Origin of the sequence: Catellatospora bangladeshensis, assembly GCF_016862575.1 — a bacterium.
GTDB lineage: Bacteria > Actinomycetota > Actinomycetes > Mycobacteriales > Micromonosporaceae > Catellatospora > Catellatospora bangladeshensis.
In genome coordinates this window covers 1-57,248 of record NZ_BONF01000041.1, presented here as the reverse complement: position 1 = coordinate 57,248, position 57,248 = coordinate 1, and the positions used below count along the sequence as shown (strand labels likewise).

Annotated in this window: 48 protein-coding genes and 1 tRNA gene (1 of these 49 running past the window's edge); 26 read left to right on the top strand and 23 right to left on the bottom strand. The window is 73.9% G+C overall.

The genetic code is table 11. The features are described from left to right. A protein-coding gene (locus Cba03nite_RS30780; RefSeq protein ID WP_308442772.1) for a nucleotidyltransferase domain-containing protein crosses the window boundary here: on the top strand, positions 1-850 show its 3' portion. Its footprint begins 35 nt before the window's first position; 850 of the gene's 885 nt are visible here — the last part of the coding sequence; its start codon lies beyond the left edge, outside the window; it ends in the stop codon at positions 848-850. Positions 851-913: 63 nt separating this feature from the next. Here Cba03nite_RS30780 and Cba03nite_RS30775 read toward each other — a convergent pair whose 3' ends face one another. Beyond that, positions 914-1,354, bottom strand: a complete 441-nt coding sequence (locus Cba03nite_RS30775) for a thioesterase family protein (protein WP_203753750.1) — start codon at positions 1,352-1,354, stop codon at positions 914-916. Positions 1,355-1,479: 125 nt separating this feature from the next. Between Cba03nite_RS30775 and Cba03nite_RS30770 the strand changes: the two genes are divergently transcribed. The 3 genes from Cba03nite_RS30770 to Cba03nite_RS30760 all read left to right on the top strand — a co-directional run bounded on the left by Cba03nite_RS30770 (position 1,480) and on the right by Cba03nite_RS30760 (position 5,919). Next, on the top strand, positions 1,480-3,027 hold the full coding sequence (locus Cba03nite_RS30770; RefSeq protein WP_203753747.1) for a M28 family peptidase: 1,548 nt from the start codon (positions 1,480-1,482) through the stop codon (positions 3,025-3,027). A gap of 229 nt (positions 3,028-3,256) precedes the next feature. Then, entirely contained in the window at positions 3,257-4,444 is a 1,188-nt protein-coding gene (locus Cba03nite_RS30765) for a type III PLP-dependent enzyme (protein ID WP_239126125.1), read from the top strand. Beyond that, complete coding sequence (locus tag Cba03nite_RS30760) at positions 4,441-5,919, top strand: saccharopine dehydrogenase NADP-binding domain-containing protein (RefSeq protein ID WP_203753744.1); 1,479 nt, start codon at positions 4,441-4,443, stop codon at positions 5,917-5,919. The genes Cba03nite_RS30765 and Cba03nite_RS30760 overlap by 4 nt, the downstream gene beginning before the upstream one ends. 594 nt (positions 5,920-6,513) lie before the next feature. On the opposite strand, the gene Cba03nite_RS30755 is transcribed toward Cba03nite_RS30760, so the two are convergent. Beyond that, positions 6,514-7,734, bottom strand: coding sequence for a DMT family transporter (locus Cba03nite_RS30755; RefSeq protein WP_203753741.1), 1,221 nt, complete (start codon positions 7,732-7,734; stop codon positions 6,514-6,516). 72 nt (positions 7,735-7,806) lie between these two features. On the opposite strand from Cba03nite_RS30755, the gene Cba03nite_RS30750 reads away from it, so the two are divergent. The 3 genes from Cba03nite_RS30750 to Cba03nite_RS30740 all read left to right on the top strand — a co-directional run bounded on the left by Cba03nite_RS30750 (position 7,807) and on the right by Cba03nite_RS30740 (position 10,336). After that, complete coding sequence (locus tag Cba03nite_RS30750; protein ID WP_203753738.1) at positions 7,807-8,733, top strand: LysR family transcriptional regulator; 927 nt, start codon at positions 7,807-7,809, stop codon at positions 8,731-8,733. Between the two features lie 118 nt (positions 8,734-8,851). Then, positions 8,852-9,586, top strand: coding sequence for an NUDIX hydrolase (locus Cba03nite_RS30745; RefSeq protein ID WP_203753735.1), 735 nt, complete (start codon positions 8,852-8,854; stop codon positions 9,584-9,586). 252 nt (positions 9,587-9,838) lie between these two features. Further along, positions 9,839-10,336, top strand: a complete 498-nt coding sequence (locus tag Cba03nite_RS30740) for a hypothetical protein (protein WP_203753732.1) — start codon at positions 9,839-9,841, stop codon at positions 10,334-10,336. Between the two features lie 62 nt (positions 10,337-10,398). Here Cba03nite_RS30740 and Cba03nite_RS30735 read toward each other — a convergent pair whose 3' ends face one another. Beyond that, a complete protein-coding gene (locus Cba03nite_RS30735; protein ID WP_203753729.1) occupies positions 10,399-11,442 on the bottom strand; it encodes a hypothetical protein in 1,044 nt (347 codons plus the stop codon). Between the two features lie 63 nt (positions 11,443-11,505). Between Cba03nite_RS30735 and Cba03nite_RS30730 the strand changes: the two genes are divergently transcribed. Together Cba03nite_RS30730 and Cba03nite_RS30725 are read left to right on the top strand one after the other, a co-directional pair. Then, complete coding sequence (locus Cba03nite_RS30730) at positions 11,506-12,249, top strand: hypothetical protein (RefSeq protein ID WP_203753726.1); 744 nt, start codon at positions 11,506-11,508, stop codon at positions 12,247-12,249. Between the two features lie 67 nt (positions 12,250-12,316). Then, positions 12,317-12,976 carry a class I SAM-dependent methyltransferase gene (locus tag Cba03nite_RS30725; RefSeq protein WP_203753723.1) on the top strand — a complete coding sequence of 220 codons (660 nt, stop codon included), beginning with the start codon at positions 12,317-12,319 and terminating at the stop codon, positions 12,974-12,976. Here the strand turns inward: Cba03nite_RS30725 and Cba03nite_RS30720 are convergent, their stop codons facing one another. The 5 genes from Cba03nite_RS30720 to Cba03nite_RS30700 form a co-directional block, all read right to left on the bottom strand. After that, positions 12,977-13,567 (bottom strand): TetR family transcriptional regulator, encoded by a 591-nt coding sequence (locus Cba03nite_RS30720; protein WP_203753721.1) that lies wholly within the window; start codon positions 13,565-13,567, stop codon positions 12,977-12,979. A gap of 13 nt (positions 13,568-13,580) precedes the next feature. Continuing rightward, positions 13,581-14,603, bottom strand: coding sequence for an aldo/keto reductase (locus tag Cba03nite_RS30715; RefSeq protein ID WP_203753719.1), 1,023 nt, complete (start codon positions 14,601-14,603; stop codon positions 13,581-13,583). Between the two features lie 32 nt (positions 14,604-14,635). Then, entirely contained in the window at positions 14,636-15,337 is a 702-nt protein-coding gene (locus Cba03nite_RS30710; RefSeq protein WP_203753717.1) for a glycine zipper family protein, read from the bottom strand. A 153-nt stretch (positions 15,338-15,490) separates the two neighbouring features. Next, the gene (locus Cba03nite_RS30705; protein WP_203753715.1) at positions 15,491-16,111 is read right to left on the bottom strand and encodes an SGNH/GDSL hydrolase family protein; all 621 of its coding nucleotides are present in this window, start codon (positions 16,109-16,111) and stop codon (positions 15,491-15,493) included. A 43-nt stretch (positions 16,112-16,154) separates the two neighbouring features. Beyond that, positions 16,155-16,760 carry a hypothetical protein gene (locus tag Cba03nite_RS30700; RefSeq protein WP_203753713.1) on the bottom strand — a complete coding sequence of 202 codons (606 nt, stop codon included), beginning with the start codon at positions 16,758-16,760 and terminating at the stop codon, positions 16,155-16,157. A 106-nt stretch (positions 16,761-16,866) separates the two neighbouring features. Between Cba03nite_RS30700 and Cba03nite_RS30695 the strand changes: the two genes are divergently transcribed. Next, the gene (locus tag Cba03nite_RS30695) at positions 16,867-17,325 is read left to right on the top strand and encodes an SRPBCC family protein (RefSeq protein WP_203753710.1); all 459 of its coding nucleotides are present in this window, start codon (positions 16,867-16,869) and stop codon (positions 17,323-17,325) included. A 5-nt stretch (positions 17,326-17,330) separates the two neighbouring features. On the opposite strand, the gene Cba03nite_RS30690 is transcribed toward Cba03nite_RS30695, so the two are convergent. Together Cba03nite_RS30690 and Cba03nite_RS30685 are read right to left on the bottom strand one after the other, a co-directional pair. Next, the gene (locus Cba03nite_RS30690; protein WP_203753708.1) at positions 17,331-17,684 is read right to left on the bottom strand and encodes a VOC family protein; all 354 of its coding nucleotides are present in this window, start codon (positions 17,682-17,684) and stop codon (positions 17,331-17,333) included. A gap of 40 nt (positions 17,685-17,724) precedes the next feature. Next, positions 17,725-17,979 carry a DUF6343 family protein gene (locus Cba03nite_RS30685; protein WP_203753706.1) on the bottom strand — a complete coding sequence of 85 codons (255 nt, stop codon included), beginning with the start codon at positions 17,977-17,979 and terminating at the stop codon, positions 17,725-17,727. A gap of 40 nt (positions 17,980-18,019) precedes the next feature. Between Cba03nite_RS30685 and Cba03nite_RS30680 the strand changes: the two genes are divergently transcribed. Continuing rightward, positions 18,020-18,862 carry an SDR family oxidoreductase gene (locus tag Cba03nite_RS30680; RefSeq protein WP_203753704.1) on the top strand — a complete coding sequence of 281 codons (843 nt, stop codon included), beginning with the start codon at positions 18,020-18,022 and terminating at the stop codon, positions 18,860-18,862. A gap of 72 nt (positions 18,863-18,934) precedes the next feature. Here Cba03nite_RS30680 and Cba03nite_RS30675 read toward each other — a convergent pair whose 3' ends face one another. The 5 genes from Cba03nite_RS30675 to Cba03nite_RS30655 are packed head-to-tail and all read right to left on the bottom strand — an operon-like array spanning position 18,935 to position 31,372. Beyond that, positions 18,935-20,890: a hypothetical protein gene (locus Cba03nite_RS30675; RefSeq protein WP_203753702.1), complete on the bottom strand. Its 1,956-nt coding sequence runs from the start codon at positions 20,888-20,890 to the stop codon at positions 18,935-18,937. Between the two features lie 46 nt (positions 20,891-20,936). After that, entirely contained in the window at positions 20,937-24,605 is a 3,669-nt protein-coding gene (locus Cba03nite_RS30670; RefSeq protein ID WP_203753700.1) for a vWA domain-containing protein, read from the bottom strand. Further along, positions 24,589-25,746, bottom strand: coding sequence for an AAA family ATPase (locus Cba03nite_RS30665; RefSeq protein WP_203753698.1), 1,158 nt, complete (start codon positions 25,744-25,746; stop codon positions 24,589-24,591). The genes Cba03nite_RS30670 and Cba03nite_RS30665 overlap by 17 nt, the downstream gene beginning before the upstream one ends. Then, entirely contained in the window at positions 25,743-30,494 is a 4,752-nt protein-coding gene (locus tag Cba03nite_RS40430) for a hypothetical protein (protein WP_203753695.1), read from the bottom strand. Before Cba03nite_RS40430 ends, Cba03nite_RS30665 begins: the two co-directional genes overlap by 4 nt. Beyond that, positions 30,491-31,372 (bottom strand): DUF4132 domain-containing protein, encoded by an 882-nt coding sequence (locus Cba03nite_RS30655; protein ID WP_203753694.1) that lies wholly within the window; start codon positions 31,370-31,372, stop codon positions 30,491-30,493. The genes Cba03nite_RS40430 and Cba03nite_RS30655 overlap by 4 nt, the downstream gene beginning before the upstream one ends. A 228-nt stretch (positions 31,373-31,600) precedes the next feature. Here Cba03nite_RS30655 and Cba03nite_RS30650 point away from each other — a divergent pair, with 228 nt between their 5' ends. The 9 genes from Cba03nite_RS30650 to Cba03nite_RS30610 all read left to right on the top strand — a co-directional run bounded on the left by Cba03nite_RS30650 (position 31,601) and on the right by Cba03nite_RS30610 (position 41,152). Then, on the top strand, positions 31,601-32,437 hold the full coding sequence (locus Cba03nite_RS30650; protein ID WP_203753691.1) for a patatin-like phospholipase family protein: 837 nt from the start codon (positions 31,601-31,603) through the stop codon (positions 32,435-32,437). A 337-nt stretch (positions 32,438-32,774) separates the two neighbouring features. Next, positions 32,775-32,847: transfer RNA gene (locus Cba03nite_RS30645), tRNA-Cys, on the top strand. A 27-nt stretch (positions 32,848-32,874) separates the two neighbouring features. Next, positions 32,875-34,281, top strand: coding sequence for an SDR family NAD(P)-dependent oxidoreductase (locus Cba03nite_RS30640; protein WP_203753688.1), 1,407 nt, complete (start codon positions 32,875-32,877; stop codon positions 34,279-34,281). Beyond that, positions 34,275-35,414, top strand: a complete 1,140-nt coding sequence (locus Cba03nite_RS30635) for a leucine-rich repeat domain-containing protein (RefSeq protein ID WP_203753685.1) — start codon at positions 34,275-34,277, stop codon at positions 35,412-35,414. The genes Cba03nite_RS30640 and Cba03nite_RS30635 overlap by 7 nt, the downstream gene beginning before the upstream one ends. A gap of 334 nt (positions 35,415-35,748) precedes the next feature. Further along, positions 35,749-37,410 (top strand): ankyrin repeat domain-containing protein, encoded by a 1,662-nt coding sequence (locus Cba03nite_RS30630; RefSeq protein ID WP_203753682.1) that lies wholly within the window; start codon positions 35,749-35,751, stop codon positions 37,408-37,410. Further along, positions 37,407-38,594 carry an AAA family ATPase gene (locus tag Cba03nite_RS30625; protein ID WP_203753679.1) on the top strand — a complete coding sequence of 396 codons (1,188 nt, stop codon included), beginning with the start codon at positions 37,407-37,409 and terminating at the stop codon, positions 38,592-38,594. Before Cba03nite_RS30630 ends, Cba03nite_RS30625 begins: the two co-directional genes overlap by 4 nt. Next, positions 38,591-39,880, top strand: coding sequence for a vWA domain-containing protein (locus tag Cba03nite_RS30620; protein WP_203753676.1), 1,290 nt, complete (start codon positions 38,591-38,593; stop codon positions 39,878-39,880). Before Cba03nite_RS30625 ends, Cba03nite_RS30620 begins: the two co-directional genes overlap by 4 nt. Positions 39,881-39,945: 65 nt before the next feature. Continuing rightward, positions 39,946-40,452, top strand: a complete 507-nt coding sequence (locus Cba03nite_RS30615) for a hypothetical protein (RefSeq protein ID WP_203753674.1) — start codon at positions 39,946-39,948, stop codon at positions 40,450-40,452. Next, positions 40,433-41,152 carry a class F sortase gene (locus tag Cba03nite_RS30610; protein WP_239126124.1) on the top strand — a complete coding sequence of 240 codons (720 nt, stop codon included), beginning with the start codon at positions 40,433-40,435 and terminating at the stop codon, positions 41,150-41,152. The genes Cba03nite_RS30615 and Cba03nite_RS30610 overlap by 20 nt, the downstream gene beginning before the upstream one ends. 63 nt (positions 41,153-41,215) lie before the next feature. Here Cba03nite_RS30610 and Cba03nite_RS30605 read toward each other — a convergent pair whose 3' ends face one another. Together Cba03nite_RS30605 and Cba03nite_RS30600 are read right to left on the bottom strand one after the other, a co-directional pair. Next, positions 41,216-42,583 (bottom strand): transaminase, encoded by a 1,368-nt coding sequence (locus Cba03nite_RS30605; protein ID WP_203753671.1) that lies wholly within the window; start codon positions 42,581-42,583, stop codon positions 41,216-41,218. Positions 42,584-42,720: 137 nt separating this feature from the next. After that, the gene (locus tag Cba03nite_RS30600) at positions 42,721-45,543 is read right to left on the bottom strand and encodes a helix-turn-helix transcriptional regulator (RefSeq protein ID WP_203753668.1); all 2,823 of its coding nucleotides are present in this window, start codon (positions 45,541-45,543) and stop codon (positions 42,721-42,723) included. A 125-nt stretch (positions 45,544-45,668) separates the two neighbouring features. On the opposite strand from Cba03nite_RS30600, the gene Cba03nite_RS30595 reads away from it, so the two are divergent. Further along, entirely contained in the window at positions 45,669-46,343 is a 675-nt protein-coding gene (locus Cba03nite_RS30595; protein ID WP_203753665.1) for an esterase/lipase family protein, read from the top strand. 57 nt (positions 46,344-46,400) lie between these two features. On the opposite strand, the gene Cba03nite_RS30590 is transcribed toward Cba03nite_RS30595, so the two are convergent. Both Cba03nite_RS30590 and Cba03nite_RS30585 read right to left on the bottom strand, forming a co-directional pair. Continuing rightward, positions 46,401-48,236 carry a glycoside hydrolase family 15 protein gene (locus Cba03nite_RS30590; RefSeq protein ID WP_203753662.1) on the bottom strand — a complete coding sequence of 612 codons (1,836 nt, stop codon included), beginning with the start codon at positions 48,234-48,236 and terminating at the stop codon, positions 46,401-46,403. 6 nt (positions 48,237-48,242) lie between these two features. Beyond that, positions 48,243-49,040: a hypothetical protein gene (locus tag Cba03nite_RS30585; RefSeq protein ID WP_203753659.1), complete on the bottom strand. Its 798-nt coding sequence runs from the start codon at positions 49,038-49,040 to the stop codon at positions 48,243-48,245. A gap of 296 nt (positions 49,041-49,336) precedes the next feature. Between Cba03nite_RS30585 and Cba03nite_RS30580 the strand changes: the two genes are divergently transcribed. The 5 genes from Cba03nite_RS30580 (at position 49,337) to Cba03nite_RS30560 (ending at position 52,832) form a co-directional block, all read left to right on the top strand. Beyond that, complete coding sequence (locus Cba03nite_RS30580; protein WP_239126123.1) at positions 49,337-49,747, top strand: RlpA-like double-psi beta-barrel domain-containing protein; 411 nt, start codon at positions 49,337-49,339, stop codon at positions 49,745-49,747. A gap of 13 nt (positions 49,748-49,760) precedes the next feature. Then, the gene (locus Cba03nite_RS30575) at positions 49,761-50,363 is read left to right on the top strand and encodes a cell wall protein (RefSeq protein ID WP_203753656.1); all 603 of its coding nucleotides are present in this window, start codon (positions 49,761-49,763) and stop codon (positions 50,361-50,363) included. Positions 50,364-50,434: 71 nt separating this feature from the next. Next, a complete protein-coding gene (locus Cba03nite_RS30570; protein ID WP_203753654.1) occupies positions 50,435-51,325 on the top strand; it encodes a MauE/DoxX family redox-associated membrane protein in 891 nt (296 codons plus the stop codon). Positions 51,326-51,549: 224 nt separating this feature from the next. Next, positions 51,550-51,987 (top strand): hypothetical protein, encoded by a 438-nt coding sequence (locus Cba03nite_RS30565; protein ID WP_203753652.1) that lies wholly within the window; start codon positions 51,550-51,552, stop codon positions 51,985-51,987. Positions 51,988-52,058: 71 nt separating this feature from the next. Beyond that, a complete protein-coding gene (locus tag Cba03nite_RS30560) occupies positions 52,059-52,832 on the top strand; it encodes a DUF6585 family protein (protein ID WP_203753650.1) in 774 nt (257 codons plus the stop codon). Between the two features lie 6 nt (positions 52,833-52,838). On the opposite strand, the gene Cba03nite_RS30555 is transcribed toward Cba03nite_RS30560, so the two are convergent. The 4 genes from Cba03nite_RS30555 to Cba03nite_RS30540 all read right to left on the bottom strand — a co-directional run. Further along, on the bottom strand, positions 52,839-53,294 hold the full coding sequence (locus tag Cba03nite_RS30555) for a MaoC family dehydratase (protein ID WP_203753648.1): 456 nt from the start codon (positions 53,292-53,294) through the stop codon (positions 52,839-52,841). A 187-nt stretch (positions 53,295-53,481) separates the two neighbouring features. Continuing rightward, entirely contained in the window at positions 53,482-55,482 is a 2,001-nt protein-coding gene (locus Cba03nite_RS30550; RefSeq protein ID WP_203753645.1) for an endo-1,4-beta-xylanase, read from the bottom strand. A gap of 203 nt (positions 55,483-55,685) precedes the next feature. After that, positions 55,686-56,705 (bottom strand): LacI family DNA-binding transcriptional regulator, encoded by a 1,020-nt coding sequence (locus Cba03nite_RS30545; RefSeq protein ID WP_203753902.1) that lies wholly within the window; start codon positions 56,703-56,705, stop codon positions 55,686-55,688. Between the two features lie 140 nt (positions 56,706-56,845). Beyond that, on the bottom strand, positions 56,846-57,248 hold a 403-nt coding region (locus Cba03nite_RS30540; RefSeq protein WP_203753643.1), incomplete at its 5' end, for a carbohydrate ABC transporter permease.

Here is a 57,248-nt window from a genome sequence, read left to right as displayed (position 1 = left end):
ACACTTCGTGCAAGATCGACGCGTGGTGGGGGCGGTGGGGCCGCAGCGGGGCGGGGATACTCGGGCGGTGCTTGGGGAACTTTGGGTTACGGCGGCTCATGTCAGGGCGCTTGACGAGCGGGTGCCGGGGCTGGTGACGGGGTTGTTCGTGACGGGGTCGGTGCCGCTGGGGGACTACTGGCCGGGGCGCAGCGACATCGACTTCGTCGCCGTCATGGAGCGGCCGCCGACCGAGGGCGAGCTGGGCAGGCTGGCGAAGGCGCACGCGGCGCTGGAGCCGCCGCTGCCGCCGGGGCCGGACTACGACGGGATCTACCTGACGCGGGCGCAGCTGGCGGTGCCGCCGGCCGAGGACGGTTGCGCGCCGCAGATTCTCGGGGGCGAGTTCCAGCCCGCCAAGCCGGGCGGCCAGTTCAACCCGGTGACCTGGCTGGAGCTGGCCCGGCACGGGCTGCCGATTCTGGGCGAGCGGCCGGAGGTCGCGCTCAACGAGGGCGTGCTGCGGCGCTGGCTGCTGGGCAACCTCGACGGCTACTGGGCGGGCTTCGCCGCGATGGCGGGGCCGCAGTTCGCGTCGATCCCGCCGGAGACGCCGGTGCCCGCCGAGCCGGTGCTGTGGGGCGTCACGGGCCCCGGACGGCTGCACTACACCCTGGCCACCGGCGAGATCACCACGAAGACGCAGGCCGCCGCGTACACCGCCGGCCTGTTCCCGCAGTGGGCGGAGCTGTGCGACCGCGCCGCCCGCTCCCGCGCGGGCGAGGATGTGCCCTTCACCGCCGCCGACGGCCTCGCCGCCACCGAACTGGTCGCCGCCGTCGTCACCCACGCCCACACCCACCACGCCTGACCACCCCGTCGGCCCGGCCCGAAGCCGCGCGGCGCCGCCGGGCCCGGCGGACGGGGCCGGACCTCAGGTGGCCGGCAGGAGGTCGCGGGCGGCCTTGAGGACGGCGGGGGGCATGGGGGTGGCGCGGCGGGGGCCGGTGTCGAGGTGCACCGCGGTGAGGATCATGACGGCGGCGGTCTCGCCGGAGCCGGTGCGCATGGTGTGGCGCGCCTTGAGCACCTTGTCGCGGACTTCCAGCAGCTCAGTGTGCACGGTGACCGTGTCGCCGGGGAAGAGTTCGCGTTGGTACGTGATGTGCTGCTCCACCGCCGCCATGCCGCGCGAGGCCGTCCGCAGATAGTCCGCCGTGATGCCGAGCTCGGCGAACAGGTTCCAGGTGGCCTCGTCGAACTTGCCCGAGTACCACATGACGTTCATGTGACCCATGTGGTCGCAGTGCCACGGGTGCACCACGCCGCGGTAGGTCAGCAGCGGCTCGGCCATCGCCCACTCCTTCGTGATCATGCTGCGTCCAGCATATCGGCGCCTCAGGTCACGACAAGGTCAAGCGCACCCTCGATGTATTCACATTAATCGTTTCGATGGCTAATCTGCGCTCGCCGGTGACCCCCGGCACCCCCTGCCACTCGTTGAGGAGTAAGGCCTTGCGACCGTACGCACCACAACGCGCCCTGCTGGCGCTCGCCCTGGCCGCCACCGCTCTGGCGGCGGCGCCCGCGGCGGGCCTGGCGGCGCCCGGGAACGCGTCCCAGCCCGCCCCGGCGGCCGCGGCCGCCCTCGCCGCGCCCGACATCTCGCTCACCAATGTCAAGGCGCACCTGCAGCAGTTCCAGACCATCGCGAGCAGCAACGGCGGCAACCGCCGCTCGAACACCGCCGGGTACACCGCATCGGTGAACTACGTGTACAACAAGCTGGTCGCCGCGGGCTTCAGCGTGGTGAAGCAGAACTGCACCTCGGGCTGCACGGCCGGGGCCGGCCCGAATGTGATCGCGGACTGGCCGGGCGGCGACGCGAACACGGTCTACATGTTCGGCGCGCACCTGGACGGCGTGGCCGCCGGTCCGGGCATCAACGACAACGCCTCGGGCTCCTCGACGGTGCTGGAGATCGCGCTGACCCTGGCCGCGACGAACCCGTCCATGCTCAACCACGTCCGGTTCGGCTTCTGGACCGACGAGGAGCAGGGCCTCAACGGCTCGGAGTTCTACGCCAACAGCCTGCCCGCGACCGAGCGGACGAAGATCAAGGGCTACTTCAACTTCGACATGGTCGCCTCGACCAACGGCGGCTACTTCATCAACCGGATCACCTCCAGCCTGGGCCAGACGCTGAAGGCGTACTACGACGCGAACTTCCCGGGCCTGGCCCCGGAGGAGAACGTGGAGGGCGCCGGGCGCTCCGACGACGCGTCGTTCAACGCCGTGGGCATCCAGACCTCGGGCGTGGCCGCGGGCGCGAGCGCGAACAAGACCTCGGCGCAGGTCACCAAGTGGGGCGGCACCACCGGGGACTACGACCCCTGCTACCACGCCTCCTGCGACACCTACCCGAGCAACATCAACGACACGATCCTGAACCGGGCCGGCGACGCGGCCGCGTACGCGCTGTGGACGCTGGCCACCGGCACCCCGGCGACCACGGTGTGGTCGGACACGTTCGAGACCGCCACGGGCTGGACGGCCAACCCGAGCGGCACCGACACCGCCACCACCGGCCTGTGGGAGCGGGGCGACCCGGCCGACACCAACTCCAGCGGCATCAAGCAGCTCGGCACCACCGTGTCCGGCAGCAACGACCTGGTGACCGGCCGGCTGGCGGGCGCCGCGGCCGGTGACTACGACCTCGACGGCGGCGTCAGCAGCATCCGCTCGCCCGCGATCACCCTGCCGTCGAGCGGCACCATCAACCTGAGCGCGAACTGGTACCTGGCGCACGGGTCGAACTCGTCCAGCGCGGACTACCTGCGGATCTCGATCGTGCACAGCGGCGGCACCACGACGCTGTTCACGCAGGCCGGGGCGGCCACGAACCGCAACGGCGGCTGGGCGCTGGGCACCTGGAACATCTCGGCGTACGCGGGCCAGTCGGTGCGGATCCTGGTCACCGCCGCCGACGCGTCCACCGCGAGCCTGGTCGAGGCGGGCGTCGACGACGTCAAGATCACCGTCTCCTGACCCGTACCGCCCATGATCGAGGCTCCCGTCATGCTGCTCCCGAGCATGGCGGGAGCCTCGCGCATGCAAGGAACATCTATGTGTGACGGCGTCACCCACACGGAGTATGAGCATCGACACAGTGCGTCGTGGCATCCCGGCGGCCGCCTGTTCACCATTTGGCCCTAGACTCCGTCGTCGGCAATCGAACGGCCGCATTCAACATTTTCACTGGAGGATTAGCGAGACGATGGCGATGACCAACGGCAAGACCCTGGTCACCATGATCGCGGCAGGAAACCGCGAGATCCAGGACTTCCTCGATGCAGACCAGCGAGAGACTCCCTACCTGGTCATTGATCTGAAGGTCGCCGAGCGGCAGTTCCGCCGCCTGACCGATGCCTTCCGCGAGACGCAGATCTTCTACGCGGTGAAGGCGAATCCCCAGCCGATGCTCATCAGGCGACTCGCCCGGCTCGGCTCCTCGTTCGACGTGGCGAGTCCCGCCGAGATCGATCTCTGCCTGTCCGAGGGCGCGGACGCCTCCCGCCTGTCGTACGGCAACACGATCAAGAAGGCGTCCGACATCAAGTACGCCTACCAGCGCGGCGTACGCATGTTCGTCTTCGACAGCGAAGCCGAGCTGCACAAACTCGCCGAGAACGCCCCCGGTTCCGCCGTGTTCTGCCGCCTGCTGGCGGGCAGCGCCGGTGCCCAGTGGCCGCTGAGCCGCAAGTTCGGGTGCTCCCCGGACATGGCGGTGCGCCTGCTGGAACAGGCACGGGACCTCGGGCTCAAGCCGATCGGGGTGTCGTTCCACGTCGGCTCGCAGCAGCTGGACCCGACCCGCTGGGAGCCCAGCGTCAGCCAGGCCGCGCGGGTCTTCCGCGAGCTGGCCGACAAGGGCATCCACCTGACGCTGCTCAACTGCGGCGGCGGGTTCCCCACCGGGTATCAGGTTCCCGTCGCGCCGATCGAGGCGTACGCGGAGGCGATCAACTCCGCCGTCGAGCGCCACTTCGGCCCGTACCGGCCGAGCCTGGCGATCGAGCCCGGCCGCTTCGTCGCCGCCGACACCGGCGTGCTGCGGGCGCAGGTCGTGCTCGTGTCCCAGAAGTCGTACGACGACGATCACCGGTGGGTCTACCTGGACATCGGGCGATTCGGCGGGCTGGCCGAGACCGAGGGCGAGGCGATCCAGTACCGCCTGGTCACCGCGCGCGACGGGGAGCCGACCGGTCCGGTCGTGCTCGCCGGGCCGACCTGCGACAGCGTCGACATCCTGTACGAGAAGGCGCCCTACCGGCTGCCCCTGGATCTGAAACCAGGCGATTACGTGGACATCCTGGGCACAGGTGCCTATACCACCACGTATTCTTCCGTTGGCTTCAACGGGTTCGCACCATTGGCAACATTCTGCATCGGAGAAAACGCGTGACGACCATTCCCAAGCTGGCCTTCCAGGGCCGGATCCTCCTGCTCGGCAGCGGCTCGGTGTCGCAGTGCCTGCAGCCGCTGCTGCTGCGCCACGTCGACATGGACTTCACGCGCCTGACGATCATGGACTTCGAGGACCTTGCCCACACCGCCGCCGAGGCGGTCGCGGCCGGCGCCACCTACCTCCGTGAGCGGATCACCCCGGAGAACATCGAGACCGAGCTGGCCAAGCACCTCGGCGACGGCGACCTCCTGATCAACCTGGCCTGGAACATCGACACCGGCGTCATCATCGACTGGTGCCAGCGGCACGGCGTCCTCTACGTCGACACCTCCGTCGAGGAGTGGGACCCCTACGCCGACCAGCTCAACGCCACGCCCCAGTCGCGCACCCTCTACGCCCGGCACATGAAGCTGCGCGAGCGGGCCAAGGGCTGGAAGTCCGACGGCCCCACCGCCGTCGTCGAGCACGGCGCCAACCCCGGCCTGGTCAGCCACTGGACCAAGATCGCGCTGCTGGACATCGCCACCGCGATGCTCAAGGAGCCCGAGCGCCTGCCCAAGCCGCTGGACGCCGACCGCCGCGCCAAGCTCGAGGAGGCCCTGAACAGCCGCGACTTCGCGGCCCTGGGCATGCTCACCGGCACCAAGGTCATCCACATCTCCGAGCGGGACACCCAGATCAGCGACAAGCCCAAGCAGGTGGGCGAGTTCGTGAACACCTGGTCCGTGGAGGGCTTCTACGAGGAGGGCATCGCCCCCGCCGAGATGGGCTGGGGCACGCACGAGCCGTCGCTGCCCGCCAACGCGTACACCCACGAGTCCGGCCCGCAGAACCAGATCTGCCTCGCCCAGACCGGCATCACCACCCAGGTCCGCTCCTGGGTGCCGATCGGCGGCCCGATCATCGGCATGGTCGTCCGCCACGGTGAGGCCTTCACCATCAGCGACCACCTGACCGTGTGGCAGGACGGCAAGGCGGTCTACCGCCCCACCGTGCACTACGCGTACATGCCCACCGACGCCGCGCTGAACTCGCTGCACGAGTGCCGGATGAACGGCTACGAGCTGCAGAAGAACCAGCGGATCATGAACGACGAGATCCTCAGCGGCATGGACGAGCTCGGCGTGCTGCTGCTCGGCCACGACCTCAACGGCTGGTGGGTCGGCTCGCAGCTGACCATCAACGAGTCGCGGGCCCTGGTCGCGCACCAGAACGCCACCACGCTGCAGGTCGCCGCGTCGGTGCTGGGCGCCGTCTACTGGATGGTCAACAACCCGAACCGGGGCCTGTGCGTGCCGGACGACCTCGACCCCGAGGCCGTGCTCGAGGTGGCCAACCCGTACCTGGGCGCCGTCCCGTCGGTGCACACCGACTGGACCCCGCGCAGCTCGTACTACGAGCCGTTCGCCAACTTCCGCCCGGAGACCGGCGACGACTCCGAGCCCTGGGCCTTCGCCAACTTCCTGGTCTAAGGCAAAAGAAGGGCACCTTCTTATCGCTATGCGTAGAAGAAGGTGCCCTTCTTAACGCGGCCCCGCTCACCGGCGACGGTGACCGGGGCCGTTCGCGATCAGGCGGCGATGCGGACAAGCCGCTGCTCGGCGGCCGCGATCAGGCGCGTCATCAGCCACTCGGCGGCCGCCTGGTCATCGCCGTTGGTGGTCAGCTGGGTCACCGTGCGGCCCCGGCCCAGATACGCGAAACACGTCACCAGCCCCGAGTTGCTGAAGCAGCCCGCGGCGCCCGCGACCGTGCCCGGCAGCACGATCGTGTGCTTGTCCAGCCGCCGGTAGGTCTCCCCCGCGTCGCTGTACGTGCGGCAGCCCCTCATCATGCTCGCCGCCTTCGCCACCACGTCCTTGGCGTGCTGCTTGAGCAGCACGTGCACCTCCTGCGCGACCAGCCCACCGTTGATCACCCAGGCGCGCACGTGCGACTTCGACTTCGCCGCGTCCCCGGTCGACGACGCCGCCCGCTCGCCGCACGCGGTCACCACCCCGTACGGGTAGTTCGGCACGTGCACCGCGTCGAAGGTGCGGTCGATGCCGACCTCGGCCAGGCTGCTGTCAGCCGCCAGCGCCTCGTCGGTGAGCAGGACCGCGTTCAGCGTCTGCTCCGGCGTGAGCGGCTTCGCGGGCGGCGCGGCCGACGCGGAGGCCGCGGGCGGCGCGGTGCTCGCCGACGGCGCGGGGGCCGTGGCCAGCGGGGCGGCGGAGGGGCCGCAGCCGCCACCGAACAGCACCGCCACGACGGCGAGGGGCAGAAGTCGTCTCACTGGCGGTCTCTTCTCCGGCGTGCTCCGAGGGGACGCCGCAGGATACCGCCGCCACCGGCACATCGACCTGCCCGGTCGCCACCGGGGCGGGCCGCGGCCTGCGGCGGCGCAGCTGGAGCACCGCCACCGAGGCGAGCACCGCCACGCCGCCCGCCGCCTGCAGCGGGCTGAGCCGCTCGCCGTAGACCAGCGCCGTGCTGGCCACCGTCACCGCCGGCTCCGCGCAGGACAGGATGGCCGCGGTGGACGCGCCGACGTCGCGTACGCCGAAGAACATGCCCGCGATCGGGATCACCGTCGAGCACACCGCGATGGCCAGCACCCACCACCAGCCCGACGCGTCGGCCGGGGAGTGCAGGCTGCCCGTGGCGGCGCCGAACACGGCCAGGCTCGCCGCGGCCGAGGTGCACACGATCGCCGTCACCACGAACAGGTCCAGGTCGCGCGGCAGGCCGTCGGAGACGGTCAGGTAGAGCGCGTAGGCCACCGCCGCGCCGAGCGCCAGCAGCACGCCGCCGGTGGCGGCCGAGCCGCCGACCCCGCCCGCGCCGAGCATCAGCAGCAGCCCGAGCGCCGAGCAGGCCAGCGCGGCGACCCGGCGGCGGTCCGGGCGCTCGCGGCGCAGCGCGATGGCCAGCACGGTGACCAGCCCGGGGTACGCGTACAGCAGCAGCGCGGTCAGCGAGGCGTCGATCCGGGCCAGCGCCCCGAAGTAGAACCCGGCCTGCAGCGCGTACCCGACGGCGCCCAGCCCGACGCAGGCGGCCAGGGTCCGGCCCGTGGGCAGCTTCGGGCGGCGCCAGGCGACCACGGCCCACAGCAGCACCGAGGCGATCACGAACCGCCCGGCCAGCATCGTGGGCACGTTGAACCCGGCCGCGTACGCCTGCTTGGCGAACACCGCCGACATGCCGAACCCGGCCGCGGACACCAGGCACAGCAGCGTGCCGCGCCGCACGTTGCGGGGCACGCTCGGGGCCGCCGCTGGTGCGGCGGAGACGGTGGTGGTCATGACACGAAACGTTAGGCCGCGCCCAGCCATCGAGGTAGCCTTGGATTCCAGCGGCTTCCACAGGAGAAACCTTTGATTTCGCTCCACCAGCTCCGCTGCTTCCTGGCCACCCTGGAGCACGGCTCGTTCACCGCCGCCGCCGGCGTGCTCGGCTACGCCCAGCCGTCGATCTCCGAGCAGGTCCGGCTGCTGGAACAGGGCCTCGACACGACCCTGTTCCGGCGGGTGGGGCGCGGCCTGGTGCCGACCGAGGCGGCCCGCGCGCTCGCCCCGCACGCCGCCGCCGCGCTGGCCGCCGTCGCCGAGGCCGGGCGGGCCGTCGCCTCCGTGCGCGAGCTGCTCACCGGCACGGTGCGCTTCGGCATGTTCCGCACCGCCCGCTTCTACCTGACCGCCGACCTGGTCGCCGACGTCCTCCACCAGCATCCGGGGGTACGCCTCGAACTGGTCGGCCAGAACTCCGCCGAGGTCCTGGAGCACCTGCGCAAGGGGCGGCTGGAGGCGGCGGTCATCGCCCTGCCCGTCGAGGACGAGAACATGGTGGTCACCCCGGTGCTGCGCGACGAGCTGGTGTACGTCAGCGCCGACCCGTCCCGGCTGCACGCCCGGGTCACCCCCGCTGCGCTGGCCGCCGCGCAGCTGGTGCTGCCCGACGCGAGCTGGCGCGAGACCGACACCACCCGCCGCCAGCTCGCCCAGGCGGTGCAGCGCACCGGGCATTCGCTGCGCCCCCGGATCGAGGTGGAGGACACCGAGACCGCGCTGGACATCGCCGCCCGCGGCCTGGCCGACACGGTCACCTGGCGCGGCGTGCTGCACGCCCTCGGCGACCGGCTCCCGGCGGGCCTGGCCTGGGCCCCGCTGCGCCCGGCGATGTACGAGACGTTCGCCGTCGTGCACCGCCAGGGTGAGCTGTCCCCCGCCAGCCGGGTGGTGGTCGACCTGGTCATGGCCCGGATGCGCGGGCTGGACCGGGCGATGCGCGCCGAGCCGGCCTGACGCGGCGCGGGCGTGGACCGTCCGATGACGACCGTGTCGGTTCCCTGCCGCCGGGCGGCATCGGGGACGGCCGGTCGTTAGGCTCGGCGCTGATGACCTTCGGCAGATTGGTGCGTCCATGTCCGACCAGCAGTCCCGGCGGGCCGCCCGCCTCGCCGCGTACGACGCGCTGCGCGCGCAGCGCCCGCAGCTGTTCGAGAACCCACCCGGTGCGGCGTTCGAGATCGTGACCGATCCGGCCCTGCAGGAGCAGGTGGCCGACGAGTCCGCCGCGAAGCTGGCCGGGCGCGGCCTGCCCGAGCAGAACGGCGACATCGGCGTCGTCTACGCCGACCAGTACCTGCTGCTGGTCCGGGACGCGGTGCGCTTCGCCGACGGCAGCCTCGGCACGTACATCCGCCAGATGTCGCCGCACGACGGCACCGGCGCGGCCGTGCTGCCGCTGCTGCCGGACGGCCGCATCCTGCTGGTGAAGCACTTCCGGCACGCGACCCGGCGCTGGCACTGGGAGATCCCGCGCGGCTTCGCCGAGCCCGGCGCCGACGGCGCCGCGACCGCCGCGCGCGAGGTCGAGGAGGAGGTCGGCGTGCCCGCCGACAAGGTGATCTTCCTGGGCGCGCTGGACTCCGACACGGGCGCCGAGGTCGGCGGCGACGAGATCTACCTCGCCCAGCTGTCGGCGGTGCCCGCGGAGCGCCCGCCCGGCGCGACCGAGGAGGGCATCGACGAGTTCGCCATGGTCACCCCGGACGAGTTCACGCAGATGATCCGGGACGGGGTGCTCGGCGACGCGTTCACCCTCGCCGCGTACGCCCAGGCCGTGGTGAAGGGCCTCTGGCCGGGCAAGGCGTAACCGGGAGCCTGCCGGCGGCCCTCGTTCCCTCGCGGAACGGGGGCCGTCCTTTTGGCGCGGCGGGTGACGGGAAGCACCCCCACTAAGGCGTCCTAGGTTGCTAGGCGGAGAGGCGGGGCGTTCGGTGCACACTGCTTCGGTAACGAAGCAGTGACACTTCACTGTCTAGCGTCACACTTCTATGTGTGGTAGGAATCTTTCCATCGCTGCGCAGCGGACGGCAATTAACTCCGACACCCCAGGAGACCCCCCATGTCCCGCTTCGTCCCCCGTGCTCTCACCGTGCTCGCGGGCGCGGTGACGGCGTTCGTGTTCGCCTTCGCCTCCCCGGCCCACGCCGCCACGTTCCTGACCCACTCCGAGGCCACCGCCCAGCTGCGCGCGGCCGGTATCACGTGGTCGTCGAGCGGCGGCTGCAGCGACCGCAACAACCCGACCTGCACGTCGTTCACGAACGTCCGCCAGACCACGATCAGCGGCATCAAGACGCTCAAGAGCGCCAGCGGCTGCGCCATCAACATCACCGCGGGCACCGAGACCGGCCACTCCTCCGGCACGTACAGCCACTGGAACGGCTACAAGCTCGACATCAGCAAGTACACCTGTGTCAGCAACTACATCAAGAACACGTTCACCTACGTCGGCTACATCTCCGGCTGGGGCTACCAGTACCGCTCCGGCGCCGGCAACCTCTACACCGACGAGGGCAACCACTGGGACATCCTGTACTACAACTGCGGCGGCTGCTGACCCCTCGGCCCGTCGTTTCGTGATCGGAGCTCCCGCCGTGCTCGCGGCGGGAGCTCCGCGCGTCAGCGGGCGACCGCCGCGGACGGGGCGTCGGGCAGCAGGAACATCTCCTTGTTCTCCGCGACGAAGAGCAGGTCGTGGGTGCCGGGCACGTAGCTGCCGCCCTCGACCGAGGCGTTGCCCGCGCGCGAGGCGAAGGTGCCGGTGTGCACCGGCCTGCCCTGCAGCGCCCGCTTCAGGTACGCGTCGCCGCGCAGCGCCGGATCCGCCGCGAACACCCAGTACCGCGCGTGGCCGGCGACGGTGAGCCGGGTGCGGTCGGTCGAGACCGTGCTGACCGAGATCTTGTTGACCGCCGCGTCGAACTCCGCCACCGGCTCCAGCTCCACCTCGGCGCCGCGCTCGTCCGGGAACACCGCCCGGTACACCGGCGACTTCGCCGTCTTGGCGAACAGGTACAGCTCCCCGTCGAGCCAGAGCATCGCCTCGGCGTTGCGGGTGCGGCAGCCCTCCGCCGGGTCAGGGAAGGACACCGGCCACTTCGCGGTCACGAAGAACGGGTCGTCGGTGTCCGGCTCCGGCTCCAGCGTGCGGTAGAGGTACTGCTCGCTCACGCAGTCGTTGGCGCCGATGTCGCCGATCCAGAGGTTGTCGTCGTCGTCCAGCACGACGTCCTCCCAGTCGCCGTTCGGCGCGGCGAAGACCTGCGCGAACGGGAAGTTCTCGCCGCGGCGCACCGGCAGCGCGTGCGCGTCGGGGCCGAGCTTGATGGTCCACAGCGCGGCCCGCGGCCGCTGCGCCGTGGCCCCGCCGCCGTCGCGCAGCCAGTAGAAGACGCCGGGGAAGCGGCGGCTGGCCACCAGCCCCGACGCCTCGTTGGCGGGCAGGTCGGCGGTATGGATGGCGACCGGCTTGCCGGCCGGGGCCGCGAACGGCGCCACCTGCTCCGGGGCACCCGGTTCGAGCCCGCCCTGGGCGGCCGGGGCGGGCCGCTCGTCCCGCCACGACCGCGCGGCGGGCCACGGGTCGCTGCCGGTGTCGGGCGCCGACAGCGCGACGGCCGCCGTGACCAGCAGCGCGGCCAGGACGATCAGCACTCGCGTCATATCCTGCTAACGCGGCAGCCGCCGGGTGGCAACCCAACGCCCGCGGCAGGCGTCAGGTACACCATGATGATCTCCGGCGCCTACCGCGGGGGCGCGGCGCTGATCCCCATCGCCGCCCTCGCCGCCATACTCACCGCCGCCTGCACCGGACCGGCGGACCCCACCCCGGCCGCGGCCGCGGCCACCAGCGCGTCCAGTCCGTCCGCTCCCGCCCCGACCCCGTCGGCCGCGCCGAGCCCGGACCCGGAGCGGCGCGTCGGCAAGCCGACCAAGGCCTGCGCCCGCCGGGAGCCGGCCCCGGGTGAGAGCCTGACCCCGGACGGCTTCCTGGTCACGCCCATGGACCAGAAGATGCTGGACGCGATCGGCGACATCTCCCACGCCGGCGACCGCCAGTTCAAGAGCTCGTTCACCGGCGCCAAGCTGGTGCCCGAACAGGCCTTCGCCGTCGTCTACCGCAAGCCGTCCAAGGCGTTCGACGCCTACATCGAGAAGGTGTCGCGCGGCAAGTGCATCTACATTCGCGACGCCCGCTTCACCAAGGCCGAGCTGTGGGGCCACGCCATGAGGATCGAGAAGGAGCGGCCCTACTGGCGCGAGCGCGGCATCGAGGTGAACCACTTCACCGTCGAGACCGACGGCAGCGTCGTGGAGGTCGGCGTGCTGCCGGAGGACCTGGCGCAGGCCCTGGTGGAGCTGCCGCAGCGGTACGGCACGGCCATCCCCCTCCGGATCGTTCCGCAGGAGCCTATTCGGCTCGGGGGCGCCTTGGGACCGGCCGAGACTCCCGGCCCGTCCCCGTCCTGAGCGGGCGTGGGCACCGTCACCCGGCCCCGTGCGGGCCGGGTGGCACCGCGGGCGGCACACTTCTGGGGTGACCGACACCGCCGCTGACTTCGTCCGCTCGTACGCCGCGCTGGCCCCGCTGGGCTTCCTGCCCGAGATCAAGCTGCACCAGGCCGACGAGCCGATCGGCCTGTGGGAGCTGACCGAGGGCGAGTACCGCAGCGAGCAGCCGCCGCCGTTCTGGGCGTTCGCCTGGGCGGGCGGCCAGGCGCTGGCGCGCTACGTGCTGGACCACCCGGAGACGGTCGCCGGGCGGCGGGTGCTGGATCTCGCCTCGGGCTCGGGCCTGGTCGCGGTGGCCGCGGCGCTGTCCGGCGCGGCGTCGGTGCGGGCGGTGGACATCGACCCGTTCTCGGCGGCGGCGATCGGCCTGAACGCGGCCGCCAACGGTGCCGAGGTGTCCGTGGACCGGGCGGACATCCTGGGCGGCGACGCGGACGGCGCCGAGGTGGTGCTGGCCGGGGACGTGTTCTACAGCCAGGTGATGGCCGACCGGATGACCGGTTTCCTGCGCCGCGCGGCCAAGGCCGGGGCGCGGGTGCTGGTCGGCGACCCGGACCGGGCGTTCCTGCCCCGGCCGCTGTTCCGCGAGCTGGCCGCGTACGACGTGCCGACGACGATGGCGCTGGAGAGCGTCACGGTCAAGCACACCCGGGTGTGGGAGCTGCGCGGCCCGGCGCAGGCCTGATCACTTCTCCGGTACGCCGAGACCCCGGCGGATCAGCAGCCAGACGCCCTCGTACGCGCTCTTGATGTCGGGATCGCCCCACTCGGCCAGGTACGCCGGGTTGTGGAAACGGGCGGTCGCGTCGAACACGGCCCGGCCCATCCGGAACGGGTCGGCGACGGCGAACTCGCCCCGGCCCACCCCGTCGGCGATGATCTCGCCCAGCTGGGCCGAGAGCGCGTTGACGTGTGCCGCGACCACCTCGTCCGAATCGAGCGCGAGCCGGTAGTACGTCGCGAACAGCTCGGGCTCGTCGCGCGCCATGCGCTGCTTGGAGTCGGACAGCCCGTCCAGCCAGCGGCGCAGCCGGTCGCCGGCGGGGCCGCGCTCGGCCGCGATGTCGCCGAGCGGCTCGGACAGCCGGGCCAGCCAGCGCTCGACGACCGCGTTGCGCAGCGCGGCCTTGCTGGGGAAGTGCCGGTAGACGCTGCCGTGGCTGACGTTCAGCGCGCGTGCGACATCGACGACGTTGGCCTTCGCCGGTCCGTAGCGGCGGAGGGCCTCCTCCGCCGCTTCCAGGATCCGGTCCGGGGTGAGAGGAGCATCTGCCATGTTGAGGCAGACCCTACCTCTCGCTGTCGAGCGCCTGCATGGAGTGCGGGTCATAACGGTCGCCGGAGGCGGCGCCCACGGGCACCGCGGCCTCGATCCGGGCCAGGTCGGCCTCGCTCAGCGCGACGTCCAGCGCGCCCAGGGACTCGGCCAGCCGGGCCCGGGTGCGCGCGCCGACCAGCGGCACGATGTCCGCGCCGCGTGACAGCGCCCAGGCCACCGCCACCTGCGCCACGCTCGCGCCCCTTTCCTCGCCGAGCTGCCGCAGCGCCTCGACCAGGGCCAGGTTGCGGTCCAGGTTGCCGCCGGTGAACCGGGGCAGGTGGGCACGGAAGTCCCCCGGCCCCGCGGCGCGCTCACGCGACCAGTGCCCGGACAGCAGGCCGCGCGACAGCACGCCGTACGCGGTGACGCCGATGCCCAGCTCGCGTGCGACGGGCAGGATCTCGTCCTCGATGCCACGGGAGAGCAGCGAGTACTCGATCTGCAGGTCGGCGATGGGGTGCACGGCGGCGGCCCGGCGCAGCGTGTCCGCGCCGACCTCGGACAGGCCGATGTGCCGCACGTAGCCGGCCTTGACCAGGTCGGCCAGCGCGCCGACGGTCTCCTCGATGGGCACGTTCGGGTCGAGCCGGGCCGGGCGGTAGATGTCGACGTGGTCGGTGCCCAGGCGGTTCAGGGTGTACGCGAGGAAGTTCCTGATCGCGACGGGGCGGGTGTCGACGCCGTTCCAGCCGCCCGCCGCGTCGCGCAGGGCGCCGAACTTGACGCTGATCACGGCGTCCTCCCGGGCGCGGCCCCGGAGCGCGTCGCGCAGCAGCAGCTCGTTGCGGCCCATGCCGTAGAAGTCGCCGGTGTCGAGCAGGGTCACCCCGGCGTCGAGCGCCTCGTGGATCGTGGCGATGCTCTCCGCCTCGTCGGCGGGTCCGTACAGGTCCGACATGCCCATCAGGCCGAGCCCCAGCGCGGCGACGCGCGGGCCGGTGGCGCCCAGGGTGCGGGCCGGCAGCTGCGGGTACGTGGTGTTTTCTGTCATGCCGTTCAGCGTGGCATGACAGATGACAGATTTCAAGTTTTGTCAGTTCCTAAGGTGGCCTGGGTCACGATCGGCGTCCGGGCCGCTCCCGGCGGGCGCGCCGCCCGGCCCGCGGCACGGGGGCCGTGCCGGTCGTGGACGTCGCGCCGGTACGCCCAGGCCTCGTGCCAGACGTGGTGGTAGACGCCGTGGGTGAAGTACCGGCCCGGCCCGGTGATCGGGTAACCGGCGTGGTCGTGCACGAGCCACCACACCGGCAGCACGCTGAACAGCACGTAGTTCACGGCGATCAGCGGCATGTAGAGCGGCCCGAACAGGCGGGCCTGGCGCACGTGCACGTCCTCGTGCCGCTCGCAGCGCGCGTTCGCGCCCGCGACGACGTTGCCGACCGTGGTCGCATACCCCCGGATAGCCTGCTCGAAGATGTTGATCCGGCCGCGATGCCGGCAGGCGAGCGGGTCGAGCCGGTGTCCCCGGGCCAGGTTCACGCTGAGGAACGCCGCTCCCGCGATCGTGTTGACCAGGCTCCAGCTGTGGTCGGCCGCGAACAGCCCCACCCCGCGCGGGGTCGCCGGATACGCCCTGACCCGCTGCACCGCCCACCCGTACGGCACCGCCGCGAGCGCCGCCAGCGCTCCCCCGGCGACCGCCCCGACCGGCCCCAGCAGCCACCCCGCCGCGGCGCTCACCGCCCCGACCTGGATACCCGCCGACGCCACCCCGGCCCAGTACACCCCTATCCCCGCACCCTAACCAGCCCTCGCCACCCGCCGCCCCGCCTTGATCGTCCGACCTGCCCGGCACCTGGGCGTATCTTGGCCGCGCTTACGCCCGTGTGCCTGGCAAGTCGGACGATCACCGCGCGGTCAGGACGCGGTGGAGGTGCGTCAGGAGAGGGTTTCGAGGAAGGCGCGGGCGATGACGGCGTGGCCGGCCAGGTTCGGGTGGATGCGGTCGTCGGCCCAGTCTACGGGGGTGGTCGAGGCGAGGACGCGGTCGAAGGCGGCCTGGACCGCGACGTGGCGGGCGCCGAAGTCGGCGGCCAGGGTTCTGACGACGGCGGCGTACTCGGCGGTCATCACGTACTGCGGGTCGCCGTGATCGGACTCGATCAGGTACGGGTCGGCGAGGATGAGGCGGCAGCCGGTGCGCTCGACCGTGTCGGCGAGCAGGCCGCGCAGGGTGGTGGTGTACTCGTCGAGCGGGACGGCCTGGTCGGGGCGGTCCTGGAAGAAGCGCCAGACGTCGTTGATGCCGATCTTCACGCTGAGCCAGTCGGGGCGCTGCTCGATCACGTCGCGCTCCCAGCGGGCGGCCAGGTCCCGCACGGTGTCGCCGCTGACGCCCCGGTTGACCCAGGTCAGGCCCAGCTCCGGGTGCGCGGCGGTGACGAACGCCTGCACCAGGCTCATGTACCCGTTGCCGTACGGCGCGGCGTGGTCGCGGCGGCCGCAGTCGGTGATGCTGTCGCCGATGAAGACGACGCGCTGCCCCTTTTCGAAGATCATCGGGCCATGCTAGTGGCCGGGCCGCCGCGCCGCGACCGGTCGCTCACGCCTTGGGCGAGTACAGCCACGGGTCGGTGAGGTCGTAGTACGCCACCAGCGAGGTGTACTCCTGCATACGGTCCATCGCGCCCTGCAGCTCCGGCGGCAGCCGCCGCTGCTCACCCTCCCGGGCCGCCTCCAGGCTGGTGAAGTAGACCGCCTCGGTGTACGTGCCGTCGTGGTGCAGCGTGACCGTGCCGCCGATGATCTCGTGCCGGAAGACGCGCAGGTTGGTGGAGAGCCGCTCGATGGTGTCCAGCAGCAGGCCCGGGTCGGTGGTGCTGCCGTGGATCACCTGCACGAACCCGGCGTCGTCCGAACCCGCGCCGAGGTAGGTGGTCACCTGCTTGGCGTCGGCGAAGACCGGGTCGGCGATCAGGCGCGAGGTCTCCTGCCACCAGGCGTCCTGCTCGGGCCGTTCGCTGTTGCGCCGGGCGTCCTCGGGCGAGGCGAACCGGGCCAGCACCACCACGCGGCCGTCGGCGGTGACGCCGCCGGTGCTGCCCAGCCAGCCCTCCGCTCCCGGCGACAGTTCGCGCACCCACGTGCCGAAAGCCTCGTGCAGCGCGGCGGGATCGGTTGTGCGGCCGCGGATCACCTGTACGAACATGACATTCCCCCTTCACCCGACGGTACGTCCGGGGGCCGGGCCCGGGTCGGCGAAGCCGGAAGTCGGCCCGTTCCGGCGCGGCCGCGCGCCGCGTATCGTGCGGCGGGTGGCCGACGAGGTGAGTGAGCAGATCGTGGTGGCGGCGCCGCCCGCCGACGTGTACCGGGCCGTCGCCGACGTACGGCGTATGGCGAGCTGGAGCCCCGAGTGCTTCGCGGTGTGGGTGTGGCGGCGGGAGCGGGGGCAGCCGACCCGCTTCGTGGGCTGGAACCGGCTCGGGCCGTTCGTCTGGTTCACCACCTGCCGGGTGCGCACCGCGGAGCCGGGGACGGAGTTCACGTTCGACGTGACCACGTTCGGGCTGCCCGTGGCGCGGTGGGGCTACCGGTTCACGCCCGACGGGGCGGGCACGCTGGTCACCGAGCACTGGGCCGACCGGCGCACGCGCGGCGCGCGGCTGCTCGGGCGGGTCTTCACCGGCCGCTCGGCGAACCGGCGGCCGGAGGTCAACCGGGAGGGCATGCGGCAGACCCTGGCCCGTCTCAAGCGCGAGCTGGAGGCCTGAGCGGGTCAGACCGTGTCGTACGCGGTGGCGTGGGTGGGCTGGTAGACGCCCAGCGTCGCGCCGCCCGGCAGGCGCACCACCGCCTCGGTGCCCCAGTCGCGCTTGGCCGGGGCGACGATGACCTCCAGGCCGCGCTCGCCCCACTGGGCCACCGTGGACTCCACGTCGTCCACGGTCAGGTACAGCTCGCAGCGGGTGTGCGCCTCGGCCGGGTGGAACGCGATCTCGGCGGGCGGCGCTTTGAAGATCAGCCAGCCCTCGCCCGTGTCCACGTGCGGGAAGCCGAGCACGTCGCGGAAGAAGGCCCGGTCGGCGTCGGCGTTGGTGCTGTAGATCAGCGCGTGCATACCTTTGATCATTTCTTGATGGTATGACGCTTCTGTCGGGTTCGTACGGTGCTCACTCGAACAGCGAGTGCGACGCGCCGTGCTCCGCGCGGCGGCGCTCCCGCCGGCGCCGGACTATCACCACCAGGTCGATGACGGTCACCACGATGAGCAGCACGCTCAGCCAGCCGAGCCAGGTCAGTCCGAAGGCGAACGAGATCACCGCCAGCACCCCGGCGAACACCAGGCCGAACCCGGCCAGCGCCAGCCGCAGGTTGAGCGCGCTGTACGGGTGATCGTGGGTGCCGTCCGGCTTCACACGTGTCATGGTCGCCTCTCCTCCATACTAAGACCGGGAGGTGGGCCGCGTGTCCGACGTCAAGATCGCAGTCACCGGCGCCACCGGCCGGCTCGGCTCGCGCGTGGCGCGGCGGCTCGCCGAGGCGGGCCTGCCCCAGCGCCTGCTCGTACGCGACCCGTCCCGCGCGCCGGAGCTGCCCGGGGCCGAGACGGCCCGCGCCGAATACGCCGACCGGGACGCGGTGCGCGCCGCGCTGGGCGGCATCGAGACCGTGCTCATGGTGTCCGCCGCGGAGACCGAGCAGCGGGTGGCCGAGCACCGCGCGTTCGTCGACGCGGCCGTGGCCGCCGGGGTGCGCCGGGTGGTGTACACGTCGTTCTACGGCGCCGCTCCCGACGCCGCCTTCACGCTGGCCCGCGACCACTGGGCGACCGAGCAGCACCTGCGGCAGAGCCCGCTGGCGTGGACGTTCCTGCGCGACAACCTCTACCTCGACGTGCTGCCGCAGTTCGTGGGCCACGACGGGGTGCTGCGCGGCCCGGCCGCCGAGGGCCGAGTGGCCGGGATCGCCCTCGACGACGTCGCCGACGTCGCGGTGGCCGTGCTGCGCGACCCGGGCCCCCACGACGGGCAGATCTACGAGCTGACCGGCCCGCAGTCGCTGACGCTGGGCCAGGTAGCCGAGATCATCACGTTCGTCACCGGCCGCCCGGTCAACTACCACGCCGAGACAGAGCCGGAGGCGTATGCCTCCCGCGCCTCTTACGACGCACCGGACTGGCAGGTAGAGGCGTGGGTGAGCACCTACCGCGCGATCGCCAGAGGCGAGCTCGCCCGGGTCACCGACACCGTCGAGCGGCTCACCGGTGTCGCTCCGCTCACCCTCGACGACCTGCTCCGCCTCGGCTGAGGCCGCTTTGTGCTCGAAGCTTCCGCCACGCAGTCAGCGGAGCGCGGCGGAAGCTTCGAGCACGGCCGCCGGTCAGCCCACGGGGGTCGGCAGCCAGGTGGCCCGGGTCAGGGCTGCCGCGGCGTGCTGCTCGTAGACCGCCGCGGCGAGCCAGGAGCGGGTGAACGCCTCGGCGTCGTCGCTGGTCAGGCGGCCGAACAGGTCCCGGGGGCGGTGCCGGGCGGCCAGCGTCAGCTCGGCCAGCAGGTGCGCGCCGAGATCCAGCCGGGACCGGCGGAGACGGCGCTCCTCGGTCGCCACGAGCGCGTGCACCGCCCGGCCGCCGGAGACGACCCGCTCCAGGTGCCGCCGCAGCAGCTGCATCGCCGGGTCCCCGGTCGCGGGCGCCCGGACGGCCGTGGCGACGGCGCTGCCGCCCGCGCGCAGCTGGCTGCGGTGCAGCCGGTCGTAACCCAGGTCGGCGTGGCCGGACCAGGCCTGGGGCAGGCGCAGCGCGTCCCCGGTGCCGGGCGCGACCCCGATCGACAGCGCCGCGACCGTGGCGCGCCGGGCCGGGTCCGGCCTGCCCACCACGAGCAGCTCCAGACCCTCGGCCCCGCCGAGCAGCCGCAGGTTCTCCCGGTACGCCAGCTCCGGGTGGTCGTCGGCGACGGTGAGCAGCAAGCCCGCCCCGTCGGCGGTCTGCGCGAGCACGGTGTCGCCCGCGCCCGCGCCGATCACCCGTACCGCCAGGAACAGCAGGTCCCCGCCTGCGGGACGGACGCCGACCGGCACCGCGAGCGCGGCCAGCGCCCGGTCCACCTGCGCGTCGAGCGGCTCGTCCCACAGCCGCCGCAGCGGCTCCTCGGTCCAGCCCGCCCCGGACGCGCGCACCGCGCGCACCGACTTGCCCGCGCCGAGCTGGCCCGACTCGGTGGCCGTGCCACCGGAGACGACCATCCCGGCCCGGGTGAGGGCGCGGTGGGAAAGACCCGCCTCGCCCAGCGCCACCACGGTGTCGCCGGCGCGCGCGGCCCTTTCCACGCCGCCCGGCGCGATGTCCGCGACCAGCCACAGCCGCCCGTCCCGGTCCGCGACGTAGGTGGCGGTGCCCGCGTAGCCGGACTCGGCCACCACGGGCACCGTGCACAGGCCGTACAGGCGCAGGCCCGCCTGGGCGTCGTAGCCGCGCCGGGCCGTGCCGAGCAGCCCGCCCGCCTGCGCCGCTGACAGCGCCGGATCACGCAGCTGGTGGGACAGGGTCAGCAGTTCACGCAGGTCGTCGGTCAGCTCGGCGAGCCGGAACTGCGGGCGCGCCTCACGCAGCGCCTGCAACCCGGCGGCGACGCGGGTGCCCGCGGCGGCGGCCCGGTGCAGGCCGTGCGCTCGCGCCTCGTGCACGGCCCGCAGCAGCCCGGTGCGCAGCACCAGCCCGCTGCCCGCCGTGCCCGCCTCCAGCACCGCCGCCCCGGCGCGCCATAGACCGTCGGCGGCGCTGCGCTGCCGGTCGGTCAGCACCGCACCGCCCTCCGCGTCCGGACCGGGACCGGCCTGACCGGAGGAGGCAGCACCTCCCGCGTGGTCCGCGCCCGGCCCGGCACTGGACACCGCTCCACCCGGCATCTCGGCGGCCGCCCGGTCCGCCGCGGTCGACGGACCTGACCCGCCCGGCTCGCCGGACGCGGGCACTCCGCCCGGCTCGCCGGACGAGACGTCTTCGCCGGAAGCCCCGGCCTCGGCCGCGTCAGCCGGATCGTCCAGGCCGTCGTACACCGGCGCGAGCGCCAGCACCGCCACCCGGTGCAGGCAGTTCGGGGCCAGCAGGCAGCTGCACCGGGCGTCGGCGCCGGTGCGCACGACCCCGTCGGTGAGCACCAGCGTGACCACGGTGGCATCGTCGACGGCGACCGTCACCTGCCCGTCCCCGGCGGTGACCGGCCAGGCGGCGGCCCGGGTGACGGCCTCGTCGACCTTCTTGCGCAGCCGGCCGGGCAGCGCGTCCAGCGTCTCGGCCAGGGCCGGTGCCGTGACCTGCGGCAGTGCCGTCATCGCTCCCCCTCGCCGTGGCCGCGGGCGGTCGTCTCGCCACGGGCGCTCACTTGCGCACCTGCTCCCCGACCCAGCGGGCCAGCTCCAGCGGGCTGAGCGCCGCGATCGGCATACCGGCCGCGACGAGCTGCCCGGCCGCCGAGACCGAGTAGCGCGGCCGTCCGGCGTCGTCCAGGCTGGCGCAGCCGAGCACGGTCGCGCCCGACTCCACCAGCGCGCGCACCTCGGCCAGCAGGCCGCCCATGGAGTACCCCTCCTCGAAGTCGCTGACCAGCACCACCAGCGTCCGGGTCGGCACGGTGACCAGCGAGCGGGCGTGGCGCAGCCCGGCGGCGATGTGCGTGCCGCCGCCGACCTTCACCTCCAGCAGCAGGCTGAGCGGATCGCCGACCCGGTCGGTCAGGTCCACCACCTCGGTGGAGAACGCGACGAAGTGCGTGGTCAGCGCGGGCACCCCGGCGAGCACCGAGGCGGTCAGCGCCGACCAGATCACCGACTCCTCCATCGAGCCGGACACATCGACCACCAGCACCAGCCGCCAGTCCACGCCCCTGCGGGCGCGGGTGCGGAACACCGGGCGCTCCGGGATCACGGTCACCCGCCCGTCGGCGTCGCGGCGGCTGGCGGCCAGGTTGGCGCGCAGCGTGCGGGCCAGATCGAGCCGCCCGCCGGGACGGGACGTGGGGCGCGGCGTGGTGAGCCCGTTGAGCGCCGGGCGCAGCGTGGTGGCCAGCTCCCTGGTCAGCTCGGCGACGATCCTCGCCACGAGCGGGCGCAGCCGGGCGACGGTCGCCTCCGGCAGCCCTCCGGCCAGCGACAGCACGTCACGCAGCAGGTCCATGGACGGGCGCACCGCGTCCGGGTCCAGCTCCAGCGCGGCGTCCAGCCGCCCCGACTCGACGGCCGCGGCCAGCACCTCCTCCCGCACACCGGGCCCGAACAGGGCGGACAGCTCCTCCGCCCACTCGCGTACGCCGGGGAACGACGGCTCGCGCCCCCCGCCCGGTCCGGCGCGCCCGGTGTCGGCGCGGGCACCCTCGCCACGCCCCCGGCCGTAGAGCTCGTCCAGCGCGGTCGCGTACCGCCGCGCCCGCTGCCCGAGTCCCTGCTGGTCGCGCCCCAGGATCAGCCGCCACCGATCCGCCGCCGCCAACTCACCCGGCGGCCCCGCGACCCCCCGCACCGGCTCAAGATCCCGTCGATCTTGCGTGAACTGTTGCCCTTCTGTCCCATTGGTGCGTGTCGTCCCCACAGTTCGCGCAAGATCGCCGACGGGCGGGGCGGGGGCGGTGGGGGCGGTGGGGAGGAGGTTGAGGTCGATGAGGGCGGCCCGGCCTGCGCGGTCGGCGAGCAGGCGGGCCAGCAGCGCGTCCGGGTCGGCGATGTCGCCGAGGTCCATGGACACGCCGCCGAGCCGCTCGTCGATGACGGTGAGCAGCCGGTCGCGGGCTGCGGGGCTGGCCGTGTGGAAACCGCCGCGCAGGGCGGGCAGCCGGGTCAGGAACGCCTCGTCGGGCAGCGCCTCGATCCGGTCCAGCAGGCCGGTCAGCACACCCTCGGCGCCCTGCAGCAGCGGCTCGGCGACGGCGAGCAGCCCGCCGAGGTGGCCCTGCAGGTCGCGGCGCGCCTGGTCGGTGGTGGCGGTGTCCACCCACGACGCGACGCGTACGCCCAGCTCCTCGGCCGTGGTGTGGCCGAGCAGGACCCGCACCGCACCGGCGGCCGCCGCCATCAGCGGGGTGCCCCCGGCCGCGAGCCGGGCCAGCGAATCGGTCAGCCGCAGCGCCGCCCCGGCCAGGTCGGCGCGCTGGGCAAGCGCGGCCAGCGAGCGCGCGTCCTGCGGGTCCTCGGAGCCGGCCAGGCCGTCGACCTGGCGTACGGCCGCGTCCTCGACCGTCGCGGCGACCCTGGTGACGGCGGCCGGGTCGGGGTCGGGCAGGCCGGGCACGTGGCCCAGCCGCAGCCGGTCGAGCACGGCCAGCGCCGCCATGGCCTCGGTGAGCGAGCCCTGCGCGGGCAGCACCGCGCCGACCTCGTCCAGCCGCTGCCCGGCCAGCGCGGTAAGGCCGCAGGCGGCGGCCTCGTGCAGCCCCTCGACGACCTGGGCGGCGGTGGGGCCGCCCGCGACGGCCTCGCGGCGGCGGCGTTCCCGCAGCGCGCCCTCGGCGGCCTGCTCCAGGGTCACCCCGCGCAGCCCGGCCACCTCGACGCCGGCCTCGGTGTGCGGGGTCCACTGCAGCCGCCAGCGCGTGGTGATCGCGTCGACGCCGCCCGCTCCCCCGTCCCCGGCGACCGGTTCGGCGTACCCGATGCCGCAGGCGGCCAGCCGCTGCAGCGTGATCTCGCGGCGGCGGTCCAGGTCGGAGCGCAGCGGGTCGAGCCGCATGTCCTTGGCCGCGTCGCCGGGGCCGGGCAGGCGCAGCGCGGCGAGCAGCTCGCGCACGGCCGGGCCGAGCCCGGAGCGCGGCGTGCCGGGCGCGAGCCGCCCCCGGGCGTCGCCGACCAGCACCTGCTCCATCGCGGCGGCGACGACCCGGCCGCGGCCGAGCACCTCGCCGTGCGCGAGCACGCTCTGCAGCGCCTCGACCAGCTCGCCGCGGCCGGGCGCGGGCAGGCAGCGCAGCCGGGCCAGGTCGGTGGCCAGGCGTACGGCCTCGCGGGCCTCGGCGGGCCCGGCCGGGTGCCCGGCGGCGCGCACCCGCGCGCACACCGCCACGACGGCGGCCAGCGCGGCGGCCTCGACGGCGGCCGGGTCGCCCGCGGCGTCCAGCACGGACTGCTGCCACTGCGGGTCGCGGATGCCGGCCGGGTAGCCGGAGCGGGCGTCGAGCAGGCCGAAGGTGTACGGCACCAGCGAGGTGACCACCTTCGGTGGCGCCTTGGGCACAGGGTTGGCCGGTCCCGCGACGCGCAGGGCCGGGGCGTGGAACGCGCCGACCAGCATCGCGACCCGCTGTCCGGCGTGCGCGGCCAGGCAGCCCCGCATGTACGCCTCGCGCCGCAGGTCCAGCCCCGACACGCCCTCGCCGGTCTCCGCGTCGCGGCGCATGGCCCAGCCGACGAGCAGCGCGGCCCGGCGTACCGCCTCGGGGTCCGCGCCCGGGGCGCGCGCCTCGACCATGCGGTCCCACATGTCCTCGTCTGCGCGGCCGGTGGCGGCGCCCTTGAGCGCCCCGGCCAGCGACAGCCGCTGCCCGGCCGGACCGGCGGCGGCCGGGGTCTCCGGCTCGTGCCAGCCCCGGTCGGCCAGCGGCAGGTCGCACGGCACGACGGGCACGCCGTTGCGGGCGGCCCAGCGCACCGCGACCAGCTCCGGCGAGAAGTCCGCGAACGGGTAGAACGCGGGCCCGCGGTCGCCCACGGCACCGGCCAGCGCGACCGGGGCCGTGGTGCCCGCGTCGGCCAGCCACGGCAGCCACTCGCCCAGCTCCGGCGGCAGCTCCAGCAGCAGCACCTCGGGCGCGGCCGCGTCGAGCACCTGCGGCAGCACCACCGACAGCGCGGGCGAATGGTGCCGCACGCCTATCAAAAACGGCTCACGCTGCCCGGCCAGCTCGGCGACGGCGACCGCCGGGTCCGCGTCGAGCGCCGCACCGGCCGTCGCGCCCGGCCCGGCCGGAACAGCCTGCGCCGCCACCCCGTCGGGTGTGCCCGGTCCGGCCGGGACGGCGTGCGCCGCCGTCCCGGCCTTGTCCGGCTCAGCCGGCGAGGACATCGCGCAGTTCCCAGAGCCGCCGCCACAGCCGCGCGCCGTCCTCGGCCCGGCGGCGGACCGCGCCGTCCCAGTAGCCGAGCAGCTTCGCGCCGTCGGACGGGTCGTCCTTGCGCACCACGCCGAGCAGGTGGCCGGGCAGCAGCGACAGGACGTCGCGGTCGCCGGGGAAGTACGCCTGGGCCAGCCCCAGCGAGGTGGCCACGGCGACCGCCTCGGCGGTGCTCATCACGGTGGACGGGCGCTCCACGTCCCAGCCCTCCACCGAGCGGCCCTCGCGCAGGTCACGGAAGGCCGTGACCAGCGCCTCCAGCACAGCGTCGTCCACTCCGAACGGCGCCTGCACCCGCTCCAGCGCGGCCTTGGCCTGCCGCCCCACCAGCGCGGTCTCCTGCGCCAGGTCCGGGATCGGGCCGACGGTCTCGAAGTTGAAGCGGCGCTTGAGCGCCGCGGACATCTCCGAGACGCCCCGGTCGCGCAGGTTGGCCGTGGCGATGAGAGTGAAGCCGGGCGCGGCGTGCACGGTCGCGCCGTCGGTGCCGGCCAGCTCCGGCACCGCGACGCGGCGGTCGGACAGCAGCGACACCAGCGCGTCCTGCACCTCGGGCAGGCAGCGGGTGATCTCCTCGACCCGGGCGACGGAGCCGGAGCGCATCGCGGACAGGATCGGCGACGGCACCAGCGCCTGGCTGCTCGGGCCGTGCGCCAGCAGCAGCGCGTAGTTCCAGCCGTAGCGCAGCTGGTCCTCGGTGGTGCCGGCGGTGCCCTGCACGACCAGCTCGCTGGTCCCGCAGACCGCCGCCGACAGCAGCTCGGACAGCATCGACTTGGCCGTGCCGGGCTCGCCGACCAGCAGCAGGCCGCGCTCGCCGGCCAGGGTCACCACGCAGCGCTCGACCAGCGCCCGCTCCCCGACGAACTTCGCCGGGACGGTGAGCTTGTGCGGCAGGCCCTCGCGCCGGTCCTCCTTGGCCAGCTCCAGCTCCCGGCCGTCGCTGCCGGTGATGAAGGTGACCACGGCGCGCGGGGTGAGCCGCCAGCCGGGCGGGCGCGGCCCGCCGTCGTACGCGGCCAGGAACGCCAGCTCGGTGGCGTGCGCGTGCTCGGCGGGGTCTACCTGCCGGGCGTGGGGGGTGGTGGTCATCGCGGCCTTCCAGTGACGAGCTCGTCGAATCGGGGTCCGTCGCCCTGGGTGATCCTCTCCCAGGCGAGGGTGAACAGCTGCGGCGCGGGGGCGACCGGCAGCACGATGCCCAGACCGGACACGCCCTGCTCACCACCGATCAGCAGCGGCAGCTTCCAGCGCTCCAGCGGCAGGTGCGGGGCCTTCAGCGCGTGCCAGCCGCCGGGCAGGAACAGGCTGCGCCCGGCGCGCGGCCGCTTGGCCTCCACCACCAGGTCGGTGGCGGTCAGCGCGGCACGGGCGGCCTTGAGCCGAGCGGGCTTCCAGCCGGTCCACATCGCCACGTTGCGATCGGTCGGGTCCGGCAGCGCGAGCAGCTGCAGGTAGAGCACGGCCGCGTCGTCGGTCAGCCCGTGCTTGGCGGCCACCTGCGCCACCAGCTCCGGCGCGGACCGGCTGGGGTCCTGGGCGTAGCCGTCGACGCCCAGGGGCACGGGGTAGCCGGCCAGCCGGGCGAGCTGCCCGCCGAGCACGGCCCGCAGCGCGGCGAGGGTGCCCTCGTCGTGGCTGTCCAGCCGGGCCTGCACCAGGTGCAGCGCCGGGTCGTCCGCACCGTCCAGCAGCGCGGTGCGCAGGTGCACGGCGCGGTAGCCGGTGTCGGGCGGCAGGTGCAGCGCGCCCGCGGCGAAACCGCCGTCAGCCTCGGTCACCGTGGCCCGGCCGGTGGCGTTGAGCAGCGGCTCGGTCTTCTTCTCGGTGACCCAGCCGACGGGCAGGCTCAGCTTCGGGTCGGCCAGCTTGGTGCGGGCCAGCTCGGCCGCCCGGGGCAGCACCGACCGGATCGGGTCGTCGGCGGGCAGGTGGTACGCCAGCCAGGGCACGCACTTGGCGAGCGCGACCAGGACGTCCTCGTCGTCGATGCCGTCGGCGGTCCCGGCCAGCCACTTGCAGCTGTCCGGGTTGGCGATGCCGTGGATCAGCTCGGAGGCGTTCATCGAGCCGTCCACGTCGGCCTGCGCGATGGCGACGATCAGCTCGTCGCGCACCGGCTTGCGCCGTCCGTGGCGCTCGATCCACGCCTCGGCGAAGCGCTCGAGGTCCGGGCCGGTCTCCCACAGCGCGGCCGGGTCGGCGGGCATCAGCCGGGACAGCTGCCTGGCGGTGCCCGCGCGGCCGCCCGCGCCGACGCGGCGGGCCGCGGCGGCGGCGATGTCGCCGTCGGGTACGCCGATCTGCTCGCGCAGCGGCTCGGACTCCGCCCGGCTCCAGTTCGCCGAGGGCAGGCCCGCCAGCAGCATCGCCGCCTCGGCCAGACTCACCCCGGCCCGCGCGGACAGGTCGGCGACCCGCTCCGGGCGCCACGCCACCGGCCCGCGCTCGGTCAGCAGCTTGGTGAACGCGGCGATCGCGTCCGGGGTGATCCCGCTGAAGTGGTACGCCCGCTCGCGGGTGATGGCGTGACCCGGCACCGCGCCGAACACGCCGTCGGGGGCGTAGTCGAGCGCGGTCAGCTCCTTGTCGTCGGTGTCGACCGACAGCACGAGCAGGCGGCGGTTGCCGACCTGGCGCACGGTGGCGCGCATGCCGTCGGTGACGGGCTGGTCGGACTTCAGCTCGATCCAGCGCAGCCGCCCGCCGGGGGCGAGCAGGCCGCTGCCGGCGATGACCGACAGCAGCTCGGCCAGCGTCTCCCGGTGCTCGGCGTCGGTGAACGGGGCGGCGGCCCGGTACATCGCGGCGGGCAGCACGCCCAGCGCGTCGAACCAGTCGTCGTCGGCCGACAGGTCCAGCTGCCCGGTGGGCTGGTCCGCGCCGGTCAGCGCGGCGCCCACCGCGGTGAGCATGCGGGTGGCGCTGTCGCCACGCGCGTAGCAGTACGGCATCAGCCCGGACAGGGCGGCGGCCAGGCGGCGGTCCTCGCCCGCGTACGACGGCCCGGTGGGCGTCGGCGCGGCCACTGCCGCGTTCCCGGCGCAGCTGTCGGCCAGCCCGGCGAGCCGGGTCGCGAGGGTGGCGGCGACCCGCACGATCCCCGCGACGCCCGCGCGCAGCGCCAGGTCGGTGATCGCGGGCAGCTCCCGGGCGACCAGCGTCTCCAGTGCCGCCGTCAGCGCCTTGTCGGCGTCGTCGTCGTCGGACTCCGCCGCCTGTCCGGTCAGGCGGACCGCCTCGGCCAGCAGCGCCGCCGCCTGCTCGTCGGTGAGCGTGCGCAGCGCCGCCGAGCCGGCCTCGTCACGCGGGCGCAGCAGGTGCCAGAACGCGGGGGTGGGCACCAGGTCGGTGCCGCGTGCGTACTCGCCCGCGTTGGGCAGGCTGTAGTCGCCGGTGAGCCGGCCGTCGGCGTCGTACAGGGACAGGCCGGTGTTGCGCCAGTTGCGGGACTGGGTGACGCCGCTGGTGCGCTCGGCGCCCGGGAAGCAGATCGCCCCGGACAGCTCGCCGCGCCGGGTCGCGCTGCCCGGCATGGTGTACGTGGTGCCGTCCAGCGCCTGGCCGTACTGCGTGCCGGTGCCGTCGCGGCGCACCCGCCAGCCGAGCTGCTCGCCGTTGTCACGCACGGACAGCCAGCAGGAGTGGTGCGCGAGGTGCTGCCCGTCGGGCGTGCCGTCCTCGAAGAACGACGGCAGGCTGGCCCGGCCGTGCTCGCCGGTGGCCGGGTCGAACTCGCGGCACACCACCTTGCCGTCCTCGTTGACCAGCACCCAGTAGGCGGAGCCGTCGGTGAAGACCCGTCCGCCGCGGCGCTCGCTCCGATCGCCGACGTGCAGCGGCCGGGCCCCGGCGGTGCGCCCGCCGCCGGTGATCGGCAGCGAGAAGGTGTGGTACATCTGGAACGCCTCGTCCGGGACGGTGAACACGTCGTCGGGCGCCCCGCTCCAGTAGCCGGACCGCTCGCGGCCGATGTCCCAGCACACCAGCAGCTGCCGGTCGACGTAGCGGAACACCGTGCGGTACATCCAGCGGCGCTGGTCGGCCGGGATGCGCACGATGTGCTCCAGCTCGACGCCCTGCTCGCCGACGACGAGCACCAGGTCGCCCTGGTTGAGGATCAGGTGCGGCCACTGATCGGTGACCGAGATGTCGCCGTCGCCGGTCAGCCGCGCGACGGCCTCCTCCAGCGCGGGCCAGCCGAACTCGTCCAGCACGCCGGTGCGCAGCGTGTGCGCCAGCGTGCCCGCCACGTCGTGGCCGAGCAGCCGGGCCATGGCGGCCTCGTTGACCGCGGCGCCCTCCGGGCAGGCGGCCTGTGCGATCTTGTCGAAGTGCCCGCCGAGGGCGGGCAGGCCGTGACCGTCGCGGTCGGCGGCGAGCCGCTCCAGCCAGTGGTGCATGGCGGTGCGCAGGCCCGGCACGGCGGTCACCTCGCGCACCCGCTCGACCATGCGGTAGCCGGAGTCGAGGTGGTTCTCCACCCCGTTGGCCAGCGCCTTCAGGAACCGGGTGTCGGCGGCCACGGCGACCAGCTCGCGGCGGCCCTCGTGCTCGTCGTTCAGCCAGTTGTTGACGCCGAAGCGCTCGGTGTTCTCCGGATCGGCCACCGGCACGCCCAGCGCCAGGCAGGCGTCGAGCAGGTCCAGGTCGGTGCCGGAGCTGCGGCGCACCACCGCGACCGGCGTCCCGTCGGCCTTGAGCCGCGGGGCCATCCGCTCCACCAGGGCCAGCAGCTTGGCGCTGCGCTTGCGGTCGCGCCAGTAGCGGCGCTGGCGGTGCTCGTCGAAGCGGGCCAGCCAGCCCGCGGGGCCGTCGCTGGGCAGCGCCTCGGCCGGGACGGCACCGGCGGGCTCGGTCAGCGAGGCGGTCGCCCCGGCCTGCTCCAGCACGCCCAGCCAGGTGTCGTCGGTGCAGTTCTGCGGGAACATGCCCAGCAGGCGGCCGCGCAGCGCCGGGTCGGCGGCGGCGAGCTGCGCCAGCGCCACGCTGTAGGCGTTCCAGAACGACTCGGAGGCGCGGATCAGCGCGGGTGCGGGCAGCAGCTGGGCGAGCACGTCCCGGTCGGCCTCGGCCTGGTCGAGCTTGGCGGCCTTGGCCAGGCGGCGCAGGTCGGTGTGCATCGCCGCGTACGGCGGCAGCCCGCCCAGGGTGCGCTCCACGCACAGGCGCAGGAAGCGCTCGTACGCCTCGGCGGGGGTGCTGCGGGCGGCCAGCTCGCGGGCGTGCTGCGTCAGCGCCTTCGCGGTGAGCGCACCGGCCAGCGCGAACTCCAGAAACACCGTGTGCTGGCGCTCCTCGTCGATGCGCAGCGCGAACACCCGCTCGGCCTCGCGCGCCTTGCCGAACATGGTCGCGGCGTAGCTGGTGCTGTCGGCGGCCAGGAACGCCCGGCCCGCCTCCTCGTAGAAGGTCGGCAGGAAGTGCGGCACGGCGCGGGCCAGCCGCTCGCCGAGGGCGTCGAAGCCCTCCTTGGCCGGGCCGATGCGCGACTTGGCGGTGCGGGCGAACTTCTCGATCTCCTTGACCAGCGCCAGCGCGTGGTGGCCGTTGGCCGGGTCGTGCACCAGCGCCCAGGCCGGGAAGCCGAGCGCCTGCTGGCGCACCAGGCCCACCTCGTTGACCGGCGCGGGCTGCGCGAACCCGAGGAACTCCATGCTCAGGTCCTCGGCGGCGCCCACGGCGGCGGGCACCAGGCGGACCACGGTGCGGCCTTCCAGCACCGGGTGGGAGTACGCCCGCGTGGTGAGCGCGTCGACGGTGTCGTCCTTGGCCACCGGCGCACCCACCGGCAGCACCGCCCCGGCCTCCAGCAGGACCATGTTCTCGGCGACGCTCACGGCTGCTCCTCCTCGTCCTCTTCCTGCTTCACGACGCGGCCGGCGTACAGCGCGGCGGCCATCCGGTTGCCCTCGGACCAGGCCACCGGCCCGATCCCGCCCAGCTCCAGCGCGGTGCCCTTGCGGTCGGTGAAGACCAGGTCCCCGGTCTCGGTCTCGTAGTAGGGGTCGTCGGACCCGATCCAGAAGCGGGCCTCGACGGTGACGCCGCCCTCGAACACGCGGCAGACGGCGTTGCCGCCGCGCACCGGGTAGCCCAGCTTGGTGGCGCGGGAGGTGGCGTGGCGCAGCTCGGCGAAGCGGCCGCCGGAGAAGTCGCCCACGCGCCGGGCCTGCGGGTCCAGCCCGGCCGGGCGGACGAAGATCTGCCGGAACAGCTGGTCCACGGACTGCTTCACGCCCAGGTCGGCGGCGAACTCGCGCAGGTCGTCCAGCTCGGCGAGGGTGACCGGGTGCGGGATCACCACCCGCTCGGCGGGCAGCCGCACCGTGTCGCCGTCGAGGTTGACCACGCCGATCTGCCCGGCGGACGCGTCCCGCAGGAAGCCGACCTCGTCCGGGTCGAAGGCGCCGTCTTCGTCGAGCACGCCGACCACCAGGTCGCTGAGCGCCTCGCGCCAGGTCTCGTCGGCCCACACGTCGGCCAGCACCGCGACCGGCACCGGCAGTGAGCGCACCATCCAGCGCTCGATGTCGGCGCGGCACTGCGCCTCGTGCCGGCCCAGCCACTCGGTGAGCTGCCGCAGGCCGACGACGACCGGGTCGTCGCGCAGCGCGGCGGGCACCGTGCGCAGCTCCTTGCCCTTGGCGTTGCGCGCGAGCAGCGCACCGCCGCGCAGGGTGACCGCGTAGCCACCGGACGCCTCCAACCATCCCATGTGGACGGCCCCTTTCCTGTCGAGGACACCGGACGCTAAACCACCACGCCGACAGTTCGGAAAACGGCTCGTCAGCGCGCCTGCCGGGTGGGACGGCGGGTCCGGAAAGCCGGTTGCCGGTGTGGATCGCCCCGTCACCGGGTATAAGCAGCTCAACAAGGCTTCTTGCGGAGTACCGTCGAAGTTCCCGGCGGCGTCGTGCGGGTGTGGGGCGACAGGGAGGCTGCGGTGAAGGGCAGAGCGCTGGTGCTGGGCGGTGGAGGGTTCACCGGCATCGCGTGGGAGCTGGGAATTCTCGCCGGGCTGGCCGAGGCCGGCGTCGACCTGAGCACGGCCGACCTGCTCATCGGCACCTCGGCCGGGTCGGTGGTCGGCTCGCTGCTGGCCTCCGAGCCGAGCCTGGAGGAGCGTTACCAGACCCAGCTGGAGGACCCGATCGACGAGGTCGCGGCCAGGCTGACCACGCGCACGCTGCTGGCGTACGGGTGGGCGATGCTGCGCAGCCGCGCCCCTGAGCAGTACCGGGCCCGGCTGGGCGCGCTGGCGCTGGCCGCCGCGTCGATGACCCCGGAGGAGCGCAAGGCGGTCATCGCCTCCCGGCTGCCGGTCGCCGAGTGGCCGGAGCAGCCGCTGCTGATCACCGCCTCGGACGCGCACACGGGCGAGTTCACCGTGTTCGACCGGGAAAGCGGAGTGGAGCTGATCGACGCGGTCGCGGCCAGCTGCGCCGTGCCGGGGGTGTGGCCGCCCGCGGCGGTCAACGGGCACCGGTACATCGACGGCGGCATGCGCTCGGCCACCAACGCGGACCTGGCCGACGGGCACGAGCGGGTGGTCATCATCGCCCCCGTGACGGCCGGCGGCGGGCTCGTCACCAGCGCCGCCCGGCACGCCGAGCAGCTACGCGCGAACGGGGCGCGGGTCACCCTCGTCAGCCCGGACCGGGACTCGCGCGCGGCGATCGGGCGCAACATGCTGGACCCGTCGCGCCGGGCCGGTTCGGCACGGGCGGGGCGGGCTCAGGCGGCGCGGATCGTCGAGACCATCGGTGTGGTGTGGTCCTGACAGTCCGGTCAGGATCTTTACAGCCGCCGCCGAGGATGGGCCCAGGAAGTGACCGCCATCTAAGAGAAATGGGCGCTACCTGCGCCATGGCGGTGTGATGGCACTCTCGCGAAGATGGCCGGGGTGGAGTGGCCAAAGCGCGGCGGTAGCGCTATGCTCGATCGTGACGCCCGTCTTGGCGACTTCCCCCGTGGTTGCCAAGACGGGCGCTTTATGTTTTCCACCAGCCGTTTCCCCCACCACGCGTCCACTGTGGACGTAAGGGCGCGCACCGCGAATCGGGTCACGCCGGGCGGGCGCGATGTTGTCGGCCGGGTCGGGTAGTGTGCCGCGCGGCGAGGCTGTAGCGCAGAGGTCGTCGCGCCTTGACTGCAAGCTGGAGGACGTCGGTTCGAATCCGACCGGTCTCGCCGCCTGAGCCGACCTGGGGAGGGTGCATGCCGCCGAGCAGCACGGACGTGCCGGCGGTGCGCGTGCCCGCGGCGCCCTCCCCCGGGCCGGTCACCCCGTCCGATGTGGAGACGTGCCTGCGGGTGCTGGCCGCGGCCGCCGACGGCGGCCTCGACGAGCACGCCGCGCTCGCGGTGGAGCGGGCCGTCACCGCGGCCCACCGGGGCGGCAAGAAGCGGCGCAAGGCCGACCGCTCCGCCCGCCGCGAGGAGCAGGACCGGCGGCTGCTCGCCACCGCCACCCGCTTCCACGACGAGATCCCGTCGCCAGCCCTGGCCCTGCCCGCCGGGGACGCCCCCGCCGCCCGCCCGCTGCTGCACCGGCCGCGCCGCTGCTACGTGTGCAAGGAGCTGTTCCGGCAGGTCGACGCCGACTACCACCAGCTGTGCCCGGACTGCGCCGCGGAGAACCGCGCCCGCCGCGACGCCCGCTGCGACCTCACCGGCCGGCTCGCGCTGGTCACCGGCGGCCGCGTGAAGATCGGCTTCCACACCGCGCTGAAGCTGCTGCGCGACGGCGCCGAGGTGCTGGTCACCACGCGTTTCCCGCGTGACGCGGCACGCCGCTTCGCACAGGTGCCCGACTTCCCGCACTGGTCCGGGCGGCTGCACGTGCACGGTGTGGACTTCCTCGACCTGGGCGCCGTGCTCGACCTGGTCGACGCGGTCGGCCGCCGCTGGGGCCACCTCGACATCCTGGTCAACAACGCCGCCCAGACCCTGCACCGGCCGCCGGCGTACCACCGCGAGGTGCGCGCGGACGAGGCGCTGCCGCTGACCGGCCCGGCCGCGGCGGTCGGGGTCACCGCGTCGCGCTCCGGGACGGACGCCGCGCTCGTGCTGCCCGACCTCGCGCAGGCGCTGTTCCCGGCGGGACGCACCGACGAGACCGGCCAGCCGCTGGACCTGCGCGACGTCAACAGCTGGACGCTGCACGCCGCCGACGTCAGCCCGCGCGAGTGGCTGGAGGTGCACGTGGTGAACGCGTTCGTGCCGTTCCTGCTGACCTCCCGGCTGCGGCCGCTGCTGGCCGCCGCGCCGCACCCGGTGCGGCACGTGGTGCAGGTGTCGGCGATGGAGGGCAGCTTCTCCCGGGCGAACAAGACCGAGCGCCACCCGCACACCAACATGGCCAAGGCCGGGCTCAACATGCTGACCCGCACCCTGGCCGCCGACTTCCACGGCGACGGCATCCTGATGAACAGCGTGGACACCGGCTGGGTCACCGACGAGCGCCCCCACCCGGACAAGCAGGCGCAGCGCGCGGCCGGCTTCCGCCCGCCGCTGGACGTCATCGACGGCGCCGCGCGCGTGTACGACCCGATCGTGCGCGCCGAGCGGGGCGACCCGGTGCACGGGGCGTTCCTCAAGGACTACCGGGAGACCGCATGGTGACCGAGCCGGAGCCGAACCCGGTGCGCTGCCCCGCCATCGCCCATCCGGAGGCGGGCCTGGCCGACCCCGCCGACTTCGACGCGCTGCTGGCCCGGCTGGCCGAGCCCGCGGCGGTGGCCGGCACCGAGGACTACCCGCGCGGCACGCTGCAGCCCGACGGCCGCCTGGACCTGTGCAAGCAGGGCCTCGGCCCGCTGGCCGCGGCCCGGATCGTGCAGGCGGCGGTACGCTTCCCGCACGCCAGCCACCTGCTGCTGGGCACCAACGGCCTGGGCAGCGACGGCGCCCGCGCGGTGGCCGACGCGCTCGCCCCGGGACACCACGTGCGCACGGTGTACCTGGGCTGCAACCGCATCGACGCCGACGGCGCGGGCGCGCTGGCCGACCGGCTCGCGAGCGACGGCACGGTGCGGGCGCTGTGGCTCAAGCGCAACCCGATCGGCGACGCGGGCGTGTCCCGGCTGTGCGCGGCGTTGGCCGCCAACACCACGCTGCGCACCCTGGACCTGGTCAACACCGGCCTCACCCGGCACGGCCTGGCCGAGCTGGCCGGCGTCCTCGCCGCCCGGCCCGCGCCGCTGGAGCGGCTGTTCCTGGGCGGCAACGGGCTGCGCCCCGACGCGGTGCCCGCGCTGGCCGCGATCGCCCGCGAGGGCCGGGTACGCGAGATCTACCTCGCCGCCAACCACCTCGGCGACACCGGCGCGGCGGCGCTGGCCGAGGCCGTCGAGGGGCTGCCCATGACGCTGGGCCTGGGCGGCAACGGCCTCAGCCCGGCCGGGGCCGCCGCGCTGGCCGTCCGGCTGTCCGCCTGGCACGCCCTCGATCTGGCCCGCCCGCCGTCGGAGCGGGCGCTGGGCGCGCTGCCCAACACCGTCGGCGACGAGGGCGCCGCGGCCCTGGCGGCGGCCCTGCCCGGCAGCCGCCTGCACCGCCTCGACCTGCGCTTCACCGGCATCGGCGGGCGCGGCGCGAAGCTGCTGCTCGCCGCCCTGACCGACGACCTGCCGCTGCGCTACCTCGGCATCAACGGCGGCGTGCCGCGGCGGCTGCGGCGGCTGGCCGGCGCCACCCTCGGCCCGGCCGAGCCGCCCCACCCCGACATCAGTGCGATCGCGAGCGTGTACCGTTGACATCTCCCGCAGCTGAGGCAACGGGACTCGACCCTCGCGGGTCGAGCTTTCTGCTTCGCAGCCCGTTGCCGACCTGGGTTACCAGCAAGGAGCGGTGTGCCGCCCATCGGTCTTACACAGGCTCCACAGACCTGACTTCCCGCCAGCCCGGCGGTAGGCCCGGCCGGCTTGGTTCTCGCCGGCCAGGCCGCAACAAATTAGCACACCTGTTCCCTCACGCGACACCGGCGGGCGCCGGATGCGCCTTGGCGGCGAACCGGCTTCTCCTGCCCTGCTCCGCAGGATCTCCGTTTCCTCTCCGGTCTGAAGGCCGGAGTATCCACGGAGGCATCCGATGACCGAGTCCGCCGAACTGTCCACCTGGCACCGGGTACGCCGTTACGCCGTGCCCGGCCGAATGACCGCCGAAGCCGCCGCGCGACGCGAGGCCGGAGACTGGCAGGGGGCGTGCGCCGCTGCCCGCGTCGACACCGATGTGGACCTGGCGGCTGTGCGTCTGCGCTATGGCTCAGAGACGGCCGACCGGATCGCGGACGAGCTGGCCGGCTTCGCGCCGGACCTGCTGCGCTGGCACCTCCCCCGGGCGCTGGGCGGGCGCACCAGCCTCGCCACCGGGCTGACGTTCACGCTCGCGCCCCGCGTCGAGCGGGTCGCCCCGGACACCGTGGCGCTGCAGGTCGAGCTGCCCAAGACCGTCGACGGCTCGCAGCGGCTGCGGCTGACCATCGCGCCGCTGCGCGACACGCCCGCGACCGAGCTGCCGGGCTACCTGTGGCACGCAGACGAGGCGGCTGGGCTGCGGCGGGCGTACGGCGGCAGCACGTCCCGGCTGCCCTTCCTCACCGCGGACGGGACGCCCGTGCCGGTGGACGCCTACGCCGCCGCCGTCGGCGACGAGCCGCCCGCGCGGGCCGAACGGGCCGCGGCGCGGCAGGCCGCGGGCGATCTGGCCGGGGCGTGGCGCGAGGCCGGGATGGACCTGGACGAGACGCTGCCCAACGCCCGCTACAGCTACTACGAGGTCACCCGCGAGCTGGTGCTGGCCAAGCGGCTGCACCTGATCGCGCTGGCACCGGCGGCCCGTGAGCTGGCGCGGCGCCACGGCGTCGAGAGCGTGCTGCTCTCCGCGGACTGGCGGCTGGGCTTCCTGCTCACCCCGGACGGCGACACGGTGCGGGTCCGGATGACCGGTGAGGACCACCGCCGGGCGGACGCCCGTTCGCTGGCCGAGCCGGTCCACCGCGTACCCCCGGATCTGGAGCTGCTGCGCGCGGGGCTGATCACGCCCGCCGAGCTGCACCCGCTGGTGCGTGCGGCGCTGTTTCCCGAAGCCGCGCCCGAGCCGGCCGCACCGCGCCGCCCGGCGTTCGGGCCGGTGAAGGTGCGCTGCCGCGGCGACTGGCACCGGGTCGACAACAGCGGCGGGCGGCTGGTCCCGCTGGACCACACCGCCGAGGAGGTGCAGCGCGAGCAGACGCTGCGCGCGCTGGGCGGCAAGGTGGCGGGCTGCTTCGCGGCCGAGCAGGGCTGGCACGACGGGAAGACCCGGCTGCCGCGCGAGCTGCAGGCGCAGCGCCGCGAGCTGATGCAGACCATCCTGCACGGCGACACGGACACGCTGCTGGAGCTGCTCGACGCGGGCCTGGACCCGTTCGTGCGCGACGGCCGCGGCTCGACGCTGCTGCACCTGCTGCGCTGCCTCGACCACGAGCGGCTGCTGCCCCGGCTGCTGGCCGCAGGCCTGCCCGTCGACGCCCGCGACCACCGGCAGCGCACCCCGCTGCACGTCGCGGTGGGCTGGGTGGGCACGCCGTCGCTGGTGCGGGCGCTGCTGGAGGCGGGCGCCGACCCGGCGGCCGAGGACGACAACGGCACCTCGGTGGCCGAGCTGATCGAGTACAAGGCCATGGACTACTACGAGGGCTCCGAGGACGACGAGCCCAATCCGGACCTGGCCCTGATCAAGAAGTACGTGGACGAACGGATCGAGGCATGACCGCACCGCACGACCCGCTGGCCGCCGCCGACGAGCTGATCGCGGCCACCCGCGCCTGGCGCAGCGAGCCCGCCACGGACCCGCGCGTCGAGGCGCTGGCGCTGGCCGTGTCGGCGAACCTGCCGGTGCTGCTGTGGGGCGAGCCGGGCATCGGCAAGTCGGCGTCGCTGCAGCAGCTCGCGGCCGGGCTGGGCGTGCCGCTGGAGACGGTGATCGCCAGCGTGCACGAGCCGTCCGACTTCGCCGGGCTGCCCATCGTCGGCGACGACCCGGCGCGTGACGGCGTGCCGATGGCGCCCCCGGACTGGGCCGTGCGCCTGGCCCGCACCGGCCGTGGCCTGCTGTTCTTCGACGAGCTGTCGTCGGCGCCGCCCGCGGTGCAGGCGGCGCTGCTGAGGGTGGTGCTGGAGCGGCGCATCGGCAGCCTGGAGCTGCCCGCGTCGATCCGCATCGTCGCCGCCGCGAACCCGCCCGCCAGCGCGGCGGACGGCTGGCACCTGAGCCCGCCGCTGGCCAACCGGTTCGTGCACCTGCACTGGACGCACGACCCGCGCACCGTCGCCCGGGGCCTGGCCGGCACCTGGCCCGCGATCGAGGTGCCCACGGTGCACCCGTCCCGGATGCCCGGTGCGGTGGCCCGCGCCCGGGGCACCATCGCCGGTTTCCTGACCGCCCGGCCCGGCCTGGTGCACCACCTGCCCGGCGACGCCGACAGCCGGGGCGGCGCCTGGCCGTCGCCGCGCAGCTGGGAGATGGCGCTGCGGCTGCTGGCGTTCCACCTGGCCACCGACACCGGCCGGGACGCGCTGGCCACCGCGCTGATCGGCGCGGTCGGCGACGGCGCGGGGCTGGAGATCAGCACCTACCTGGAGGAGCTGGACCTGCCCGATCCGGAGCGGGTGCTGGCCGACCCGGACGCGTTCGCGCTGCCCGAGCGCGGGGACCGGCAGCTCGCCTTCCTCACCGCGGTGGTCTCGGCGGTGCAGGGGCGGACCACGCAGCAGCGCTGGGACGCGGGCTGGGTGGTGCTGGCCAAGGCCGTCGACGCGGGCGTGCCCGACGTCGCCGCGCGGGCCGCGCTGGACCTGGCCGCGCTGCGGGACACGAACTGGCCGGTGCCGCCCGCGATCGACGCGTTCGTCGAGGTGCTGAGCCTGTCCGGGATGCTCCCGGCGGCGCGATGAGCGAGGCGGCGGGCCGTCCGGCGGGCGAGGCCGTCCCGCTGGACCGGACGAAGCTGCTGGCGGCGCGCTTCCGGGCGGCGGGCGAGCGGCCGTACCTGGCCAGCGCGCTTTACAGCCTGACCATCGTGCCCAGCGACCGGGTGCCGACGATGGGCGTAGACCGGCACTGGCGCTGCTACGTCTCAGCGCGCTTCGTCGCGGACACGTCCGTCGAGCAGCTGGCCGGGGTGTGGATCCACGAGGTGGCGCACCTGCTGCGCGACCATCACGGCCGGGCCGACCGGCTCACCGCCGAGCAGCGCGCCGACCACCACCGGCTCAACATCGCGCAGGACTGCGAGATCAACGACGACCTGATCGCGGACGGCCTGCCGCTGCCCGAGGGCCGGATGGAGCCGTCCCTGTACGGCCTGCCCACCGGCGGCCTGTTCGAGCAGTACCTGGCGTCGATCCCGCCGACCCCGCGCTGCCGTGGGGTGTGCGGCGCGGGCGGAAAGAGCCAGGGCGGGCAGAGCGGCACGCCGTGCGACTGCCCGCCGGTGGAGTGCGGGTCCGGCGCGCACGGGCACCAGCGGCCGTGGGAGCAGGACGGCACCGGCCCGGCCGCGGTGCGCGGCGTGGAGGCCGACGCGATCCGGCGGCAGACCGCGCAGGCGGTACGCGCGCACGCCCGCAGCCGGGGCAAGGTGCCCGCGGGCTGGCAGCGCTGGGCCGAGCAGGTCCTCGAACCGACCGTCGACTGGCGGCAGGCGCTGGCCGGGGCAGTGCGCGAGGCGGCGGCCTGGGCGGGCGGCGCGGTGGACTACACGTACCAGCGGCCCTCGCGGCGGGGTGCGGCGCTGCCCCGGGTGGTGCTGCCGAGCCTGCGCCGCCCGCTGCCGCGGGTCGCCATCGTGATCGACACGTCCGGCTCGATGTCCGACGACGACCTGGCCGCGGTGCTGGCCGAGGTGGGCGGCGTGCTGCGGGCGGTGGGCGTACGCGGCAACCGGGTCGCCGTGCTGGCCTGCGACGCCGACGTGCACGCGGCGCGGCGGGTGTCCACGGTCGGCGAGGTGGTGCTGGCGGGCGGCGGGGGCACCGACATGCGGGTCGGCATCAGCGCCGCGCTGGCCGTGCCGGAGCCGCCGCACTTCGTCATCGTGCTGACCGACGGGTACACGCCGTGGCCGGCGTCGGCGCTCTCCCGTACCCGCATCATCGCAGGTCTGGTGGGGTCTGAGGCCCCGATGCCGCCGTCCTGGATCGAGTCGATCCCGATCTCGATCACTTCCAGCAAAACGTGAGCTCCGTCCAGTAAAGAGTGCTTTTGTAGTACCCAGACGATCCTCGGACCACGGAGGAAACAGCCATGGGTACGTCTCTTCGGCGAGCGGTGCTGACCGCAGCCACCGGTGCCGCGCTCGCGGCGCTGGCGTTGCCGCCGGCGGCGCACGCCGCGGCCGACGTCACCGTCAACCCGTCCGCCGTCGCACCGGGCGGCCGGTTCACCCTCGCCGCGTACTGCGGCGCCACCGCCACCTCGGCGGAGGTCAGCGGCACGGCCTTCGGCGGGCCGTCCGAGATCACGCTCAACCCGTTCACCGACGGCGGGCCGGGCGCGTTCAACGCGGAGCTGACCGTCCCGGCGACCACGCTGCCGGGCACCTACCAGCTCAGCGTCACCTGCAGCGACGGCGAGACCGGCACCGGCACCCTGGTCGTGTCGCCCACGGGCGCACCGGCCGGTGGCGGCGGATCCACCTCGCAGGGCCCGAGCCGGGCGCTGCTCGGCGCCGGTGGCGGCCTGCTCGCGGCGTCCGGCGTGGGCGCCTTCCTGATGCTCCGGCGGAGGTACCGTGGCCACCACGCCGCCTGAGGACGCACCCGCCCGGGGCCGCCATCGCGCCGGCGGGGGCCGCGGCGGCCGCCTGGGCCTGCTCGCCGTCGCCACCGCAGCGCTGGCCGGGACCGGCCTGCTCGCCGCCGCGTTCCTCATCGCACCGGCCGGGCCGCCCCAGCCCAGCCTGGAGAACTCGGCCCGCTACCAGCTCACCGATCCCGACCGGCGCCCCGACGCGCGCGGCGTACGCCCGCTGGACCGCTCCGCGCCGGTCCGCGTGAAGATCCCGTCGATCAAGCTGGACGCGGTCGTGGTCACCGTCGGCACCAACGCCGACGGCAGCCTCCAGGTCCCCGAGCTGCGCCACGCCGACCTGGCGGGCTGGTACCGCTACGGCCCCAGCCCCGGCGAGCGCGGCAACGCCGTCATCGTCGGCCACGTCGACACCCGCACCAGCGGCCCCGCCGTCTTCTTCGAACTCGGCGCACTCAAACCCGGCACGAAGATCGAGGTCTCCCGCCTGGACGGCTCCGTAGCCGTCTTCTCAGTCGACGTCGTCAAGTCCTTCCCCAAGGACGAGTTCCCCGCCACCCGCATCTACGGCAGCACCGACGACATAGGCCTGCGCCTGGTCACCTGCGGCCCCCCATACAACCCGGCGGACCGCAACTACCTCAACAACGTCGTAGTCTTCGCCTCGCTGACCAAAACCCGCCCCGCCGCCCCAGTGCGTTGATCATGAACTTAGGGGCGTGTTCGACGGCGTGTCGCTCCCCTAACCTCATGATCGATCGAGCGGTCAGGCCAGGAGGTCGGTGACGGCCTGGGTGAAGGTCTCGGTGTGGTACGAGATGTCGGCGGGCGAGGTGTCGGGGCACATCAGGGCCATGTTGTGGAACGGGGTCATCAGGATGCCCCGGTTCAGGGTGAACAGGTGCATGTACTCGTCGAGCAGGTCGTCGGCGGCAGCGGCGGACTCGCCGCCGGACCGGGGCGCGGGCCGGGTGAAGCGATACTCGGCACGTGCCCCGAGCTGCGTGATCGACCAAGGCACGCCGGTCTCGTCGAGCACCCGGCGGACGTCCTCGGTGTAGGCGCCGGCCAGGCTGATCATGTGGGCGAACGCCCCGTCCGTGAGCACTTCGCCGAGGGTGGCCCGCATCGCGGCCAGCGACAGCGCGTTGCCCGCGAGCGTCCCGCCGACGCCGCCCACGTCCACGATGTCCGCGCTGCCCGCGGCCGTGATGCGGTGGACGCGGTCGGCGACCTCCTCGGTCAGGCCGTACGCGCCGGACGGGATGCCGCCCCCGATCGCCTTGCCGATGACGAACACGTCCGGGCGCAGCCCGTCGCGCGCGGTCATGCCGCCGGGGCCGGCCGAGAACGTGTGCGTCTCGTCGATCATCAGCAGCGTGCCGTACCGGGTGGCCAGCTCGCGCAGCCCGTCCAGGAAACCGGGTTCGGGCAGCACGATGCCGATGTTGGTGAGCGCGGGCTCGGCCAGGATCGCGGCGACGTCGCCGTGCGCCAGTTCCCGCTCGACCGCTGCGAGGTCGTTCCACTCGGCCACGCGGGTGGTCGTGGTGGGATCGACGGCGGGCGCGACGTTGCCGGGGCGGCTCGCGGGAAGGCCGTCCGGTCCGATCACGACGAAGGTCTCGTCGACGGAGCCGTGGTAGCAGTACGAGAAGACCAGCAGTTTCGGCTTCCCGGTGACCAGGCGGGCCAGGCGCACCGCCCACCGGTTGGCGTCGGTGGCGCTGAGCGTGAACGACCAGCGCGGCAGGCCGAAGCGGCGGGTCAGCTCGGCGCCCACCCACTCGGCGTCCTCGGTCGGCAGCATGGTGGTGATGCCGCCGTCCACGCCGATCCTGCGCTGTACGGCCGCGACCGTCGCGCGGGGGCTGTGACCGGCCATCGCGCCCGTGTCGCCGAGCGCGAAGTCGACGTACTCGTGGCCGTCCACATCGGTGACGCGGTTGCCGTGCGCGGTGGCGTACGCCAGCGGGAACCCGCCCACCCACTTGCTCATCCAGGTCATCGGCACCCGGCCGAACAGGTGCCCGGCCTGCTCGTGCACCCGCCGCGAACCGGGGTGATCGGCGTGATAACGGTCGCGCTCGCGCTTCACCAGCGCCTCGACCCGGCTGCGGTCAATGCCAGTCATCGGCGCACGCTACCACGAATTCCGCATCTTGAAGCCCTATCGGCCTCGAATTCCGCATCTCGCAGCGCCGCGCGCGTGCGGAGGTCAAGAAGGTGCCCTTCCTCTACGTAGAGCGTTAAGAAGGTGCCCTTCCTTGCTTAGGGGAGGAGCTTCGTGAGTTCTACGCGGGAGCGGATGCCGAGTTTGGCGAAGATGTTGCCGAGGTGGTGTTCGACGGTGCGGGGGCTGAGGAAGAGCTGCTCGGCGATCTCGCGGTTGGTGGCGCCCTGGGCGGCGTGGCGGGCGATCTGGCGCTGCTGAGGGGTCAGCTCGCCGTCGGCGACCTCGGCGCGGGGGCGCGCGGATTCGCCGGTGGCGCGCAGCTCGGCGCGGGTCCAGTGGGCCCAGCGGTCGGCGTGCAGGCGCTCGAACGACTCCAGGGCGCTGCGCAGCTCGGTGCGGGCCTGGGTGCGGCGGCGCAGGCGGCGCAGCAGGGAGCCGTAGAGCAGCTCGGTGCGGGCGCGCTCGAACGCGCGATCGCCCGCGGCGTGTAGTTCGAGGGCGTCGCGGAAGTGCTCCTCGGCCTGGGCGCCCTCGCTGAGCAGGGCCCGGCAGCGGGCGGCCAGGGCCAGGTTGTCGGGGCTGCTGGTGCTGTGCGCCCAGCGCTCGAACGTGCCGAAGGCGGCCCGTGCCGCGTCGGCCGCCCCGGTGCGCACCGCCGCCTCCACGTACGTCGGCACCGACAGCGCCGCGACCGCCATGTGCCCCTGCCCGGGACCGGCGCGGGCCAGGCCGCGCAGCCGCCCCGCGGCGTCGGCATGCCGGCCCAGGGACAGGTCGAGGAAGGCCAGCGCCCAGGTGCTCAGCGCGGCGGGCAGGCCGAGGCCGTTGAGCCCGGCCCGGTCCAGCGCGGTGCGCGCCCGCAGGCGGCAGGTCTCCTCGTCGCCGTGGATCGCGTCGAGCAGGGCGAGCGCGGCCAGGTGGTGGCATGCCCCGTTGCCCTGGCCGGTCTCGGTGGCGGCGCGCAACCCTTCCAGCGCGTTGGCCGTGGCGGCGGCGTGCCGCCCGGTCCAGAACTCGGCGTACGCGCTGAACTCCAGCGCCTTGGGCACCATGGTCACCGCGCCGCGGCCGCGCGCCGCCGCCACCGCGCGACCGGCCATCACCCGGCCCTGCGCGTTGTCGCCCAGGATCATCGCGGCGATGCTGGCCCAGATCAGCGCGGACGGGTCGTCGAAGCGCGGCGCGCCGTCCAGCACCGCGCGCAGCGGGCGCAGCGCGGCGTCGAACCGGCCCAGGAAGATCGCCGACAGCGCGTCCAGGTAGTCCAGCATCACCGTGGCCTGCGCGGAGCGGCCCGGCCCGCGCAGCGCCGCCGCCTGGGCCGCGACCTGCACGAACCGGCCGTGGTCCCCGGCGTACACACCCGCCTCCCCGGCCCGCATCATGGCCCGGATGGCCAGCTCCGGGTCCACCGGGATGAGCCGCTGCGCGGCGGCGAGCAGCGCCTCGTACGCGTCGGCGGCCCGCCCGTCGCGCAGGTCGATGTCGCCGCGCAGCAGCTCTAGCTCGCCGCGCGCCGCCGCGCCCGGGGCCACCGGCAGCGCCCGGTCGAGCAGGTCGCGGGCGCGCACCGAGCGGCCCGCGTGCCAGGCGTCGCGGGCCGCCGCGGCGAGCAGCCGCGCCTTGGCGCCGTCGTCGCCGGTGCTCAGCTCGGCGGCCCGCTCGTACGCCGCCGAGGCCACCGCGTAGCCGCCCCGCCCGCGCGCTGCGGCAGCCGCCATCTCCAGCTCCGCGGCCAGCTCGTGGTCGGGGGCGAGCCCGGCCGCCGCCCGGTGCCAGGCCCGGCGCACGGGATGCCGACCGGGGTCGAGCACCCCCGCGAGCAGCGCATGGGCGGCGCGGCGGCCGGCCAGCGGCGCGGCGTGGTAGATCGCGGCCGGCACCAGGGGGTGGCGGAACTCCACCCCGGCCACGCTGACGCGCAGCAGCCCGGCGCGTTCGGCAGGTTCCAGCGCGGCCACCTCGATCCCGGCCGCGTCGGCGGCCCGGACCAGCAGGTTCGCGTCCATGTCGGCCTCGGCCGCGGCGATGAGCAGCAGCCGCCGGGTCTGCTCGGGCAGCGCGAGCACCCGGCGCAGGTGGGCGCGGCGCAGGCCGGGGCTGGGCGGCAGCGGGTCGGGCAGCGGGCGTATCCCGCGCAGCTGGTCGTCGTCGAGCGCGGCGACCAGTTCGGCCGCGGCCTGCGGGTTCCCGGCGGCGGCAGCGGCCAGGCGCAGGCGTACGCCCTCGGCGACCGCGACCGGCGCCACGTCGTCGATCACCGCCGCGCACGCGGTCTCGTCCAGCGGGGACAGCAGCAGCACGGGCAGGCCGGGCGGCGGCAGCTCGTCGTCGTCCCGCATCGCCAGCAGCACGACGGCCCCACCACCACCGGTGTCCGGAGCGGTGCGCGCCTCCGGCCGGGGCATGGTCAGCGAACCGTCGCCCAGCCGTGCGGCCGACGGCGCGGCGTCCCCCAGGCGGCGCGCCGCGAACGCGAGCGCTTCGCGGGACGGCTCGTCGAGCAGGTCGGCGTCGTCGACGCAGACCAGCACCGGGCCGTCCTGGGCGAGCAGGTCCAGCAGGGCGAGCAGCGCGGCGGGCAGGCGGCAGCCCACGCCGTCGCCCACCTCGCCGTCGAGCACCTCGCGCAGAGCCGCGGCCTGGCCCGGCGGCAGCTCGGGCAGGCGGTGCGCGAGGGGGCGGAGCAGCCGGTGCAGACCGGCCCAGGGCAGCGCCGCCTCCGGTTCCACGCCGCGTGATGCCAGGACCAGGAAATCGGGTGCGTGGCCGGCGGCGTACGCCAGCAGCATGGTCTTGCCGAGACCCGGCTCGCCGCGGAGCAGCAGCGCGCCGCCCTGCCCGGCGCGCGCACCGTCCAGGACGGACACCAGCGACAGCAGCGCGCTGTCGCGGCCGTGCGGTACGGGGCTTTCCACCGGGTTCACACAAGAAGTTACTCACAAGTTAACCACCGGCGAAAGACCGATGCGTCGTTTCACGGATGCGAAACACGCACGGCGTACCGCACGCTCTGTCCCACCCATCTCATCGAGGAGGACAGATGCGAAAGACAGCCGGCCTGCTCAGCGTCCTCGCCGCGGTCGCCGCCATGCTCGTGACCACCCCGTCCGCGGCCCAGGCCGCCGACCGCGACCCCGTGGTCTTCGTGCACGGCTACAAGGGCGGGGCCTGGAACTGGAACGACATGATCGCCGACTTCAAGGCCGACGGGTGGCCCGCCAACCGCCTGTTCGCGTTCTCGTACGACGTGTTCCAGTCGAACAAGACCACCGCGGCGCAGCTGCGCAGCTACGTCGACTCGGTGCGCGCGCAGACCGGCGCGGCGAAGGTCGACATCGTCGCCCACTCCATGGGCAGCCTCAACTCACGCTGGTATCTCAAGTTCAACGGCGGCACGTCGTACGTGGACAGATGGGTGTCACTGGGCGGGCCGAACCACGGCACCAACCTGACACCCGTGTGCTCGTGGCTGATCACGTCGTGCGCCGAGATGGCGCCGGACAGCTCGTTCCTGCGCGACCTCAACGCCGGGGACGAGACGCCCGGGGCGGTGCGCTACCAGACCTACTGGTCCAGCTGCGACGAGTTCATCAACCCGGACTCCAGCACGATCCTGTCCGGCGCGGGCAACACCGGCGTCGGCTGCATCGAGCACGCCTGGCTCCTGGTCAGCGACCCCGTCTCCCAGCAGGTCCGCACCCTCCTCAAATCCTGACGCCGTTAAGAAGGGCACCTTCTTCTACGCATAGCGTTAAGAAGGTGCCCTTCCTTCTCAGAGGGCGGCGCGGTGGCGGGCCTGGGAGACGGCCCAGGCGGCGTTGATCAGGCCGATGTGGCTGAACGCCTGCGGGAAGTTGCCGAGCATCTCGCCGGTGACCGGGTCGATCTCCTCCGAGAGCAGGCCGATGTCGTTGGCGTACGCGGCGGCGCGCTCGAACACCTCGGCCGCCCGGTTCACCCGGCCCGCCAGGGCCAGCGCCTCGGCCAGCCAGAACGTGCACAGCAGGAAGGTGCCCTCGCCGCCGTCCAGGCCGTCCACGCCGCTCTCGGTGCGGTAGCGGTACACCAGGCCGCGCTCGTCGGTGAGGCGGTCGGCGATCGCCTCGATCGTGGCCAGCATGCGCGGCTCGTCGGCGGGCAGGAAGCCCACGATCGCCATCATCAGGCAGGACGCGTCCAGCGCGGTCGAGCCGAAGAACTGCGTGTACGCGCCGGCCTGCTCGCTCCAGCCCTCGCGCAGGATGCGCTCGCGCACCTCGGCGCGGGCCGCCGCCCAGCCCGGCACCCGGTCCTCCGCCTGGAGCACCCCGGCCAGCGCGATCGCCCGGTCCAGCGCCACCCAGCACATCAGCTTCGAGTACACGAAGTGCTGCGGCTGCCCCCGGATCTCCCAGATGCCGTGGTCGGGCTCATCGCAGCGCACCACCGCCGCGTCGGCCAGCGCCACCAGGAAGCGCCGGGTGTCCGCGTCGATGCCGGTGAGCTTCTCCTCGAGCCGGTGGGCCGCGCTGAGCAGCTCGCCGTACACGTCGATCTGCTGCTGGTTCCACGCCCCGTTGCCGACCCGCACCGGCCCGCTGTCCCGCCAGCCGCGCAGGTGGGGCAGGGTCCGCTCGGACAGGTCGTGCTCCCCGCCCACCCCGAACATGATCTGCAGCGGGGTGTCCGGGCCGATCGCGCCCGCCGCCGCGGTGGTCATGTACGAGAAGAAGTCGGCGGCCTCGTCCGGGCAGGCGGCGACCCACAGCGCCTTCAGCGTGAAGCTCGCGTCGCGCACCCACGAGTAGCGGTAGTCCCAGTTGCGCACGCCGCCGACCTCCTCCGGCAGCGAGGTGGTGGGCGCGGCGATGATCGCGCCGCTGGGCTTGAACGTCAGCCCCTGCAGCACCCGCCCACTGTGACCGACCAGCTCGTGCCACGGGCCGTCGTAGTTCTGGTGCAGCTTCGACCACACCCGCCAGGCGTCCACGGTGACCGCCATCCAGTGCGCGATCTCCTCCTGGCTCCAGACCCGCGGCGCCTCCTGCTGCAGCGTCGAGCGCTGCAGCGCGAACCACAGCTCGTCGCCGACGCGCAGCGTGAACTCCGCCTCGGCGTCGCAGTTGAGGTACCGCAGCGGCACCGGGCTGGACAGCACCAGCCGTTCCGCGCCGCCGCGCGCGGTGAGCCCGCCCTCCAGCGGCGACAGCAGCGGCCGCAGCAGGCCGTACTCGGGGCGCGGCTGGTAGGACAGGCGCACCCGGACCTGGCCGCCGCGGCAGCTCACGCCCCGGATCATCAGGTGCGGCACGCCCCGGCCCAGGTCGTGGCCGTGCTTCTCGCCGTTGTGCCCCAGGGCCAGGGCGTCGGTGAGCGCGAGTGTGCCGTCCGGGGTGTGGAACGTGGTCTCCAGGACGAGCGTCTGGTCCAGGTAGCGCCGGGTGGCGGTGTAGGGGCCGGCCGGGGCGATCGACCAGTGCCCGGCGTCGTCGTCCAGCAGCCGCCCGAACACCGACGGGCTGTCGAAGCGCGGGCAGCACAGCCAGTCCACCGAGCCGTCCCGGGTGACCAGCGCCGCCGTATGGCAGTCCGACAGCAGCGCATGATCCGCGATCGGCACCCCGCTCATAGGGGCTCAGACGCCGGCGTGGGCAGCGAGGAGGTCGGCGTCGACGCCCGCGGCCAGGCATTCGGCGATGGCCTCGCGGCGCACCGCCTCCCAGTGCCGCTGCCGTACGGCGATGGCCGCCGCGATCTCGGCCAGCTCGCGCACCGAGCGCGAGTCGGCGTCCGAGGGCGGGTGGGCGCGGGCCGCCTCGTAGGCGTCCTCGATGGCCTGCGGCTCGGCGTCGGCCACCTCGGCGATCTCGTCCAGCTCCCAGTCGTGGTGGACGACCAGGTTCGCGGCGTACAGGTTGCGGTTGGCCGCGACCGTGTCGAAGTGGTACGCGCAGAAGCGCACCACGTCCTGGGCCTTGTGCGCCCGTTCCAGCGGGTCGGCCGGCAGGACCAGCTCGGCCTCGCGCAGCTTGCGCACCGCGGTGGCACGGGCGGCCGACAGCAGGTCGCGCAGCGCGCTGGCCACCTGCTGGCGGCGCAGCAGCTCGTGCCCGGCGTCGTAGAGGTGCTGCGGGGCGGGCGTGGCGGTCCACTCGGCGACGAGCCGGACCCGCCGCTCGTGCTCGCGGTGCCCGCAGATGGCCTCGGCCAGGTCCTCGGTCGACCAGTCCCGGCTGCCGTGCAGGTAGGAGGCGGCCTCGTCGCGCGCCTGAAGGGCCGTCCGGTAGGCCTGGCGGATCTCGGCGCTCACCGCGCAGGCGCCGAACGCCCCGCCCGAGGTGCCGAGTGATTGCACCGCTGCCAGATCGGAGCGGAGCCGGGATACGTCGATATGCGCCAGCGGGTCGCTGACGCCTGCCCGCGTCGCGTCCATTAATGCAGCGTACGCCCATTGCGCGGCCTGCGCGCGGGTCTGTGCCCGAAGCCGGGACCGCATCGCGCCGGGCGCTGCCGAACCGGACGGCACCGGCCGGACCGCCCGCGGGTCGGCCCCCGCGTCATGGACCGGCGACGGCCGCGTCATCCATTGACGTTCGTTGACATTTTTGGAAGAAAATTTCAATCTATGGATTGACTCTGCAACTGGCCGCCGCCCATGATATTCGAAGTCGTCGATGGGCCCGTCGCCGCTCCTCCTGGTACACCCCCCACCTGGAAAGGAGACGGACAGTGGCAGCTATTACCGGAGAGATGTCGTGGTTCTGCTGCGGCAACTCCTGGGGCCCCTGCGGGACCGCCGGTCACGGCGCCTGCGGGACCTGCAACAGCGGCAGCTACCAGCACGCCTGGCCGAACGCCTCAGCCGCGTGCCTCGAGATCACGCGGCCGGACCGCTGCGGGATCAGCCTGTCCCGCCGCGGCTGCGGCTTCCGGCACTACACCACCAACCGCTGCAACGGAAAGCGCATCGGCACCACCATCGCCGACTGCGGGCCGCAGACCGACCTGTGGTGCGGCGAGCGGTCCTGCTGCGGCTCGGTGTGCGGGACCAACCGCATCATCGACCTCACCCCGGCCGCGTACAGCCAGATCGCCAGCCTGTCCTCGGGGCTGTCGCCCTGCAGCGTCGACATCGTGTGAGCGGAGGCCCGAGATGACCGAGACCATCGACCGCCGCCGCCTGCTCACCTCCGCCGTGGTCGGCGGGGCGAGCCTGGTCGGCGCCACCGCGCTCGGCTCGCTGGCGCCGGAGGCCGCCTTCGGCGCACCGGACCAGGCCGTGGAGCCGGGCGCGCCCGACCCCAACTTCGCCGAGGGCCGGATCACCGGCATCAGCGCCGGCATGCTGTTCGTCACCGGCTCCGACATGGCGCTGTGGCGCATCCGGATCACCGGCGGCACCAGCATCTGGAAGCTGCGGCCCACCACCTTCGACACGGTCGCCGTCGGCGACGGCCTGTACGCGCGGGGCCTGCGCCTGGACGACGGCACCCTGGCCGCCGACTCGGTGTGGGTGAACATCGTCAACCTGCACGCGCACATCGCCGCCATCGGCCGCAACGTGCTGCACCTGGACCACAAGGGCCGCCGCGTGGTCGGGCACCTGGTGCCGGGCACGTCGGCCGCCCGCTACAACAACACCCCCGCCGTCTCGGACATGTCGATGCTGCGCGTCGGCAAGCACGTCCAGGTCATCGGCGCCTGGGTGCCGGACACGAACGAGGTCGAAATCGCGACCGTGTACGCGTCCGCCTGAGGAACGTGGGCGGGCGCCACACCCCCCGGCGCCCGCCCGCCCGCCACCCCTCTCCCAACCCCGGAGGACCGATGATCTCGTGGATCGCGCCCCTGCAGCCGCTGCTGCTCGGCGCCGTGCTGCTGTGGTCGGCACGGCTCAAGCTCCTGTCCCGGCACGCCCCGGCCGCGGCCCGGCGCAGCGCGCTGGCGCAACTGCTCGGCGAGCAGCGCGCGCTGCCGGCATACCGGCTGGTCGGCGGGGTGGAGGCGGTGCTGGCCGGCTTCCTGCTGGCCCCGCCCGCGCTGCCCGCCGAGGCCGCCGCCGCGGCGCTGCTGTCGCTCGGCTTCGCCGGCTACCTCGCCTACGCCAGGCTCGCCGCGCCCAGCTCGTCCTGCGGCTGCCTGTCGGCGACCCGCTCGCCGATCGGCTGGCGCTCGTTCGCCCGCACCGGCGCGCTGCTGGCCGCGAGCCTGCTGGCGCTGCCCGCCACCACGTCCTGGACGGCGGTGCTCGCGGACCGGCCGCTTCCCGCCGCCGCGGTGCTGCTGGCCGGGGCCGCCGTGCTCGCCGCGCTCTCCCCCGAGCTGGACCGCCACTGGCTGGACCAGCTGCGCCAGCTCAAGGTCAGGCTGACCAAACCGCTGCCGACCGGCTTCGACGTGCCGCTGGACTCCACCGTGGAGCAGCTGCGCCGCAGCCCGGTGTACGCCGAGACCGCCGCGCTGCTCACCTCGGACCTGCGCGAGCACTGGGACGACGACGACTGGCGCATCCTCGTCTACTCCGCCCGGCACGCCGGCGGCACCGAGGTGTCGGCGGTGTACGCCGTGCCCCGTCTGCGCTACCAGCCCGCCGCGGTGCGCCTGGCGCTGGTCGACGAGCCCACCGGGCAGGTGCTCCTCACCCGGCAGTCGGCACCCGACGCTCCCCTGCCCGACTGGACCGTCCCCGTCCCGGCGGCCGCCGGAGCGGGCGGCTGAGGCAGACCCGCCGTCCCGTGTCAGGCCAGGTCAGCGCCGATCGGTCGACACGGGACGGCGATCTTCTCTTCCCGAAGGGTGGGTTGGGGCGGCGCGCCGCCGCTCCGTGGTGTGAACTGGTAGGTACGAGCGCAACGGCGGGCTCCCGCGGCGACCACCCCCGCCGCCCACCGCGTCGCGCTCCCCACCCCGAGTCGCGCACGCCGCGACCTCCGGGAGTCATCGTGCTCGCTACCGTCCCCCAGCGACAGCGCCTCGCCCTCCACCACGCCGCCACCGGGCTGGCCGCCGCCGCGCCGCTGCTGGCCGGGCGCACCGCGCGGCGCACCGAGCGCTGGCCCGGGCTGCCCGGGTTCACCGCCGCCTGGCAGGCCGACCCGGCGAGCCGGATCAGCACCGCCACCCAGCGCTTCGCGGCGTACCGGCGGGGCACGGCCGAGGTCGAGCTGCACTCGGTACTCGGGTTCGACGAGGACACCCTCGAGCGGCAGATCGCCCGGATCAATCTCGGCCCGCACCGGGTCCGCGTCAGCGCGGGCACCACGTGGCGCGGCTTCGAGGCCCGCTGGGCGTGCGGCGACGTCGCGCACCGCCTGGTGTGCCGGGGCCCGCAGCGCCTGGCCGATTTCCTCGACCTGCTGCTCGGCCTCGCCTGGGAGTGATCCTGCCCAGCATGTGAACGGGCACACGGCAGCCGTTGACCCGCCCCGCGGACGGCGGCGAGCATGCCACCATGCAGAGCAATGTGGACGGATGGTCGTTCGCGGATGCCGCAGCCGCCGCGGGCCTGGGTGAGATCGTCGGCCGATACCGGTCCCCGATCGGCGCCGACGTCTTCATCACCGTGGCCGCCGCCGGGCTGGGTGTGGTGCTGCTCCTCGCCAGTGGCGGCGCCGGTGGGGCCGTCGCGCTGGGCGTCGGCGTGCTGGCGCTGGCCGGGCTCGCCGCGTGGACGACCTGGCGCAAGGCGGGCCGGTGCCGTTACCTGTACACCGGCGGCTCGCTGGCCGTCGACCACACCGGAGCGGTCACCTCGCTGTTCACCTGGGACGACGTGGCGCACGTACGGGTGTGGGTGCGGGTGGTCAACCTGGTCACCGCGTACGTGGAGGTCCTGCAGTGCCGCGTCGAGCTGAAGGACGGCACCGTCGTCGACCTGGCCAAGCCGGGCTATAAGGACAAGCCCGAGCTGGTCGCACACGTGGAGCGGTACGTCGCTGCCGCGCTGCTGCCGGTCAAGGCGGCCGAGGCGCTGCGCACCGGCGCGGCGGTCTTCGGGCCGGTCACGGTGACCGGCGAAGGCGTGCGCCGGGGCGAGCAGTTCGCCGCCTGGCCCGCCGTCACGAAGGTGGAGACCGGCAAGACGCACCTGAGGATCTGGGCCGGTGACCGCCGCCCGGTCATCTCCGAGCGCCTGCGCGACATCCCCGACGTCGCCGTCCTGCTGCACCTCCTGCAGCACTGGCCGGTCGCCGGGGAGGACGACGCGGACGGTGCCGCCGCGTAGCCCGGGTCAAGCGAAGAAGACCCTGGTCACCGTCTCGGCGACGCAGCAGGGCTTGTCGGAGCGGTCCGTTCCGATGGTCATCGCCGCGGTCACCTGCACCCCGCCGGCGACCTCCTCGACCGAGACGAGCCGCGCGCTGAGATGCACCGAGGCGCCGACCGGCACCGGCGTGGGAAAGCGCACCTTGTTCAGGCCGTAGTTGACCACCATCCGCGCGCCCTCGAACCGGTACAGGTCGCGGACCAGCAGCGGCAGCAGGGACAGGGTGAGGTAACCGTGCGCGATGGTCCCGCCGAACGGCCCGTCCGCCGCGCGCGCCGGGTCCGTGTGGATCCACTGGTGGTCGCCCGTGGCGTCGGCGAACGTGTCGACCCGTGACTGCTCGACGACGTGCCACGGGCCGGGCCCGATGGTCTCGCCCACGGCGTCGGCCACGTCGGCGGCGGACTGGAACACTCTCACGGCGGCACCTCCGGATCGCGGCTGCTCCGGCTGATCGTAGGCCGCCCCACCGCCCGGCCCGCCGCCGGAACGCGTGATCCCCGTGACGCGCCGCCGTGCGCGCCACGGGGATGGGCAGGACCGCCCGAACCGCCGGGCGGTCCCGGGCGGCGCACGGCCCGTGCAGCCGTACGCCGCCGTCCTACCGTCAGGGCGTGGCGCAGGTGAAGCCGCTCGCCGTGGCGGTGTTGCCGTTGGGCCGGCTGACCTGGAACCCGAACGTGGTGCTCTGGCCCGCGCCCAGGTTGCCGTTGTACGCCGCGTTGCGCGCCGTCACGGTCTGGCCGCTGACGGTCAGCACGGCGTTCCAGCTGCCGGTGAGGGTGTGCCCACTGGGCAGGGTGAACGTCACCGTCCAGCTGCTGATCGCCGAGGTGCCGCTGTTGGTGACCCGGACCGGCTCCATGACGTAGCCGGTCTGCCACTGCGTCTGCAGGGTCGCGGCGACCGTGCAGCCGCCGCCGGTGCCGCCACCGGTCGTGGTGACGGTGACCGTGTTCGACACCGACGACACGTTGCCCGCCGCGTCACGGGCGCGGACCTGGTAGCGGTACGACGTGTTCGCGCTCAGTCCGGTGTCGCTGAACGACGTCGTCGTCGAGGTGCCGACCTGCGTGAACGAGCCGCCCGACGTGCCGGGGGCACGCAGGACGTCGTATCCGGTCACGCCGACGTTGTCCGTCGAGGCCGTCCAGGACAGGCTGGTGCCGCTGGAGGTGGTGCCCGACGCGGCCAGGTTGGCCGGGGTGGACGGCGCCTGGGTGTCACCGGTGCCGCCGGTCGTGGTGACGGTGACCGCGCTCGACGCCGACGACACGTTGCCCGCCGCGTCACGGGCGCGGACCTGGTACCGGTACGACGTGTTCGCGCTCAGGCCGCTGTCGGTGAACGACGTCGTCGTCGACGTCCCGACCTGGGTGAACGAGCCACCCGAGGTGCCGGGAGCGCGCAGGATGTCATACCCGCTCACGCCGACGTTGTCCGTCGAGGCGGTCCAGGACAGGCTCACGCCGCTCGACGTGACGCCCGAGGCGACCGGCGTGCCCGGCGTGGTCGGGGCCTGGGTGTCGGTCGGCGTGCCGCCCGCGAGCGCGTTGTGCACCGCCGTGTAGGACGGCTTCTGCTGGTAGTTCTCGTCGTAGATGAGCGCGGCGCCCTCACTCGGGAACGTGTCCGGCACCCACGAGTACTTGTCCGTGAAGCCCCAGATGGTGACGCCGGCGCAGGCGGTGACCGCGTTGCAGGCGTTGATCACGTTGGAGTAGTAGGTGGCCTGCGTGGTGTCCTTGGCCGAGCTGCGCGGCATCTGGATGCGGATGTCCAGCTCGGTGACCCGCACCTGCACGCCCAGCGCGGCGAAGCGCTGCATGTTCTGCTGCAGGTCGCTCGGGAAGCCGTACTGGGTGGCCAGGTGGCCCTGGAAGCCGACGCAGTCGACCGGCACGTTCTGCGCGCGCAGCGACTGGACCAGGTTGTACATCGCGGTGCTCTTGGCGTTGATGCCCTCGACGTTGTAGTCGTTGATGCACAGGCGCGCGTCGGGGTCGGCGGCGCGGGCCCAGCGGAACGCGTCGGCGATGTAGCTCTGGCCGAGCGTGTTGTACCAGAAGCTGCTGCGGAAGGTGCCGTCCTCGTTGAACACCTCGTTGACCACGTCCCACGACACGACGGCCGCGTTGTTGGCGTAGCGGCCGACCAGGGTGGAGACGTGGTCCTGGATCGCGGTGCGCATCGCCGTGGCGCCCAGGCCCTGCACCCAGCCGGGCGTCTGCTGGTGCCAGACCAGCGTGTGGCCGTGCACCTGCTGGTTGTTGGCCACGGCGAAGTTGACGATCTGGTCGGCGCCGCTGAAGTTCCAGCTGTTGTCCGACGGCTCGGTCGAGTCCCACTTCATCGCGTTCTCGGCGGTGATCTGGCTGAACTCGGTCTGCGCGATGGTGCGGTAGGCGGCCTCGTTGGCCAGCGGGTTGGTGGCGGCGGCGAAGCCGATGAACTTGCCGCGGGCGGCGGCGTGGGTGCGCAGCGGGCCGGAGGCGCTCGCCGGGGACGCCGACAGCAGCGGCACCGCGAGGGCGGAGACCAGCGTCAGGGCGGCGAGCGAGGCGATGCGCCGGGTTGCTCTGTGGAACGGGACGCGTGGGGGCGTCATGTGTCCTCCTGGTGATGGCGGAGCGTCAGTGCCATGACCCGGAGCGGCCACGTTGCGATGATGCGGCGCCTGTGCCCCGGGCGAGGGGGCGCCGCGTACGGTGGTCGCTCGGCTGGGGCACGGCACACATCGATGGAAGCGCTCCCAATGGTGCGCGGACCATCAAGATAAGTCAATAACTTCCGGAAACTATCGGGACGGGGTCAGGCGCGCGGCGGCGCGGTGCTGTCCCGGACCACCAGCTCGGTGGCCAGCTCGATCCGCGGGCTCTCGATCTTCTCCCGCTGGGCCAGCCGCAGCACGGTACGCGCGGCGACCATGCCCATCTCGGCCAGCGGCTGCCGGATCGTGGTCAGCGGCGGCGACGACCAGCGCACCTCGGGCAGGTCGTCGAAGCCGACCACGCTCACATCGTCGGGCACGCGCAGGCCCGCCCGGCGCACGGCCTCGTAGACGCCCAGGGCCATCTGGTCGCTGGACGCGAAGATCGCGGTGGGCGGCTCGGGCAGCTGCAGCAGCCGCGACCCGCCGGTGAACCCGGACTCGTGGTAGAAGTCGCCCTGGAACACCAGGTCGTCGTCGAACGACAGCCCGGCCGTCTCCAGCGCGGTGCGGTAGCCGTCCAGCCGCGCCCGGCTGCACATCAGCTGCGGCGGCCCGGCGATGAAGCCGATGCGGCGGTGGCCCAGCCCGATCAGGTGTTCGGTGGCGCGCAGGCTGCCCGCCCAGTTGGTGGCGCCGATGGTGGGCGCCTCCTGCGGGGGCACCCCGGCCGGGTCGACGATCACGACCGGGATGTTGAGCCGGCGCAGCTCCGCCTGCAGCGGCGGCTCCAGCGTGGAGATGACGAAGATGACGCCCTCGGTGGCGCGGGAGCGCATGTTGTCCAGCCACTGCTTGGCCGAGGCGGTGCGGCGGTGGATCGCGGAGACCACGGTGCCGATGCCGGCGGCGTGCGCGACGTCCTCCACCCCGCGGATGATCTCGACGGCCCACGGGCTGTCCAGGTCGTTGAAGACGAGGTCGATCAGCCCCGAGCTGGTGCGCATGCTGGCCGGGCGGCGCCGGTAGCCGTGGCGGGTGAGCAGCTCCTCGACGCGTTCGCGGGTCTGCGGCGACACGTCGGAGCGGCCGTTGATGACCCGCGAGACGGTGGGCACGCTCACGCCCGCCAGGCGCGCGATCGCGGCGATCGTGACCTTGCGGCTCTCGTCCACGGACACCGGCAGCTCCTTCGTCACCGCTTCAGCCTACGGCCGGAACGTTTCGGTGCAGCAGAGCGTACCCGGGGCACGCTTCCGCCTTGCTCGCACCGTTCCCGCGCCGGGAATTCACGGAAACATACCGGAAGATCGGTGGGGTGTCAGCCCTTGGTGGCACCGGACGCCAGACCGCTGATGAGCTGCCGTTCGGCTATGGCGTAGAAGCCGAGCGCGGGGATCATGGAGAGTACGACGTAGGCCAGGACGCGGGCGGTGTCGTCGGCGTACTGGCCCTGGAAGGCCTGGACCCCGACGGGCAGGGTCCACCAGCTCTGGTCGGTGAACACCACCAGCGGGAGCATGAAGTTGTTCCAGCTCGCCACGATCGCCAGCACCGACACGGTGGCCAGGGCGGGCTTGGCCATGGGCAGTAGGATGCGCCAGAAGAACCCGAACGGCGTGCACCCGTCGAGCGTCGCGGCCTCCTCGACCTCGGCCGGGATCGCGCGGAAGAACTGCCGCAGGATGATGATGGTGACCGGCAGGCCGAACGCGGCCTGCGGG

Coding starts and splice junctions, on each gene's coding strand:
- Cba03nite_RS30670 (WP_203753700.1), bottom strand. CDS start 24,605: ATGTCCTCGCCGGCTGAGCCGGACAAGGCCGGGACGGCGGCGCACGCC.
- Cba03nite_RS30740 (WP_203753732.1), top strand. CDS start 9,839: ATGTCCCGCTTCGTCCCCCGTGCTCTCACCGTGCTCGCGGGCGCGGTG.
- Cba03nite_RS30775 (WP_203753750.1), bottom strand. CDS start 1,354: ATGATCACGAAGGAGTGGGCGATGGCCGAGCCGCTGCTGACCTACCGC.
- Cba03nite_RS30625 (WP_203753679.1), top strand. CDS start 37,407: ATGACCGCACCGCACGACCCGCTGGCCGCCGCCGACGAGCTGATCGCG.
- Cba03nite_RS30685 (WP_203753706.1), bottom strand. CDS start 17,979: ATGACACGTGTGAAGCCGGACGGCACCCACGATCACCCGTACAGCGCG.
- Cba03nite_RS30560 (WP_203753650.1), top strand. CDS start 52,059: ATGCAGAGCAATGTGGACGGATGGTCGTTCGCGGATGCCGCAGCCGCC.
- Cba03nite_RS30585 (WP_203753659.1), bottom strand. CDS start 49,040: ATGGACGCGACGCGGGCAGGCGTCAGCGACCCGCTGGCGCATATCGAC.
- Cba03nite_RS30590 (WP_203753662.1), bottom strand. CDS start 48,236: ATGAGCGGGGTGCCGATCGCGGATCATGCGCTGCTGTCGGACTGCCAT.
- Cba03nite_RS30640 (WP_203753688.1), top strand. CDS start 32,875: ATGCCGCCGAGCAGCACGGACGTGCCGGCGGTGCGCGTGCCCGCGGCG.
- Cba03nite_RS30715 (WP_203753719.1), bottom strand. CDS start 14,603: ATGACAGAAAACACCACGTACCCGCAGCTGCCGGCCCGCACCCTGGGC.
- Cba03nite_RS30655 (WP_203753694.1), bottom strand. CDS start 31,372: ATGGGATGGTTGGAGGCGTCCGGTGGCTACGCGGTCACCCTGCGCGGC.
- Cba03nite_RS30570 (WP_203753654.1), top strand. CDS start 50,435: ATGATCTCGTGGATCGCGCCCCTGCAGCCGCTGCTGCTCGGCGCCGTG.
- Cba03nite_RS30665 (WP_203753698.1), bottom strand. CDS start 25,746: ATGACCACCACCCCCCACGCCCGGCAGGTAGACCCCGCCGAGCACGCG.
- Cba03nite_RS30755 (WP_203753741.1), bottom strand. CDS start 7,734: ATGACCACCACCGTCTCCGCCGCACCAGCGGCGGCCCCGAGCGTGCCC.
- Cba03nite_RS30605 (WP_203753671.1), bottom strand. CDS start 42,583: ATGACTGGCATTGACCGCAGCCGGGTCGAGGCGCTGGTGAAGCGCGAG.
- Cba03nite_RS30635 (WP_203753685.1), top strand. CDS start 34,275: ATGGTGACCGAGCCGGAGCCGAACCCGGTGCGCTGCCCCGCCATCGCC.
- Cba03nite_RS30620 (WP_203753676.1), top strand. CDS start 38,591: ATGAGCGAGGCGGCGGGCCGTCCGGCGGGCGAGGCCGTCCCGCTGGAC.
- Cba03nite_RS30745 (WP_203753735.1), top strand. CDS start 8,852: ATGTCCGACCAGCAGTCCCGGCGGGCCGCCCGCCTCGCCGCGTACGAC.
- Cba03nite_RS30765 (WP_239126125.1), top strand. CDS start 3,257: ATGGCGATGACCAACGGCAAGACCCTGGTCACCATGATCGCGGCAGGA.
- Cba03nite_RS30705 (WP_203753715.1), bottom strand. CDS start 16,111: ATGATCTTCGAAAAGGGGCAGCGCGTCGTCTTCATCGGCGACAGCATC.
- Cba03nite_RS30675 (WP_203753702.1), bottom strand. CDS start 20,890: ATGACGGCACTGCCGCAGGTCACGGCACCGGCCCTGGCCGAGACGCTG.
- Cba03nite_RS30735 (WP_203753729.1), bottom strand. CDS start 11,442: ATGACGCGAGTGCTGATCGTCCTGGCCGCGCTGCTGGTCACGGCGGCC.
- Cba03nite_RS30595 (WP_203753665.1), top strand. CDS start 45,669: ATGCGAAAGACAGCCGGCCTGCTCAGCGTCCTCGCCGCGGTCGCCGCC.
- Cba03nite_RS30700 (WP_203753713.1), bottom strand. CDS start 16,760: ATGTTCGTACAGGTGATCCGCGGCCGCACAACCGATCCCGCCGCGCTG.
- Cba03nite_RS30550 (WP_203753645.1), bottom strand. CDS start 55,482: ATGACGCCCCCACGCGTCCCGTTCCACAGAGCAACCCGGCGCATCGCC.
- Cba03nite_RS30575 (WP_203753656.1), top strand. CDS start 49,761: ATGACCGAGACCATCGACCGCCGCCGCCTGCTCACCTCCGCCGTGGTC.
- Cba03nite_RS30630 (WP_203753682.1), top strand. CDS start 35,749: ATGACCGAGTCCGCCGAACTGTCCACCTGGCACCGGGTACGCCGTTAC.
- Cba03nite_RS30690 (WP_203753708.1), bottom strand. CDS start 17,684: ATGATCAAAGGTATGCACGCGCTGATCTACAGCACCAACGCCGACGCC.
- Cba03nite_RS30720 (WP_203753721.1), bottom strand. CDS start 13,567: ATGGCAGATGCTCCTCTCACCCCGGACCGGATCCTGGAAGCGGCGGAG.
- Cba03nite_RS30730 (WP_203753726.1), top strand. CDS start 11,506: ATGATGATCTCCGGCGCCTACCGCGGGGGCGCGGCGCTGATCCCCATC.
- Cba03nite_RS30615 (WP_203753674.1), top strand. CDS start 39,946: ATGGGTACGTCTCTTCGGCGAGCGGTGCTGACCGCAGCCACCGGTGCC.